Below are 57,671 nucleotides of genomic sequence, written 5' to 3'. Positions count from 1 at the left end.
AAAAAGAGGAAAGTCTGGATCTCATCCTTGTGGAAGACCCCGAGATTTATCTCCACCCAACCCTCCAGAAGGTGTCCGGAGATATTCTTTACCGTCTTTCCAGAAAGAGCCAGGTTGTCTTTTCCACCCATGCGCCGGATCTTTTGGCCAACTTCAACAGCAAACAGATCCGACAGATCGCGAGGGGAGAAGACGGATTTTCCTTTGTGTATGAAAAGACCGATATCAGCGCGGTGCTGGACGATCTGGGATACTCGGCAAATGATCTGATGAATGTGAATTTTGTTTTTATTGTGGAGGGAAAGCAGGATAAGAGCAGACTTCCGCTTCTTATCCGGAAGTATTATTCCGAGACGTACGATGAAGATGGGAAGCCGTCCCGTATTGCCATCATCACGACAAACAGCTGTACGAACATAAAAACATATGCCAATCTCAAATATATGAATCAGATCTATCTGAGAGATAATTTTCTCATGATAAGGGACGGAGACGGAAAAGACAGTGAAATACTGAAATATCAGCTTTGCCGTTACTATGAAGAAAGAAACAGAGAAGATGCCGACAAGCTTCCGCGAGTGACAGAACAAAATGTTCTCATTCTCAAATATTATTCTTTTGAGAACTACTTTTTGAATCCGAAAGTGATGGCGCAGCTTGGCATTATTGAAGATGAAGAGGCATTTTACCGTATCTTTCTGGAAAAATGGAATCAGTATCTGTACAAGATCAAAAGCGGCAGGAAACTCAGGGAAGTAATCGGAGAAGAAATCCGTACCGAGGAAGATGTGAAAAAGCATATGGAAGATATCCGCATCCACATGCGGGGGCACAACCTTTACGATATTTTTTACGGCAGATATAAAAAGCAGGAAACCGAGCTGCTGAAACGATACATCGACATTGCACCGCGGGATGATTTCAAGGATATTCTGGATTCTATCGAGCGGTTCCTCTACTTTGAAAGCAAAAAGAAGTAAATAGTGAGATACGAAAAAGTACAAGTGTGGAATCGAACATTTGTACTTTTTTGCTTTGCGTACTATATACTTTTATAATTATATTTGCTATAATGTGCAAAGGAGCGGGCAGATGGGTAAATAGTATGTTGTAGATTTATTTTGTTTGAGGAGAATAATATGGACCATTTTGAATTAGTATCAGAATACAAACCAACCGGCGACCAGCCTCAGGCGATCGAACAGCTTGTCAAAGGGTTTCGGGAAGGCAATCAGTGTGAGACCCTCCTGGGAGTTACGGGATCCGGAAAAACGTTTACGATGGCCAACGTCATCCAGCAGTTAAACAAACCGACGATCATCATCGCCCACAATAAGACTCTGGCGGCACAGCTTTACGGAGAATTTAAGGAATTTTTTCCAAACAACGCAGTGGAATATTTTGTCTCCTACTATGATTATTACCAGCCGGAGGCTTACGTACCGTCATCCGACACTTACATTGCAAAAGATTCCGCCATCAATGACGAGATAGACAAACTTCGCCATTCGGCTACTGCAGCGCTTTCTGAGAGACGGGACGTCATCATTGTGGCCAGTGTGTCCTGTATTTACGGTCTGGGAAGTCCTATCGATTACCAGGAGATGGTCATTTCTCTCCGGCCGGGCATGATCAAAGACAGGGATGATGTGATACGGAAGCTGATTGACATTCAGTATGACAGAAATGATATGGATTTCAAACGGGGAACTTTCCGTGTACACGGGGATGTTGTGGAAGTATTTCCAGCCGGAGCGGAGGAAAATATCATCCGGGTGGAATTTTTTGGAGATGAAGTTGACAGAATAACAGAAGTAGATGTTTTGACCGGAGAGATCAAAAATGAGCTGAATCATATTGCTATCTTTCCGGCATCCCACTATGTTGTATCAAAAGAGAACATGGACAGGGCGATAAAAGAAATAGAGGATGAGCTTGAAAAGCAAATTCAGTTTTTCAAAGGAGAAGATAAGCTTTTGGAGGCTCAGAGGATTTCTGAGAGGACGAACTTTGACATCGAGATGCTCCGGGAAACCGGATTTTGTTCGGGGATTGAAAACTATTCCCGTCATCTGACCGGGCTTGCAGAAGGGGAACCTCCGCACACACTTTTGGACTATTTCCCGGATGATTTTCTGATGATCATCGACGAGTCTCACAAGACGATCCCTCAGATCGGAGGGATGTACCATGGAGATCAGTCCAGAAAGACGACGCTCGTAAACTATGGTTTCAGGCTGCCGTCGGCAAAGGACAACCGTCCCCTCAATTTTGAAGAGTTTGAAAGCAAGATCGATCAGGTCATGTTTGTGTCTGCCACACCGGGGCCTTATGAGGAGAAAAACGAACTTCTCCGGGCTGAACAGGTTATCCGCCCGACAGGGCTTCTTGATCCGGAAGTAGAGGTCAGACCGGTGGAAGGCCAGATCGATGATCTTGTGGGAGAAGTAAATAAAGAAGTAGAAAAGAAGAATAAAGTTCTGATCACGACGCTGACGAAACGGATGGCGGAAGATCTGACAGACTATATGCGGGAATTGGGCATACGGGTGCGATACCTGCATTCCGATATCGATACACTGGAGAGGACGGAGATCATCCGGGACATGCGCCTGGATGTATTTGATGTGCTTGTCGGGATCAACCTTTTGAGGGAAGGGCTGGATATCCCGGAGATTACGCTGGTGGCAATCCTGGATGCGGACAAAGAGGGATTCCTTCGTTCAGAGACATCCCTGATCCAGACCATCGGGCGTGCAGCCAGAAATGCAGAAGGACATGTGATCATGTACGCGGATACCATCACGGATTCTATGCGGATCGCCATCGAAGAGACAAAACGAAGACGCGCTGTGCAGATGAAATACAATGAAGAGCACGGCATTACACCGAAGACGATACAGAAAGCGGTGCGGGATCTCATCAGTATTTCCAAGAAGGTGGCAAAACAAGAATACATTATGGAAAAAGATCCGGAATCCATGAGCCGGGAAGAGTTGGAAAAACTGATCAAAGACCTTACGAAGCAGATGAAAAAAGCGGCGGCAGAACTTGATTTTGAGACGGCGGCCGAACTTCGGGATAAGATGATCGAGCTAAAACAGCAGCTGAACGAGCTGATATGATAAATTTTGACAGAGAAAAGAGCAGGAGAAAAACATGGAGAACAGGCAATATATCCGTATACGCGGAGCAAATGAACACAATCTGAAAAATATCGACCTGGACATTCCGAGGAATGAACTGGTCGTTCTCACCGGACTTAGCGGGTCCGGGAAATCTTCCCTTGCCTTTGACACGATCTATGCGGAAGGGCAGAGAAGATATATGGAATCACTTTCCTCTTACGCGAGACAGTTTCTCGGACAGATGGAAAAGCCAAATGTGGAGAACATAGAGGGACTTTCTCCGGCGATTTCCATCGACCAGAAATCCACCAACAGAAACCCTCGTTCCACGGTAGGAACGGTAACGGAAATATACGACTATTTTCGGCTTTTGTACGCGCGGATCGGTATTCCGCACTGTCCGGTCTGTGGAAAGGAGATCAAAAAACAGACGGTAGATCAGATGACGGATCAGATCATGGAACTTCCGGAAAGGACAAAGATTCAGCTCCTGGCGCCGGTCGTGAGAGGACGGAAGGGGACGCACGCAAAGCTTTTGGAAAAGGCGAAAAAGAGCGGGTACGTGCGTGTGCGTATCGATGGGAATATGTATGAATTGACAGAGGAGATTTCTCTTGAAAAGAATATTAAGCACAACATAGAAATCGTCGTGGACCGTCTTGTCGTAAAGCCGGGTATCGAAAAACGTCTGACAGATTCCATTGAGACCGTTCTTTCTCTGGCGGAAGGACTTATGACAGTGGATGTGATTGGTGGGGAGCCGATCAATTTCAGCCAGAGTTTCTCCTGTCCGGACTGCGGTATCAGTATCGATGAGATCGAGCCGAGAAGCTTTTCTTTCAACAACCCATTTGGGGCCTGTCCGGAATGTTTCGGTCTTGGGTATAAGATGGAATTTGACGAAGAGCTGATGATACCGGATAAGTCGCTGAGTATCAATCAGGGTGCGATCGCAGTCATGGGATGGCAGTCCTGCACAGATCCGTCCAGTTTTACAAATGCCATTTTGAGAGGGCTGTGTGAAGAATATGGATTTGATCTGGATACTCCGTTTGAAGAATACCCGAAAAAGGTCCATGATATCCTTCTTTACGGAACAAACGGGAAAGAAGTCAAAGTTCGGTACAAGGGACAGCGCGGAGAGGGAATATACGATGTCGCTTTTGACGGACTGATCAAAAATGTCGAGAGGAGATACCGCGAAACAGGATCGGAGGCAATGAAGGCGGAGTATGAGACATTTATGAGGATCACGCCTTGCCACGCCTGCAAAGGCCAAAGGCTGAAGAAAGAGGCGTTGGCTGTGACAGTAGGGGACAAAAATATTTACGAAGTGACATCTATGTCCATCGAAAATCTGCAGCAATTTCTGGAGCAACTGAAGCTGACTCATACGCAGGAGCTGATCGGAGGGCAGATTCTCAAAGAAATCCGTGCAAGGATCGGATTTTTGATGGATGTAGGACTGGATTATCTTACTTTGGCAAGGGCGACCGGGACGCTTTCCGGCGGGGAGGCACAGAGGATCCGGCTGGCCACGCAGATCGGATCTGGTCTTGTCGGGGTGGCTTATATTCTGGATGAGCCGAGCATCGGCCTTCATCAGAGGGATAACGATAAGCTCCTGAAGACTTTGCAGCATCTACGTGATCTTGGAAATACACTGATCGTGGTAGAGCATGATGAAGATACGATGCTTGCGGCAGACCATATTGTGGATATCGGACCGGGGGCGGGCGAACACGGTGGAGAAGTCGTGGCTCAGGGGACTGCACAGGAGATCATGGACACTCCGGGATCGATCACAGGGGAGTATTTGAGCGGGAGGATCAGGATCCCGGTACCAGATGAACGTGCCAAACCATCGGGATTCCTGAAAATCAGAGGAGCAAAAGAAAATAATCTGAAAAATGTCGATGTGGATATTCCGCTTGGCATTATGACTTGCGTGACCGGAGTGTCAGGTTCCGGAAAGAGTTCCCTCGTAAATGAAGTATTGTACAAAACGCTTGCCAAAGTACTGAACCACGCAAGAGTCATACCGGGAAAACACCGGGAGATCAAGGGACTGGAGAAACTCGACAAGGTAATTGATATCGATCAGTCGCCGATTGGGCGCACGCCGAGATCAAACCCCGCAACATATACCGGAGTTTTTGATCTGATCCGAGATCTCTTTGCCGCTACAGCAGATGCAAAGGCCAGAGGTTACAAAAAAGGAAGATTCAGCTTTAATGTGAAAGGCGGAAGGTGTGAGGCCTGCAGTGGGGATGGGATACTGAAGATTGAGATGCATTTCCTCCCGGATGTATATGTACCGTGCGAAGTATGTCATGGAAAACGCTATAACAGGGAGACACTGGAAGTCAAATACAAAGGAAAGAGTATTTACGATGTGCTGAATATGACAGTGGAAGAGGCGCTGGAATTTTTTGAAAATGTGCCAAGTATACGGAGAAAAATGGAGACACTGTATGATGTGGGTCTCTCCTATATCCGTCTTGGACAACCGTCTACCACACTTTCCGGAGGGGAAGCGCAGAGGATCAAGCTGGCGGCAGAGCTCAGTAAAAGAAGTACCGGAAAGACGGTCTACATCCTGGATGAGCCGACGACAGGACTGCACTTTGCGGATGTTCATAAACTGACTGAGATTTTGCGCAGACTTGCGGCGGATGGCAATACGGTCATCGTTATTGAACATAACCTGGATGTCATCAAGACGGCGGACTACATCATCGACATGGGTCCGGAAGGCGGAGACAAAGGTGGTACTGTCATTGCGCAAGGCACCCCGGAGGAAATTGTAAAATGTCCGCAATCCTACACAGGACAATATCTTGCCCCATTCCTTAAGAAAAAATAAAACTTCTATTTTCTTGGAAAAAACTCTTTCCATTTAAAGGAAGATTGATTATAATAACAAATGTATGCTGTGGGATGTGTATTTATGCCTGCCGCAGCGCAGAAGAGGAAGTATGATAGACGAAAGATGATGGAAATAGATGGGATTTGTGAAAGGGGTTTATTTGATTGATGTCATCAGTAGATATTGGAATCGATTTGGGAACTGCGAGCGTTCTTGTTTATGTGAAAGGAAAGGGCGTTGTGCTAAAAGAACCTTCTGTAGTCGCATTTGACAGAGATACGAATGCTATCCGTGCGATCGGGGAAGATGCACGTCTGATGCTTGGCAGAACACCGGGAAATATTGTGGCAGTAAGGCCTCTCAGGCAGGGAGTTATCTCAGACTACACGGTCACAGAAAAGATGATCAAGTATTTTGTCCAGAAAGCACTTGGAAAACGTACTTTTAAAAAGCCGCGCATCAGCGTCTGTGTTCCAAGCGGTGTGACGGAAGTGGAAAAAAAGGCCGTGGAGGAAGCTACATTTGCCGCTGGAGCGAGAGAGGTTCATCTGATTGAGGAGCCGGTGGCAGCAGCCATCGGAGCTGGAATTGACATATCCAAAGCATGCGGAAATATGATTGTGGACATTGGAGGAGGAACATCCGACATTGCGGTCATTTCCCTTGGCGGAACGGTTGTCAATACATCCATCAAGATCGCCGGGGATGATTTTGATGAGGCTATTGTAAGATATATGAGAAAGAAACACAATCTTTTGATTGGAGAGCGTACCGCAGAAGATATCAAGATCCGGATTGGTACGACTTACCCGCTCGTGGAAGACGAAGCGATCGAGGTAAGAGGGCGAAATCTTGTGACAGGACTTCCAAAGACGGTTACAGTGACTTCCTCTGAGACGGAGGAGGCGCTCAGAGAGCCTACCAGCCAGATTGTGGAAGCGGTTATCGGAGTACTGGAGAGGACTCCGCCGGAACTTTCTGCAGATATTCTGGATCGGGGCATTGTCCTGACTGGAGGAGGCGCTCTGCTGAGAGGTCTGGAAGAGCTGATTGAAGAGAAGACAGGCATCAACACGATGACTGCGGAAGATCCGATGAAGGTTGTAGCGATCGGTACCGGTCAGTTTGTGGAATTTATGAGTGAGAGCAAAAAATTCAATGCATAAACATAGAGAGAACTGTTGCAGAAAATATTCTGCGGCAGTTCTTTTCTGCATCAGAGACGGAGGGTAAACTTGGAAAAAATAACAGGATATGTGGATCACATTGTCTTTAGGAACGAAGACAACGGCTACACGGTGTTTCAGCTGAATAATGAAGATGGAGAGTTAACGTGTGTCGGCAAATTTGCATATATTGGAGATGGGGAGTTTCTGGAACTTTCCGGAGAATATGTCACACATCCGACCTACGGAGTTCAGCTTAAAGTAGAAGAACATCGGATCAAAGAACCGGAGGATTTGGAAGCAGTTGAGCGATATCTTGGCTCCGGCGCAATAAAGGGGATCGGACCGGCTCTGGCAGGAAAGATCGTGGCAAAATTCAGGAAGGACACGTTTCGCATCATTGAGGAAGAACCGGAACGCCTGGCAGAGATCAAGGGGATCAGTGAGAAAAAAGCTCGGGAGATAGCAGAGCAGGTGGAGGAAAAAAAAGATCTGCGACAGGCGATGATCTACCTGCAGAAATACGGCATCAGTCTGACACTTGCCGTGAAGATCTATCAGAAATACGGGACAAGGATTTATCATATTTTGGAGGAAAATCCTTATCGACTGGCAGATGATATCGAAGGAATTGGCTTTAAGACAGCGGATGAGATCGCAGCGAGGATAGGCATACACACTGATTCGGATTTTCGGATTAAGAGCGGCATTTTCTATACGCTTTTGCAAAGTCTTGCGGAAGGCCATATTTTTTTGTACGAAGATGTGCTGTTGAAAAAAACGTCGGAACTTCTGGGAGTGCAGATCGAAGATATTGAAAAGTATCTGATGGATTTGGCGATGGAAAGAAAAATTGTAATGAAAAAGAACGAAGAATCTGTCAGAATTTATCCGGCAAAATACTACTATATGGAACTAAATACGGCAAAAATGCTTCATGATCTGGATATCGATTACGAGGAAGACGACGATATGATCCTTCGAAGACTGGAAAAACTGGAAGAGTACGGAGAGCTTAGACTGGACGAAAAGCAGAGGGAGGCAGTGAAAGAGGCAGTAAAAAGCGGAGTGTTTGTCCTGACAGGCGGGCCGGGAACCGGGAAGACAACAACGATAAATGCCATGATACGATATTTCGAAAGTGAAGGGATGGATATCCGTCTCGCAGCGCCGACTGGAAGGGCGGCTAAACGAATGACGGAGGCGACGGGATATGAAGCACAGACGATACATCGTCTTTTGGAAGTAAGCGGAAATCCGGAAGAAGGCAAGACTGGAGGATTTGGAAGAAACAGGGAAAATCCACTGGAAACCGATGCGGTTATCATCGATGAGATGTCCATGGTAGATCTTCCGCTGATGCATGCGCTCCTTTCGGCGATCGTTCCGGGAACAAGGCTGATCCTTGTAGGGGATATCAATCAGCTGCCGTCTGTAGGCCCTGGGAAAGTATTGAAAGATATTATAGATTCTAAGGTTTTCAGGGTAGTTATGCTGACAAAAATTTTTCGGCAGGCACAGGAAAGCGATATTGTCATGAACGCCCACAAGATCAATGCTGGGCAGGAAGTCGTCCTTGACAATAAAAGCAAAGACTTTTTTTTCCTGAAACGGCAGGATGCCAATGTAATTATCAGCGTCGTCCTGACATTGATCCAGAAAAAATTGCCCAAATATGTGGATGCACGTATGTCCGATATCCAGGTGCTTACTCCGATGAAAAAAGGACTCCTGGGTGTGGAACGATTAAATAGAATTTTGCAGCAGTATCTGAACCCGCCGTCCGATAAGAAGGCGGAGAAGGAATACGGAGAGAAATTATTCCGTGTGGGCGATAAGGTTATGCAAGTGAAAAATAATTATCAATTGGAGTGGGAGATCGCAACAAAGTATGGTCTTGTAGTCGACAAAGGTATTGGCGTTTTCAATGGCGATATGGGGATTATAACAAAGATCAATACATATGACGAGACGCTGGAAGTAGAATATGATGAAAAAAGGAAGGTAACCTATCCTTTCAAAATGCTGGATGAGCTGGAGCTTGCCTATGCAGTTACGATACATAAATCACAGGGAAGTGAATATCCGGCAGTGATCATTCCGCTGCTTGCAGGTCCGAGGCAGTTATATTGTCGGAATCTTTTGTATACTGCTGTGACAAGAGCGAGGAAATGTGTTACACTTGTAGGAAGTGATACTGTTTTTCAGGAGATGATCCAAAATGTGGAAGAACAGAAAAGAAACACAAGCCTTGCGGAGCACATAGCAGAGTTTTTGTAAACGAGAGGGAAGAATCAGAGTTTCAAAAAAAGAATGAAAAAAATAGGCGAGCTGCTATATCCTCATGTATGTCCCTTTTGTGGAAACGTAGAAGTTGATGAAGTATGCAAAAAATGTCGAAAGAAATTAAAAAGTGTACACGAACCCACTTGCAAGAAATGTGGGAAAACCATAAGCAATACACAGACAGAATATTGCCGAGACTGTGCGGAGCGAATAAAAGAAAAGGCGTGCTGGTATGAGCAAGGACGAAGTCTGTGGATACACAGACCGCCGGCAAGTGATTCTATTTATCAGTTCAAATTTAGGAACAGGAGAGTTTACGCAGAGTTTTATGCAAAAGAATGGATGAGGCGGTATGGAAAACTGCTTGAGAAATGGGAGATAGAAGCGATCGTCCCGATCCCTATGAACAGGAAAAAGAAGCACCAGAGAGGATTTAATCAGGCTGAGGTTCTGGCAGACAGACTTTCTGAGCTTTCAGGGATACCGGTTAGAAAAGATCTTCTTATCAGGACGAGACAGACAGAAGCACAAAAAACACTTTCCAGAAACAAAAGAAAGGGAAATCTTGAAAGAAGTTTTTCCACGAAAACAGAAGGCAGACTGCCGGACAGTGTACTTCTCATCGACGATATCTATACGACAGGAAACACCATCAATGAGGCGGCGAAAGCGCTGAAAAAAGCCGGTGTGCGCAATACGTTCTTTTTCACGATAAGTGTTGGACAAGATATTTGATTTTTGGTATACTGAAAATGGTTTTTTAAAATAAAACTGACAGAGGTGGCTTATGATTAACGAAGAAAAAATCAAGCTGATGAATAAAATGGCGATGTACGAGGAGAAACAAGGGCAAGAGGATTTTAAGATCAGTTCCTACCATAAAAAAGACTATACCAGTTTTCAGACGATCCTGACGCTGATCTGGGTAACGATCGGTTATGCGCTGATCATCGGGGTTCTTGCTGTGGTATTTTTGGATATGATATTGGAAAATCTCGGATTACTCATGCTTGCAGTCATAGCAGCGGCAATTCTGATCGTTTATATCGTCCTTCTCATATCTTACGGGTTGTTTGCATCCAGATTTTATCAGAAAAAGCATACGAGAGCCAGAGGAAGAGTGAAAAAATACACCCGTATGCTTACGCAGCTGGAAAGATATTATGGTCAGGAAAGGAAGAAAAAATATGAGTAGTCTGTTTGTGTTGAAAGAACAACTTCAGGCATTTTATGCCAAGTACTCCAAGGGCATCGACAAGATGATCCAATTGCTTCTGGCATTTATTGTTTTTTATCTGATCAATTCCAAAATGGGATTTATGGAAACTTTTGCCAACCCGGTCGTCACTGTTGTACTGGCAGTGATCTGTGCATTTTTGCCTTGCACGTTTACGGTCATTGCTTCAGCGGTGCTTATGCTCATACATATGCAGGCTTTATCCATGGGAGTATTGCTCGTGGCTGCAGCGATTTTCGCCGTGATGCTGATTTTTTATTTCCGGTTTGCGCCGGATAAGGCGATCATCGTACTGCTGATGGTTATCGCGTTCTGCTTTAAGATTCCGTTTGCAGTGCCGATTGCATTTGCACTGACAAGTGTACCGACATGCATTATACCGATCTGTTTTGGAACGATTATATATTATATAATGACATACTTGGAAGTATCTTCCACTGTAGTCACAGGGGCTGATGGCATTACCGGTCAGATGACGCTGTTTGCCACACAGGTCATGCAGAATAGTGAGATGTGGACCTATGTTGCCTCCTTTGCTGTCTGCGTGCTGATTGTTTATACCGTGCGCAGAAGTGAGGCGGATCATTCGTGGAAGATAGCTATGGCGGCGGGAGCTGTGGCAGATATTATTGTCATCGTGGCAGGAGGTATTGCTCTCAACATTCAGTTCCCGTATATCACAGTCATATTTGGAAATATCATTTCGGTAATCTTGGCATTGATCTTGGAATTCTGCGTGTTTTCAGTGGATTACTCGAGAGCGGAGAAGTTTCAGTATGAAGACGATGAATACTATTATTACGTGAAAGCCATACCGAAAGTGTCCGTCACTGTTCCGGAGAAAAAAGTGAAACAGATCAGCAAACGGAGGCATGACAGAAAAGAAGAAGGGGAAGAAAACCAGACGGAGTCAAAAGCGGAACATCCAAAGCCGGAAACACGGGAAGGAAAGAAAACAGAAGAGACTTCTTTTATTCCGGGAATGACAGAAGAACTTTTGCTGGCAAAACGGCTTCAGGAGGAGATTGACCTGGAAGAGATTATCAAAAAGGAACTTCAGGATAAAGAAGAAAAGAACAGAAATTAAACAAGATTCATATAGATAAAAGGGGTTTTGACAAGAATGTTAAGGAGTATAGAAAGAACAGGAGGTGGCAAAGATGGAAAGTAAGATTTCACAGATTATGGGACTATATTTTACAGACTGGTATTTTCCGGATCTGAGATGGACTGATGTGGTGGAGATCATCATCGTGGCTTTTTTGATCTATCAGATTATGATATGGATCAAGAATACAAAGGCATGGATGCTTCTGAAGGGAATTTTGTTCCTTGCAATCTTTATCCTGCTTGCCGCCATATTTAAGATGAACACGATCCTATGGATCGCAAGAAACAGTGTGTCGGTACTTGCCATCGCGGCCATTGTAGTATTCCAGCCGGAGCTCAGAAGAGCGCTGGAGAAGCTTGGGGAGAAAAAGTTCTTGACGGCTATTGTTCCAATCGATGCCGGAAAGGAAAACGAGCGCTTTTCACAGAAGACGCTGGACGGCATCACACAGGCATGCTTTTCGATGGGAAAAGTTAAGACAGGGGCGCTGATCGTGGTAGAGCAGGCTATCCGTCTTACAGAATATGAAAGTACGGGGATCGCGCTCGACTGTATCGTTTCGTCTCAGGTGCTGATCAATATTTTTGAACATAATACACCACTCCATGACGGAGCCATTATTGTGAGGGGAAACCGGATCGTATCAGCCACATGTTATCTTCCACTTTCGGACAATATGGGGATCAGCAAGGAGCTGGGAACAAGACACCGGGCAGCCCTCGGGATGAGCGAGGTAAGCGATGCGCTTATCATCGTAGTATCAGAAGAGACCGGGTATGTGTCGGTAGCCCAGGGCGGGCAGCTCGTCCGCAATGTAACTCCGGAATATCTGAAAGAGCGATTGGCCGGCATTCAGAATAAAGCTGTGGAGAACAAAGGAATATCGAAATTGTGGAAAGGAAGGCGGAAACATGAAAAAAAGACTCACTAAAAATATCGGCCTGAAGCTTCTTTCGCTTGCCTTTGCCGCATTTCTGTGGGCAGTTGTTGTGAATATAGACAATCCGGTCGACACAGTTTCCTTTTCCAACATACAGGTAGAGATTCTGCATCCCGAAGTAGTTACCAGCAAAGGAAAGACATACACGACGGAGGCAGGAACAGATCGGGTAAGAGTAACTGTAAAAGCGACGAGACGTGTCCTGCATGAATTAGAAGCGTCTGATATCAAGGCATACGCGGATATGAAGGAAATGTCGCTTGGATCCCAAATCCCGATTGAAGTGACGATTCCGGAATTTGCGGGGAAATATGAAGAAGCTTACTCAACTCCAAGAAATCTTCAAGTCACAATCGAAGACGAGGCGCAGAATACTTTCCCGATCACTCCGACCACAACAGGAAGCGTGAGGGATGGATATGTGCTAGGTCAGGTTAAGGCTGATCCGGAAAAAGTAAGAGTGGACGGCCCGAAATCTGTCATTGACCGTATCGATAAAGTCGTGGCTGAAGTAGATGTGACAGGACTTTCGGAGGATGCGGTTTTGAATTCCAAGCTGGCATTTTATGACAGGGAAGGAAAGATCATCGATACGACACTGCTCACACTGAAAGATTTGAAGAGTGAAAATGACGTGCGTGTACAGGTGGAAGTATGGGAGACAAAGAAACTGCCATTGAAATTTAATACTTCTCAGATCACTCCGGCAGACGGTTATGTCTTTACCGGAATCACATCAGAGCCGGCGGAAGTGCAGGTAGCCGGAAGCGAAGAAGCGTTGGCAAATGTGGAAGAGATCACGATACCTGCGAGTGCGCTGAAGGCGGATAACCTTACTAAAAAAGAGGAGCGGGTGGTGGATATTACACCGTATCTGCCGGATGTGGAACTGATCGACAAAAATGCCGGATCGGTGGTGGTCATGATCGGAATCGAGGAGGCAGGAAGCAAAACACTGGAGATGCCTACCGGAGCAATTGTTGTGAATAACTTGCCAGAAGGGATGAAATATTCTTATCCGTCAGAGGATGTACTGGAGATTAAAGTAAATGGAGATCAGGATATCCTTGAAACTCTGGAACTTGAAGAAGGAAGTGTTTCCATCAATCTCGTGACATATAAAGATCCGGGAGAATACGATGTCCCGGTGGAAGTGAAGCTCCCGGGAAATTGCTCTCTGGCTGAGCCGGTTACGATAAAAGTACTTTTGGAAAGTACGGAAAGCAACGAAAATGAATAACTGGGGGAACAGGTATGGTAAGCCGAAAAGTAAAGATCAGCAACCCTACAGGGCTGCATCTGCGTCCGGCAGGGGTGTTTTGCAAGACTGCCATGGACTTCCAATGCAGTATAAAATTTCGGACAGATGAGAGGGGAATCAGCAATGCCAAAAGTGTACTCAGTATATTGGGAGCTTGTGTAAAATGCGGCGATGTCCTCGAAATCATCTGTGATGGTGAAGATGAAGAGAAAGCATTGGATACAATGATAAAAGCTGTGGAAGAAGGCTTGGGAGAATAAAGAAAAGCAGGAGGGAATAGCATGTTAAATTATAAGAGATATCGAAGAGTACCAGTTGTTCCTTATCCGGAACGCACATGGCCGGATAAGGAAATCGAGAAAGCGCCGGTCTGGTGCAGCGTCGACTTAAGAGACGGCAATCAGGCGCTGACTGATCCGATGACAGTGGAAGAGAAGATAGAGATGTTTCAGCTCCTCCTGAAACTGGGATTTAAAGAAATTGAAGTGGGATTTCCATCAGCGTCACAGATTGAGTACGATTTTCTTAGGAAACTGGTGGATGACAACCTGATTCCGGACGATGTATGGATTCAGGTATTGGTTCAGTGCAGGGAGCATCTCGTAAAGAGGACATTTGAAGCGCTGGACGGTGTGAAAAACGCGATCGTACATATTTACAACTCCACATCCACGCTTCAGCGGGAAGTAGTATTCAAAAAAGGGAAAGAAGAAATACGGCAGATCGCAATAGATGGAACGAAAATGGTTAAAGAGTGTGCGGCAGATTTTAAAGGAAATCTGAGACTTGAGTATTCTCCGGAAAGTTTTACAGGAACAGAGCTGGAATATGCACTGGAAGTATGTGAAGCGGTCTGTGACGAATGGGGAGCTACAAAGGATGAGCCGATCATTATCAATCTTCCGTCCACAGTGGAAATGACGACACCGAATGTCTATGCAGATCAGATTGAGTGGATGGACAGACATTTCAAAGACAGAAAACGAGTAATCTTAAGTATCCATCCGCACAATGACAGAGGAACGGGAGTTGCATCTTGCGAGCTTGCTCTCCTGGCAGGTGCAGACAGAGTAGAAGGAACATTGTTTGGAAATGGCGAGAGGACAGGAAACCTTGATATCTTGACTGTCTCCTACAACATGTTCTCCCAGGGTATCAATCCGGAGCTGAATCTGGAGAATATAACAGAGATCAAAGATGTGTATGAAAGATGCTGCAAGATGGATGTTCCGGAACGGCATCCATATGCAGGAAAACTGGTATTTACGGCGTTTTCCGGATCCCACCAGGATGCGATCAACAAAGGGATGCAGGCAATGCGGGAGAAGAAGCAGGAGTGGTGGGAAGTTCCATATCTTCCTATCGATCCTTCCGATATCGGAAGGGAGTACGAACCGATCGTGCGCATCAACAGCCAGTCTGGAAAAGGCGGAGTTGCTTTTGTGATGGACAGCGAATTTGGATTCAAGCTGCCAAAGAAGATGCACAAAGAATTTGCGGATGTGATTCAGAAAATTGCGGAAAAGCAGGGAGAAGTGGCTCCATCTACAATCTATGAGACATTCCAGAAGGAATACCTGAGAAAGCTCGCACCGTATGAACTGATCCGCGCCAAGGCGGAAGATCTGGCGGAAAGCGAGACGGAAGTGGAAGTGGTGTTCTCATCAAGAGGAGAGTTAAAACAGGCGAAAGCGGTAGGAAATGGTCCATTAGCTGCACTTAAGAGAGTGCTTGCCGAAGAATCCGGCATGGATTTCAAACTTCTCGATTACTCCCAGCACGCACTCAGCCAAGGATCGGAGGCTAAGGCGGCAGCGTATATTTGTCTGAGAAATAATAAGACGGGAAAAGAAACATATGGCGTAGGAGTTAGCTCCAATATCACGCGGGCAGGTTTCCGCGCGATGTTCAGCGCGGTCAACAGACTGGAAGAACAAGAATAGAAATAGGGGAAACGGGCTGGAATCATGGATTCCTGCCCGTTTCCATTTTAAAGACTTGCCCATATTGATGGACATCAGATCGGAATTTAAGTATAATAAAGAAAAATACAGGAAAAGGAGCAAAAACATGAGTAAAGCAGCTTTAGTGATCATGGCAGCAGGAATCGGAAGCCGATTTGGAGGCGGAATCAAGCAGTTGGAGCCAGTTGGGCCAAACGGAGAAATCATTATGGATTATTCCATAAAAGATGCCATGGAAGCGGGATTTGACAAAGTTGTATTCGTGATCCGAAAAGATTTGGAAAAAGACTTTAAAGAAGTAATAGGAGACCGAATCGAAAAACAGGTTCATGTAGAATACGCATTTCAGGAGATTGATGATATCCCGGAAAAATACAGAGAAAAATTCGCCGGCAGAACAAAACCGTGGGGAACCGGACAGGCAATCCTGAGCTGTAAAGGAAAGGTAAAAGAGCCGTTTCTTGTGATCAACGCAGACGATTACTACGGAAAAGAAGCGTATCGTGAGGCTTATCGCTATTTGAACGAAGAGAAAAAGGAAAGCGAAAAAGAACAGATCTGCATGGTAGGGTTTGTCCTGGAAAACACGTTAAGTGAGAATGGCGGAGTTACAAGAGGCGTCTGCAAAGTGAATGATGATGGAATGCTGACAGAGATTGTGGAAACACACAATATTGTCCGGAAAGGACAGGCAGCAGTGGCAATGTCTGAAAAGGGAGAAGAAGAGATCAGCCTGAATGCTAAAGTGTCTATGAACATGTGGGGACTTCAGCCGGAATTTTTTGACATTCTCGAGGAAGGGTTCTCAGAATTTCTTGAGAAAACCGATAAGGAAGATTTGAAAGCAGAATATTTGCTTCCGACGATCATCGGAGATCTTCTGAAGGAAGAAAAGGCTCAGGTAAAGGTACTCCACTCAAAAGACAAATGGTTTGGGGTAACTTACAAAGAAGATAAAGAAGGCGTTGTACGTGCGATCAGAGAATTGATCGACCAAGGTGTTTATTCTATATAAGAAGGTGTGGGAATGAGAAAAAAGTGGAAATGTACAGCTGCCATTATGCTGGCAGCAGCAGTATTTTGTACGAGTGTTCCGGTATCCGCAGCGCAGGATGCAGGAGCTGTTGAGGCAGAAGAAAATACAGACGGAGATTCCGGAGATACAAACGAGGGGACAATCGAGGAAACTCCGTCTGCCGAAGAATGTGACCTTTCTTATCGTGTTCATGTGCAGACATACGGTTGGCAGGATTGGAAAACGGACGGTGAGACAGCCGGAACAAACGGAGAATCCAAACGTCTGGAAGCGATCCAGATCAATCTGGAAAATCAGCCGTATGAAGGTGGCATTGAATATCGTGTCCATGTGCAGACACATGGCTGGCAGGATTGGAAAGCAGACGGCGAGACGGCCGGAACAAGCGGAGAATCCAAACGTCTGGAGGCGATTCAGATTCGTCTGACTGGGGAAATGGCAGAACATTATGACGTCTATTATCGGGTTCACATCCAAAGTTACGGATGGCTCCCGTATGTGCAGAACGGTGCGTACGCAGGAAGCGAAGGGTTTTCCCGGCGTCTGGAAGCTCTGGAACTCAGACTGGTAGAAAAAAATTCACAGGAAAGTATAGAGACAGGGCAGGGTTATCTCAAAAATGTGCTGTATTATTCCGGACATGTACAGAATATCGGTGACATTGCGGAAGTACAAGGAGGAAATATCCTTGGGGTTATTGGGCAGGAGAAGCGTCTGGAGGCATTTTCGATGTGCCTGAAAGGAATGGAAGGATATTCTGAAGGAAGTATCGAATATACTGCCCACGTCCAGGGGGATGGCTGGCAGGATTGGAAAAGCGATGGAGAGAGAGCCGGAACAAATGGAGAAGGAAAACGAATCGAGGCGGTCAAAATATGCCTGAAGGGTCAAATTGCAGAACTCTATGACATTTACTATCGCGCACATATCCAGAATTTTGGCTGGCTCGACTGGGCGAAAAACGGTGAGATTGCAGGGACAACGGCCTACTCCTACCGAATGGAAGCCATGCAGGTGCAGCTGGTACCGAAGGGACAGGCGGCTCCGGGATCGTGCGCTGTTCCATATTTGAAAAAATACAGCAATGCACAACTTACTTACTCCGGCCATGTTCAGGGAATCGGCGATGTAGCAGCGGTGTCAGGCGGACAGACACTTGGGACAGTAGGAAAATCCAAACGCCTGGAGGCGTTCCAGATTAGCCTGGATGATTCCGGAGAAGGTCTTCCTAAGGGTACAGTGCAGTATCAGGCTCATGTTCAGGATATCGGCTGGCAGAGCTGGAAAAACGAGGGAGAACTTGCCGGCACACAGAATCAAAGCAAGAGGATTGAGGCAATCGCAGTCCGTCTGAGTGGCGAGATCAGTTCTTATTATGACATCTATTATCGTGTTCAGGCAGAAGATTTCGGATGGCTTGGATGGGCAAAAAATGGAGAGAAAGCCGGGACAACATCACTGTCTCTCCGTGTGGAAGCCATACAGGTCGTCCTTGTAGGAAAATATGACGACAAAAAGGCCTTTCAGACAGGGCAGGCATTTTACGATACATATCGGTACCAAAATCCGTCTCAGTACCTTCAGATCCGGCATGTTCAGAAAACACTGACCGGAGGCGATTACAATCTGAGCAGTGGATATATGGGATTGAAAGTGTGGTATGTGCAGCAGAAGCTGGGGCTTTCCGGAAGACGGGCTATCATGGACAGTACGACTATAAATGCGGTAAAACAGTTCCAAAAAAGCCATGGTCTCACGGCAAACGGGGTGGTAGACCTTGCCACATGGAAGGCAATGGGATACAGTGAGTCGGCATGGAAGAATCTGGGAGCATACGCAAGCCCGCTGAAAACAAATCCTGCAAGTACAAGGCAGGACTGTATCGAAGCGATGATCAGCACAGCGTATGAATATCTTGGGAACCCTTACATTATCGGGGCATCTGGGGATCCTAATCACGGACTGGACTGCAGCGGACTAGTCATGCAGGCGCTCTATGCATCTGGAATCGATCCTGCTCCGGTAAGCCCCATCCGTCATTCGCAGCCAGGTTATGAATACGAGTGCAGGAATCTCTGGGCTTTGCCGATGAAACATGTCGCTTACAGCGAAAGACAGCGAGGAGATCTCATCTTTTACAAGAATTCATCAGGAACGATCATCCATGTGGCGATCTATCTTGGAAATGATCAGGTAATAGAATCTTGGCCGGATAAAGTGGTAGTGTGGCCGGTAAAGAATTCGCATCGATCCTTGATTGCCGGCGTTGCAAGGCCATTTGTGTAAGCGAGGAATGTGAGAGATGAGGGGAAAGAAAACAGCGGTAGTTGTTCTGACAGCAGCGCTTTTCTTTACACAGATACCGATCGTATATGCGGCAGACGATACTTTTGTCGGTACGGATCAACTGAAAGAAACGCAAGTGCCAGAACAGGAAATCGACCAGTCCGGAGATTTGGGAAATTTACCGAAGGAAGAAAATCCTGTAGATACAGAAGAAAATCCTGTGGATACAGAAGAAAATACAGGGGAAGAGACGGGGGGAGAATGGAACACTGAGACAGGGGAAGAATCGAATACTGAGACAGAGGAAACAAAAGAAGAGACCGAAGAAGATCTAGAAGAGATAGAAGAAATTCCGAATCAGAAGGTATTTCTTCAGTATGAAGTCCAACTCCCTAACCAGGAGATATCGCAGGCAGCCGATGGAGAGGCGGCCGGAAGTATCGGACAAGGGCAGGGCATTCAAGGAATCTCTTTGAAACTTGGGACAGAAAGTGATCCAAATGCCCTCTCCGGCGAGATCCGTTATCGGGTATACAGCGAGACAGGCGGCTGGCAAGAGTGGAAAACAAATGGGGAGTACGCCGGAAAAAATGAGAACGATGCTTTTGTGCAGGCCTTTCAGGCAGAACTCACAGGGGATCTTGCACAGATATACGATCTGTATTATTCCGTTCATGTGCAGCAGGGCGGTTGGCTTGGATACGCAAAAAATGGGCAGCAAGCCGGGACAGAGGGATTCTCGTATCGGATGGAAGCTATCCGCATCGTGCTTGCAGAAAAGAGTGATGAACCGCCAGGGGAAAATCAAGGATATTATGTTCAGGCTTATCCGGGAAATGTGTTGTCCGCGCAGGTCCATGTCCAGACTTATGGGAACCAGCAGGCAGTGGGCGAAGGAGAACTCATCGGAACAGAAGGGCAGAGCAAACGGATAGAAGGGCTGTCATTCAAACTGGAGATTCCAGAGGGGCAATTCTACCCCGATGGAGGTATCCGCTATCGGACCCATGTGCAGGGGATCGGATGGCAAGATTGGATGGAAGACGGCACATTATCCGGGACAACGGGACAGTCCCTCCGAATAGAAGCAATTCAGATTGAGCTTACTGGAGAGATTGCAAAATACTACGATGTGTACTATACAGCACATATCCAACAGTTTGGCTGGCTGGGATATGCAAAGAATGGACAGAGTGCAGGGAGTGAAGCGCTTGGATTCCGAATGGAAGCGCTCAAAGTTTTTCTTGTGGAGAAAAGTGGGGAAGCACCCGGGAATAATTCCAGCTATTATGTGAAGGGATGCGCACAGTCCAATCTGAAATATTCCGGTCATGTCCAGAAAAAAGGAAATATCAAAGAAGTGGGAAACAACACAGTGCTTGGCACGGTGGGAGAAGGACTGCGTCTGGAAGGAATAAGGATCCGGATCGACAATGCCTCAGTTGCCGGCGAGAACGGCGGCATACAATATCGAGGTCATGTCCAGAATATTGGCTGGCAAAACTGGGTAAAGGATGGTCAGCTTGCCGGGACAAGCGGGCAAGGACTTCGTATGGAAGCAATCCAGATCCAGCTTAACGGAGTTCTTTCCAAGTATTATGACGTTTATTACCGTGTCCATGTGCAGCAGTTCGGCTGGCTTGGATGGGCGAAAAACGGACAGAGTGCCGGGACGACAGGATATGGTTATCGCATGGAGGCGATCCAGATTTTCTTCCAGGCGAAAACTTCGGCTGGACCGGCCAACAGCGGATATTACAAAGAGTATGTTCCGAGGAAAAATTTGAATGTGGAGATTGCATATCAGTATCCGGAATTCCCAAACGGATGCGAGGCGATTTCCCTCTACATGGCACTTCGATACAATGGCTATATGGTATCAAAACAAGATGTATGCTATAAATACATGCCAAGAGGGCCGCTTCACTCTACCAATCCGTATCTGGCGTATATGGGAGATCCAGGATCGCAGACGGGAGGATATGGATGCTGGGCATCTGTAATCTGTACAACGGCGGAAAATTATTTTAAAGCTGCGAATATCACGAGCAGGAAAGCGAAAAATGTGACGGGAAGCTCTCTGGAGCAGCTGTTTTCCTATATTGACCGTGGAATACCGGTAGTAGTCTGGGGGACGCTCGGAATGGATGGGACGACATGGTTCAAAGCCGGAAGCAGCGGCGGTGCGACATACTACTGGGCAAGCAGAGCCCATTGTGTTCTGCTGACAGGGTATGACAAGACGAGGAAAGTCGTCAAAGTAAATGATCCGATCGAAGGAAAAGTGGAGTATAGTTTTTCGAGTTTTGAGAGCTCCTACAATACGATGAACAAAAACGCAATGGTAATCGAATAAAGACGCAGGGTTTTATTTTCCTTCCTGGTGTGCTATAATACAGAACGATAGAGAAAAAATTGGAGGAACGATATGAAAACATACTTGGTAACAGGCGGAGCCGGATTCATTGGTTCCAACTATATTCATTATATGTTCAAAAAATACGGCGACAGCATCCGCATCATCAATGTGGACAAGCTGACTTACGCAGGCAATCTGGAAAATTTGAAAGATGTGGAAGACAGAGAAAACTATACTTTTGTGAAGGCGGATATCTGCGATGCAGATGCTATCAACCGGATCTTTGAAGAGAATGATATTGACCGTGTAGTACATTTTGCGGCGGAGAGCCATGTGGACAGAAGTATCAAGAATCCGGATGTCTTTGTAAAGACAAATGTGCTCGGTACACTGGTCATGCTCAATGCGGCAAAGGCAGCCTGGGAGATCGGAGACAATGTATACAAAGAGGATAAGAAGTTCCTCCACGTATCTACAGACGAAGTGTACGGTTCTCTAGACGAGGACGGCGGATATTTTTATGAGACAACTCCGTATGATCCGCACAGCCCATATTCAGCAAGCAAGGCGTCTTCGGATATGCTTGTCAAATCCTACATGGATACGTACAGATTTCCGGCAAATATCACAAACTGCAGCAACAACTACGGTCCGTACCAGTTTCCGGAAAAACTGATACCGCTCATCATCAACAATGCGCTTCAGGGAAAGAAGCTGCCGGTATACGGGGATGGAAAAAATGTCCGCGACTGGCTGTATGTGGAGGATCATGCAAAAGGGATCGATATGGTGCAGGAAAAGGGAAGACTGTTTGAGACGTACAATATCGGCGGACACAACGAGAAGCAGAATATTGAGATCATCCATATTATCCTTGACACATTAAAGGAGATGCTGCCGGACGGGGATCCGAGAAAAGAGCTTGTAAGCGAAGATCTGATCACTTATGTGGAAGACAGGAAAGGGCATGACAGAAGATATGCCATCGCACCGGACAAGATCAAAGCGGAAATCGGATGGTATCCGGAGACAAAGTTTGAGGACGGTATCCGTCTTACGATCCAGTGGTTCTTTGAACACGAAGACTGGATGAAGAACGTGACGAGCGGCGATTACCAGAAATATTACGAGGATATGTATCAGAACAGATAGAGAAACAGGAGAATAAGAATGAAAGGAATTATTTTGGCAGGCGGTTCCGGCACAAGGCTGTACCCGCTCACGAAAGCAGTATCTAAACAGATGATGCCGGTCTATGACAAACCGATGATCTATTACCCATTGTCCACGCTGATGCTTGCAGGGATCCGTGAAGTTCTGATCATCTCCACGCCGAGGGATCTGCCTGGATTTCAGGAACTTCTCGGAACAGGAGAGGATCTGGGGATGAAGTTCTCCTACGCAGTGCAGGAAAAGCCAAACGGTCTTGCAGAAGCGTTTATCATCGGGGAAGAATTCATTGGAAACGATCATGTAGCACTCGTTCTTGGGGACAATATTTTTTACGGACAGAGTTTTTCCAGAGTATTATTAAATGCGGCAAAGATGGAAAAAGGGGCGACGATCTTTGGATATTATGTGCGTGATCCAAGAGAATATGGCGTCGTGGAGTTCGATGAGAACGGAAAAGCACTTTCCATCGAAGAGAAACCGGAACATCCGAAGTCTAACTATGCAGTACCGGGACTTTACTTTTATGACAATGATGTGGTACAGATCGCAAAGAATGTGAAACCGTCCGCGAGAGGCGAGCTGGAGATCACAAGTGTCAACAATGCCTATCTTGAGAGAGGAGATCTCCATGTGGAGACGCTGGGACGTGGATTCGCATGGCTTGACACGGGGAATCATGATGCGCTCCTTGATGCGGCGGATTTCGTGGCGGCATTCCAGAAAAGACAGGGACTTTACATTTCCTGTATCGAGGAGATCGCTTACAAACGAGGATTCATCGATAAAGAGCAGCTTATTAAACTGGCACAGCCACTTTTGAAGACTGCGTACGGACAGTACTTGATCGAGGTGGCAGAAGGGTTAGGAAAATAATAAAGGAGAAGCAAAATGGGAAAGATCAAAGTGACAGAATGTCCTATCAAAGGGCTGAAAGTGATCGAACCGACTGTGTTCGGCGATGACAGAGGCTATTTTATGGAAACATATAATTTCAACGATTATAAAGAGGCGGGCATCGATATGGAATTTGTGCAGGACAATCAGTCCTGCTCCAAAAAAGGAGTCCTTAGAGGTCTTCATTTCCAGATCAACTATCCGCAGGACAAACTGGTGCGTGTGATAAGCGGAGAAGTGTTTGATGTGGCCGTGGATCTCAGAGAAGGATCTGAGACATTTGGACAGTGGTATGGAGTAGTCCTGTCCGCAGAGAACAAAAAACAGTTTTTTATTCCAAAAAATTTCGCACACGGATTCGTCGTTCTTTCCGATGTTGCCGAATTTGCGTATAAATGCACTGATTTCTACCATCCGAACGACGAGGGCGGACTGGCATGGAATGACCCTGATATCGGCGTGGAATGGCCGATACCGGAAGGAATGGAGCTGATTCTTTCAGAAAAAGACCAGAAATGGCCGGGAATCAAAGAGTTCAGAAAATAAGGAAAAGAATCAAAAGGAGACCGGAGTATGAAAGTATTGGTAACAGGCGTCAAAGGACAGCTGGGACATGATGTTGTAAATGAGCTTGTAAAAAGAGGACACACTGCTGTCGGGACGGATGTGGAAGAGATGGACATTACGGACGCAGGGATCGTCCGTAAGGTTATGACGGCTGAAAAGCCGGATGCAGTCATCCACTGCGCTGCTTACACAGCGGTGGATGCTGCGGAGGACAATATTGATCTGTGCCGGAAGATTAATGCGGAAGGGACGGAAAATATCGCCAAAATCGCCAGAGAGATCGATGCAAAAATGCTTTATCTCAGCACAGACTATGTGTTTAACGGAGAAGGAGATCGTCCGTGGGAGCCGGATGACGAAAGAGAGCCGCTTAATGTATACGGTGTCACAAAGTACGAGGGCGAGCTGGCAGTAGAAAAATACGTGGAGAAGTTCTTCACGGTAAGGATTGCATGGGTGTTCGGCGTCAACGGAAAGAATTTCATCAAGACAATGCTCAAACTCGGAGAGACGCATAAAGATATCAATGTCGTAAATGATCAGATCGGATCTCCTACTTATACGTATGATCTTGCCCGTCTTCTTGTGGACATGATCGAGACGGAAAAATACGGAAGATACCATGCGACAAACGAAGGACTCTGCACATGGTATGAATTTGCAGAGGAGATTTTCCGCCAGGCAGGAATGGATGTGAATGTTCATCCGGTTACAAGCGAAGAATTTCCGGCAAAAGCAAAACGTCCTCATAACAGTCGTATGAACAAGGACAAACTTACAGAAAATGGATTTAAACGTCTTCCGGATTGGCAAGATGCGCTGCAGCGTTATCTTGACATTATCCGATAAAAAAGGAAAAATGAAGAGGAAATGACCGGAAAATCGGACATTTCCTCTTTCTTTTTAACAAATTATTACGAAAATATTACACGATAAGAAATTTTTAAGATGTAAGAACTTGCGGAAAGATAGGAAATCTTATATAATATAGAGAGTTTGTAGGCAGGTGAGGTATACTATGAAAAGAGAATTGAAGAAATTTGAGTCCACAATGTGGCTTATGATCAAACTGGTATTATACATCTTACTCATGGGGACTTTCATGCTGATCATGGCAAGAGAGAATCCAACACTGATCATACTTTCCAGAACGATGGGAATTACATTTTCCACATTCTGCATCGTAGGGCTCCTGTTTTTGAGCATATACGGAAAATTTGATGTGGGCAGAAGAAAGAGTAAGCCTATTATCTATTCCCTTGCTCTTGCAGTTTTGTTTACAGATATTGTAACGTACATTCAGCTGATGATCATGAATACGATCACACCGAGTATTTATGCCTTCCGACTTGACAGTATCGGCTCTCTTGCTATCAGTTTTGTCGTGCAGCTTATCATTATTATTATTTTTGCATATGGAGGGAATGCGCTTTTCTTTGCGATCCACAAACCGGAAAGCTGCTGTATTGTAACTTCTTCCCAGGAAAGTCTGGACAATATCGTAAGAGGAATACTGAAATACAAAAAACAGTATAAGATTGACTATATTATGGATTACAGAGACAAAAATCTGTTGGATACAGTAAGCAAGGCAGATACGGTCTTTATCCATGATGTGCCGCTGAAGTATCGGGGTGAGATTGTAAGATACTGTTACAAAAACAAGATCAACATTTATTTCAACCCGGAGATTGAGGACATTGTAGAGATGAGTGCCAAGTATTATCTTCTGGACGATGTGTCTGTATTGAATGCCAATGTAAAGGCCTGGACAATGGAGCAGCGTGTCATGAAAAAACTTTTGGACATGTCTTTGGCTATCATTCTTGGAATATTGACATCTCCGATTTGGATCGTGAGTGCCATTGCTATCAAAGCATACGACGGGGGACATATTTTCTTCAAACAGAAACGTGCGACATTGAACGGACGTGTTTTTGAAGTGTATAAATTCCGCACGATGAAAGAGAATGTGGAAAACCGTTCGGTTACTGACGATGATGACCGTATCACAAAACCTGGAAAAATCCTGCGAAAAATCCGGATGGACGAGCTTCCGCAGTTGATCAACATCCTGAAAGGCGATATGAGTTTTGTCGGCCCGCGTCCTGAAATGCTGGAAAATGTGGAAGCATACGAAAAAGAACTTCCGGAGTTCCGATATCGACTCCGGGTAAAAGCTGGTTTAACCGGTTACGCCCAGATTGCAGGGAAATACAATACATCCCCAAAAGATAAACTGATCATGGACATGATGTACATTGAACAGTTCAATATATTGAGAGATATCCAGCTTATTTTTCAGACTGCCATCGTACTTTTGAAGTCAGACAGTACGGAAGCATTTAAGACAAACGAAACAAGAAAATATATATTTAAAAAAGCGGAGAGCGAGGAATAAAAGTATGAAAAAATATGATTATGTCATTGTTGGAGGCGGGCTGTTTGCCGGGACATTTGCATATTTTGCAAGAAAAGCAGGGAAAACATGTCTTATCGTGGAAAAACGGGAAACACTTGGAGGAAATCTCTATTGTGAAGATATGGAAGGAATCCATGTACACAAATACGGAGCCCATATTTTCCATACAAGCAACCGAAAAGTGTGGGATTTTGTCAATTCTCTTGTAGAATTCAACCGTTACACAAATTCCCCGATCGCCAACTATAAAGGGGAAATTTATAATATGCCGTTCAACATGAATACATTCAGCAAAATGTGGGGTGTAGCGACTCCGGCAGAAGCAGAAGCGATCATCAGCAGACAGAAAGCAGCAGTGAAGGGAGAACCGAAGAATCTGGAAGAGCAGGCCATCAGCCTTGTTGGAGAAGATATTTACCGAAAACTCATCAAAGGGTACACTGAAAAGCAGTGGGGAAGAGACTGCAAGAATCTTCCGGCATTCATCATCAAACGTCTCCCGGTGCGCTATACGTACGATAACAATTATTTCAACGATCTGTATCAGGGAATTCCGATCGGAGGATACAATGTATTGATCAACGCGCTTTTTGAAGGCTGCGATGTGGAACTTGGCGTGGACTATAATGAAAACAAAGAAAAATACAACGCCCTTGGAGAAAAGGTTCTCTATACAGGGATGCTGGATGCGTATTATGGCTACTGCTTTGGCAAATTGGAATACAGAAGCCTGAAGTTTGAGACAGAGGTGCTTGATGAGAAAAACCATCAGGGAGTTGCAGTAGTGAATTACACAGACAGGGAGACTCCGTACACGAGAGTGATCGAGCATAAACATTTCGAATTCGGGACACAGGATAAGACTGTGATCACAAAAGAATATCCGACAGACTGGGAAGAAGGTATGGAGCCATACTATCCGGTCAACGATGAAAAAAATCAGGAACTCTATCAGAAATACAGAGAGCTGGCTGACAAAGAGGAGATTCTTCTTGGCGGAAGGCTTGCGGAATATAAATATTATGATATGGACAAGGTCATCGAATCCGCATTCGGACTTGTGGAAAAAGAATTGCAATAGGAGAGCGCGTTATGGAAGAAAACAAAATTAAAGTTAGTATTATCATGCCGGTATATAAGGTGGAAGAGTATGTGGGAAAGGCCATCGAAAGTATCCAGGCGCAGACACTCAAAGAATGGGAATTTCTCATTGTAGATGACGGTACTCCGGACAAAAGCGGCGAGATCTGCGACGCTTACGCTGCTAAAGATGAAAGGATCCAGGTAATCCACAAAGAAAACGGCGGAGCTCCAAGCGCGAGAAATATGGCTATCGAAATCGCAAAAGGGGAATATATGTACTTCATGGATTCCGATGACTGGGCAGAGCCGACGATGCTGGAAGATATGTACAATCTTGCAAAGAGGGACAATGCACAGCTTGTAGTTGCCGGATTTTTTATCGATACGTACTATGACAAAGATAACTATGTGACAGATGATTATTTTGTAGAGGATGCAGTGTATCCGGATAAGGAGTCTTTCCGCCGGAACGCATACAAATTGTTTGACAAGAACCTCCTGTACACACCGTGGAACAAACTGTTTGAGTCCAAGTATATCATGGACAACAATCTTCGCTTTCCAAAAACATTCTGGGACGATTTCCCGTTCAATGTAAGTATCGTGCGAAACGTAGAGAGAGTGACGGTAACACATAAACAGTACTATCATTTCCTAAGAGCACGTTCAGAATCAGAGACTGCAGCATACCGGCCGGGTATGTACGAAAAGCGTGAGGAAGAGCATGGCTGGATGCTGGATTTGTACAAGGGATGGCACGTAGGGGATGCTGCAAGCAAAGAAATGATTGCGAGACGTTACATCGAACGTTTTGTTGGGTGCGTGGAAAATATCACAAATCCGAAATGTGAGATGACAACAAAGGAAAAGAAACAGGAAATCAAAAAGATGCTTGCAAATCCAAGAGTCAAAAAGATGGTCAAAGTGGCAAGACCACATTCCTTCTACATGAAAGTGATGCTTCTGCCTATCAAATGGAACAGCACTGTTCTTACGTACTTGGAAGCAAAGGTCATCACATATGTAAAAACGAAAAACACAAAACTCTTTACGAAGTTAAAGGCGGGAAGATAATGGAAGAGAGAAGACCATTTATCAGTGTGGTAATGCCGGTCTACAATGTGGAAAAGCATTTAAAAAAGGCGGTAGACAGTGTACTGAAGCAGACATATACGGATTTTGAAATTATTTTGGTAGACGACTGCTCTCCGGATGGATGTCCGCAATTGTGCGAGGAGCTGGCTGCATCCGATGAAAGGATCATGGCAGTCCATCATAATGAAAATAAAGGGCTTAGTATGGCCAGAAATACAGGGATGACATATGCCAGCGGGAAATATATATGGTTTATGGATTCAGATGATTTTGTGGAAGACAGCCTGTTTGCGATGGTTTTTGATTCAGTAAAAGAAAATCCGGCTGAACTGATTCTTTTTGGTCTGACGGAGGACTATTACGATGAGAAAGACAGACTCCATCACAGTGAAGTAATCTGTCCTAAACGTGAAATTTACGAAAACAAGGAGGAACTCCGCAGAAAAGTCATCGATCTGGAAAAACAAACGTTGTACGGATACGCGTGGAATAAGATGTACGACTTGGACTATTTAAACAAGATAGGACTTCAGTTTGAAAAAATCACGTTGATTGAAGATATCCTTTTCAATGTGAATTTCTGTATGCATATCAGAAAAATGAATGTACTCCCATTCTGCGGCTATCATTACAACAAAAGAATGGATAATAGCCTGACGTCCAAGTTTGTCTCTGATTACTATAAACTGCATCGCAAAAGAATCGATTTGATCTATAAGCAATATCAGAAATGGGGAATGTGTGAGAGCGGCGTGAAAAGTGTGCTTGGTGCATTGTATGTGCGTTATATCTTTTCCGCCATCCAGCGCAATTGTGATAAAAGGGCAGAAATGTCGCATAAAGGAAGGAGAAAGTGGGTTCGTACTCTGTTAAAGGAACCTCTTCTCAAAGAACTGCTGCCGTATGCAAAGTCGGACGGTAAGCTTTTGGCAGTTATGATCGGCGTATTGAAAACAGGATGTGTATCAGGTATTCTTCTGCTCGGCAGAGTGATATTTATCTGTAAGAATTCACTTCCAATGATTTTTTCAGTATTAAAACAGAAGAGGTAAGGAGAGTGAAAGAGTGAAATATCTGAAATTGATGATGATATATGCCTGCCGGATTGGGTTAAGGGCATTCTATCTCGTACCAGTAAAGAAAAATAGAATCTATTTGTCCGCAGACCGAGGAAGCGGGATCAGATGCAATCCTCTATATATTTACAAGTACTTAAAAACAAAGTATCCGGAAAAATACGAATATGTATGGCAGTATGACGGAGTATCGCAGGAAAAGGATACTACATATGTGAAACCTGGAACTTTGAAAGATCTTTACTTCATGCTGACATCGAGAGTGCTGATCAGCAATGATGGATTCGGAAGCTTTCTGCCTAAGAGAAAATCTCAGATGTTTATCAACACCTGGCATGGGGGCGGTGCATACAAAAGATCAGGAGTGGATTTTATCACGGATCAGCACACGGTGGATCTCAAGATCAATCAAATATGTGGAAGGCAGACGGATGTATTTTTGTCCAGCAGCAGGAAATTTTCTGAGGTTATGACAACAGCAAAGATGGTCCCGAAGAAACGGTTTCTTGAGTGTGGAATGCCGCGAAATGATCTTCTGCTGGCAGGTCGGAAAGAAGAGATTCTCAATAAAGTCAGAAACTATTTTGGTATCCAGGAAGGGAAAAAGATTGTGCTTTTTGCGCCTACATATCGGGGCGAGGAACAGAGTGCCAAATTCACTTCTGAGCTGGATACAGAAGGATGTCTGGAAGCTCTCAGGAAACGTTTTGGAGGAGAATGGGTATTTTTGATGCGGAAACATCATTTTGTCAAAAAAGCAAAATATGATGGCTGCATCAATGCCAGTGATTATCCGGATATGCAGGAACTTCTTCTGGCATCAGATGTTTTTATTACGGACTATTCTTCTACAATATGGGATTATTCCCTGATGTTTCGGCCTGGCTTTCTCTTTGTGCCGGATTTGGAAGAATACAGCCGGGAGAGAAATTTTTATACGGATCCAGAGACATGGGCATTTCCGCTTGCAAAAACAAACGAAGAGCTTCAGAGTCTTATCTGTTCGTTTGATGAGAACAAGAACAATGAAAAGATAAAAGAGCATCACAAATTCCTTGGGTACCGGGAGACAGGTCATGCAGCAGAGATCGTGGCAAAGAGGATAGAGGGAGTATTATAGGAAAGGGGACAGGTATATGGAAAATTTTTACGATTTGAATGATTTTATTGCTTATATTATGCGAAAGCTGAAGCTGGTCATTCTTGTTATCTGTATTGCAACGATTGGATTCGCAGGGATCCGTTTTAAGGATCTTTACGGAACATATAAAGCACAGCAGAACCAGCCTGCACAACCAACTCAGGAAGCGACAGTTTCGGAGCCGCTGAAATGCTGGGCGGAGATCAGTATCAATGTCGGGCCGAATTACGAGGTGGTAGGAGAGACTGGCATAGACAGGGGCAAAGAAATCGCATACGCGTACAATGCTTTGAAAAATGATGAAACTATCATGGAAGAAATGCATGCAAAATATTTTGAGCAGGCCAAAGTGTATGGCGATGAGATGAGAAAACAGATGTCTCAGTATGGATATATTCTTGATAAGGAAAAGAATTACGAATATGTGGAATACGATTTCCGCAGACAGTTCAACGTCACGGTTAATGAGAATTACGTCACAATCGGATTCTATTCCCTGAACCAAGATTTTTCAAAAGAAGTAGTAAATGACTATGAACAGATGCTTACAGCGAGAGTAGGAGAGCAGTATCCAGATTTTGAATATTCAAAAGTTTCAGAAGCTATTCGTTATGATCTCCCTGATATCTCAGCTGGGGCTTCCCCGACAAGGAACGCCGGAGCTGGAAGTACATCTGTCTCTACTATGTCCATGCGTACGGTAATCGTGCAGACAATCAAAGGATGTGTCTGGGGAGTAGTGCTGGGTGTTGTGGTTTCCCTGGTCATTGTATTTTTGATGTATATGATGTCAAGAAAGATTATCGTATGGAGACAGCTTCAGTTTGTTGATTTGCGAACATATGGGCTTTACTACGCAAAGAAGGGCGGAGTGGTTAGCAGACTAATCCGTAAAGCAATCGCAGGGCTGGAAGGAAATAAGACGGCATTTTCCGATATGGGGACACTGGCTGATATCATCCTGTCTGATGTTCATATGAAATACAGTGATGACAGAAAAATAGCGATTTGTGCGAATGAAGGAGAAAAAACTGCCAGAGCGCTGAGTAAATGTTTGAATGCAAGAGAAGGAAAAGAACGGTTTTTGTTTGTACCTTCTCCACTTATTTCTGGAAAAGATTATCCAAAGGAAATTGGTGAAGTGGTTCTTGTCGAAGTAATCGGAAGAACAATCAAATCAGAAATTAAACAAGAAATGGAGACTTTTTACAAATACGATGTTGAGATTGTCGGTGTCGTTGGAGTCGAATAAAAAGGAATGGTGACCTATTCGTACCTATATGATTATGATGCTGTTCACACTCGTCTTTGCCTGGGCATGGCAGAAAAGCAGGAAAAGGTGTGTGTCAGCAGGAAAAACAGTTTGTGAGAATAAAGTTCAGTATGCTGCTGCTGCGCTGGCGATGGCAGGGACTTTTATCCCTATGTATATTGTAAATGCGGGAATGTCCTATGTCGGAAACGATTATGCCAATTATTACCGATATTATCAGAATATCGCGGCCGGAAGAGAGCAGGATGTGGATATCGCGTACAAGCTGATCAATATTTTTGTTATTGATGCAGGACTGGATTTCCAGTGGGTATATTTTATTACGTGTTTTATCGCATATGCCCTGCTGATTCTGTGTGTTTGGAAGTATTCGAAAAATTATGTGCTCAGTTACCTGCTGTTTTTTACAAGCGGTTATTTCTTTCTTCTCGGGCTAAATCAGATCAGACAGTTTGTTACGATGGGCTTTGTGCTGTGGGGAATGCAGTATATCCGGAAAAAGAAATTCTGGAAGTATGCGCTTTGTATCCTTCTTGCTGCTAGTTTTCATTTTACCGCCTTGGTAATGATACCGTTTTACTTTATACTGGATAAAAAGATTAAATTTTCTTTTTATTTCGTCATTAGCATGTGCGCACTGCCGATCAACTTTTTCCTGACAGATATTCTGACATTTCTGTTTAAGACTTTTTTGCCGAGATATCTGCAGTCAAACTATATATCAAAAACGTACTCGCTGAATATACCATATTTGACAATGATTGTTGTCAGTGAGCTTGTGATTTTGTTTTTGATTGGAAAGAGCAGAGAAAATCGCACAGATGAGAACAACAGGATCTTTTTTAACTCAACGATGATCGGAACAATTATGGCCATGTTCTGTACATGGCTTCCGGAATATCAGAGATTTGTATATTACTTTTTTATGTGTTCCATCTTTTTTATACCAAATCTGTTGACGACGGAACCAGTAAAATGGAAAAAGGCGCTGCTTTTGCTTGCAGTAATCGGCGCTGATCTGATCTATCTTGTTATGTCAGCAGGAGAAATGAATGTGCTGATCTATAAAAGTGTTTTTTAAAGTGAGGTATTTATGAAAGTTGGAAGTGTAGTAAAAAATCTTTCATACTCTGTGCTGGCCAACGGGACAAATACACTGGTATCTATGATACTGGTGCTGTTTGTCCCTAAAATACTTGGAGTAAAGGAATATTCATACTGGCAGCTGTATCTTTTCTATGCGTCCTATGTGGGATTCTTTCATTTTGGATGGGCGGACGGAGTATATCTGAAATTTGGCGGGAAAAAATACAGTGAGCTGGACAAAGGATATTTTCATTCCCAGTTCTGGCTTTTGACTATATTTGAAATCATCCTTGCTCTCATTTTTGGTGCAGCGACGTATCTGTTCTGCGATGATGCAAATAAAGAAGCTGTGCTTCTGGCGGTAGCATTCTGTTGTGTCCTGCAGATTCCGCGGACGTTTCTTCAGTATCTTCTGCAGACTACAAACAGGATTGTGGATTATGCGAGAAACTATCTGCTGGAAAAGATCGTCTATGCTGTTTTGGTAATTGGATTCCTTGCAGCGGGTATTCGGAATTTTCAGATTCTGATCGGGGCAGATTTGTTTGCCAGGGGATTGACTCTTGTCCTTCTTTCCAGAGAATGTAAAGATATCGTCAAAGGAAAGGTAATAGACTGGAAAAATGGAATCCGGGAAGCGTGGGACAATGTAAGTATCGGAATCAAGCTGATGATCGCCAACATTGCTGGGCAGCTTCTTGTCGGAATCGTGCGGTTTGCCATTGAAAATCACTGGTCCGTGGAAGTATTCGGAAAAGTCTCTCTGACGATCACAGCGTCCAATCTTCTTCTGGCCTTTATCAGTGCGGTAAGTATTGTAATCTATCCGATGCTGAAAAATATGGATGAGGAGCATTATGTTCAGATATATACCAAGATGAGGAACATTCTCATGATCTTTGTTCTTGGACTTCTGATTGTCTATTATCCTGCAAAAGTGATCCTTTCCTGGTGGCTGCCAAAATATGCGGAGAGTCTTCAGTATATGGCGCTTCTGTTTCCGATGTGTGTGTTTGAGAGTAAGCTGACTTTGCTGATCAGCACGTATCTGAAAGCACTGCGCAGAGAGAAACAGTTTATGATCATCAACTGGATTTCCGTGGGAATCACGCTTATAGGAACAGGAATTACAGTTTATCTTCTGGATAATCTGACGTTTGCCATTGCAATGCTTCCGGTATTGATGGGAATTCGCTGCTGTATTGGGGAGGCACTGCTGTCCAGAGCACTGCACTTTTCCCTGTGGAAGGATATGGCTGCGGAATGCGTCCTGGCAGGGGGATTTATCCTGATCAGCTGGAATATCCAATCATGGCTTTCCACAGGTCTGTATTTGTGTATGTACCTGATTTATCTTGTGTGGAAGAGAGAGTTCTTGAAAGAAACAGTCCATGAGGTAAAAAAACGTATTTTTAACCGATAGAAACAGAGGATATATATATGATAAAAGTTAGTGTGATTATGCCGGTTTATAACGGCGAGAAATTTATAGAGCGCACATCAGGAATGATTCTGAACCAATCTTTGAAGGAAATCGAATTGATCCTTGTAAACGACGGGTCAAAAGATAATTCTGCGGCACTTTGCGACAAGATCGCAGAAGGAGATCCGAGAGTAAGGGTAATCCATCAGAGTAATCAGGGAATCTGTGGGGCCAGAAATGCGGGGATTAAAGAGGCAAAAGGAGAATATATTGCCTTTGCAGACCAGGATGATGATTGTCTGCCAGGATGGCTGAAGGATAATTACGAAGTGGCAAAAGAATTTGATGCTGATCTGGTAAAATCCGGGCGGATTGCGGAGACAATTGATGAAAAAGGCACAGTTATCAAAAAAGACGTAAGAGAACTGGAAAAACGATTTTATGACAAGGAAGAACTGAAAAAAAACTACTATGTACTACGGGATCGCAATGTCTTTTCTCCTGTATGGGACGGACTGTTCCGGAAGGAAGTCATCGACCAGTACCGTCTGCATTTTCGGACAGAGTTTAAGCAGGGGGAAGAGGATACAGCCTTTTGTCTGGAGTTTCTTGTGCACACAAAGCGGTTTGCTACAAATACAGGGGTATATTTTAAGCACTATGAACGTTATGCCACAAGTACTTCGAGCGTATTCAATATCGAAAGTCTCAACGGTCTTGTCCGAAGTGGTATGATTGAAGAGAAAGTAAAAGAAAAAATGGGGCTTGAAAGCAGAAGTACAGAGTCTGTCATCAGCAGTGCAAAACACCATCTTATCCCGATTATGGTACAGCTTTATCACAGGAACTGTGACTGGAACATGAAGAGAAGAACGCAGTATATCTCCCATCTCCATGAGTATTCTGCCTTTCAGTATGAATTTGACAAAAAAACTTGGAAAGAGATATGGCAAAGAGACAAGAAAAAAGCAATCGTGCTTTGGGAGTTTGCAAAGAAGCACGACCGTACCGTCGTAGTCATCGCGAAATTATACAAATGGTTTCTGACAAGGAAACTCAGGGCAACGGTACATAAATATGATTAGTTCGGAGGAAGAAAAATGAGTAAGATTCAGGTCAGCGTCATCATGCCTGTATACAATTCGGAGGAATATCTTGAGACGGCCATCAAGAGCGTTCTTGATCAAAAGATGGAAGATATGGAACTTCTGCTTGTGGACGATGGTTCTAAAGACAGAAGCGGAGAAATCTGCGATAAATACAAAGAAGATAAGAGAGTGAGAGTATTCCACAAGGAAAACGAAGGCATTTGTGCTACGAGAAATTTTGCGGTAGATCACGCGGAAGGAGAATATCTGGTCTTTATCGACAACGACGATGAGTTGGCTGCGGATGTGTTGGAAAAGAACTATGCACTTGCAAAAAAATATGACGCCGATGTAGTAAAGTATGGATGCAGTATTGAAGAATCGTTTGCGAACGGATATGTGGACAAGCGGGCAAATGTATTCAAAAAATTCAGAGTTTTCGACAGAGAACACGCGGCGAAATATTATGCAGTAGCAGAAAAAGAACGTTATTTCAGCTATATCTGGAACGGTATGTACAAAAAGAGTTTTTGGACGGAAAATCATCTCAAATTCGACACATCTATCAAATGTGGATTTGAAGACCGGGTATTAAATTATGAGATTTTCCAAATTGCCGGAAAGCAAGTGTTAAATCCGGAAATTGGCTATAAATACTATCAGAGATTTGAGCACAGCACATTCAAGAAATTTAACCGAAATATGCTTTATTCCTGTCTTCTCTCTGCGGAAGCAGAGTATGAGCTTTTTCAGCATCTGAAATCGAATCCGGATTTCCATTCAGACTGGATACAAAAATCTGCGGAATATTTAACGGAGTTTTTGATGCTCCTCAGCAGAAGCGACAATGATATGACGAAGTCTGAACTTACAGACTTTATGAGAAAGCTGAGAAAAAGCAAAGCCTTTCGTGATGTGCAGAAAAAAGGAAGCGACAAGAGGCTGTCCATGACGAAGAAAGGTGTCGTCCGGCTTTTTGTAAAAGGAAAGTACAGCCTTCTTCTGAATGTTTCCAGAGTGTATGCACGTTTTATTTTCCTGAAAAAAAGAATGGGCAAAAGATAGAAGAGGTGTGATTGAAGATGAAACATATTGCAGTAGTATTTGCCGGGGGAATCGGGAAGCGAATGAACAGCAAAGCGCTTCCCAAACAGTTTTTGAGACTGTACGGAAAAGAGATCATCGTCTATACGCTGGAACATTTCGAGAGTCACAGTGAGATTGACGCCATCGCCATCGCCTGCGTGAAAGAATGGATTCCTTTTTTGGAAGAGCTGGTGGAGAAGTACCGCCTGACAAAAGTGGCAAAGATCGTTCCAGGCGGGGAGAGCGGACAGGAGTCTATTTACAACGGTCTGTGTGCCGCAAGAGAAATCGCCCGGGAGGAAAAATGTGTGGTGTTGGTTCACGACGGCGTACGGCCGCTGATCAACAGAAAATTGATAACCGAATGTATTGCCATGACGGAAGAAAAAGGAAGTGCCGTGACGGTGGCTCCGGCTATCGAGACGATCATCCGCTCCGATGATAAAAAGACAGTAGATCAGATTATCGAGAGAGCAGACTGTATGCTTGCAAGGGCGCCTCAGTGCTTTTTCCTGGATGAAATCCTTGAAAATCACGAGAAAGCAAGGATGGAAGGAAAAAGCGATTTCATCGACTCTGCTTCCATGATGTCCCATTATGGGAAGGAACTCTATCTTGTAGAAGGACCAATGGAAAATATCAAGATCACAACGCCGATGGACTACTATACATTCAAGGCGCTTGTGGAAGCCGATGAAAATTCACAGCTTTTCGGTGTATAGAAAAATACAGGAAAGGGGAAGCAAAAGTGAAGGGAATATTGACAGAAGATTTTGAGATGATCAGCAGGGAAGAATCTATTCGAAAACTGGCTGGAAGCACAGTGTTTTTGACAGGGGCCACAGGGCTTATCGGATCTCTGATGGTACGGGCGCTTCTTTACTACAATGTGCATGCGAACAAGGGAGAGAAGATAAAAGTCATCGGATTTATCCGCAGCCTGGAGAAGGCAAAAGATGTTTTTCAGGACGCAGTATCTGATCCGAATCTGCTGCTTGTTGAGGGAAATCTGGCCGAGCCGGTCAAAATCGACGGTGCGATAGACTATATCGTCCATACGGCCAGCGCCACCACTTCAAAGTTCTTTGTGGATAATCCGGTGGAGACTATCGAAATATCTTACCAGGGAACAAAAAACATTCTTGAGCTGGCGAAAGAGAAAAAATGCAAAGGAATGGTATATTTATCCTCTATGGAAATGTATGGACAGACGAACCCGAAGCTTGAGAAGGTCGAAGAGGAAGATCTTGGATATATCGATGTTCTGAATGTCCGCAGCAGCTATTCAGAAGGAAAGAGAATCTCAGAATGCCTGTGTGCGGCTTACGCCGATGAATACCATGTCCCGGTCAGAATCGCTAGACTGGCACAGACATTTGGTGCGGGCGTGCAAAAAAGCGACAACCGTGTCTATGCACAGTTTGCAAGAAGTGCTGTGAAAGGGGAAGACATCGTCCTTCACACAGCAGGCAAGTCTTATGGAAATTATTGCTATACGGCAGACGTCATTCGCGCCATCGCACTTCTTCTGGAAAAAGGGGATGTCGGTCAGGCTTACAACGTGTGCAACGAGGAGACGACAAGAACCATTGCAGAGATGGCACAGATGGTAGCGGAAGAATTTGGCAAAGGGAGATCAAAAGTTGTGTTTGATATCCCGCAGGATGCAAAGACATACGGCTACGCCCCTGATGTGAAGATGCATTTAAGCGCGGAGAAACTTTGTAAACTCGGCTGGAAGCCGCAATATGGACTGAAAGAAATGTACCGCCGAATGATTGCAGATCTCCATATGACAGAAACAGAAGACTAGATTAAAAAGAGGATTTACAGTAAGGAGGAAAATGTGAGATACTGGAAAAAAGCAGGCATATTCCTCGCAGCATTTTTACTGCTCACAGGAATCGGAGAAGTAAAAACTGCGCAGGCCGAAGAGACACTGAAAGATGAAAACCCACAGCGAATTGAATCCGTCACAGGGATGCAGACGGACGGTACTGTGCTGGAGCAAGAGCAGGAAAGCGGTATCGTGGAAGAGAAGACGGGGAGAAGAGCTGCAAGATCATCGGCTGTTCAGCTTGTAAACTTTAACACGAAACCCAGCGGACAGACGACCAGTTTTACGATGGAAGGGACCAACCAGTCCGGGTATACGTACGGACCGTATGGGGCAGATGGGATTTATCTTGGCGAGAGTGACGGAAAAGTTCGGTTTATGCTTTCCGGAACCATTGGTCTTGTAAATGCATCAGATGTCCAGATTGTGGATTTTTCAGCCGCAAAAGCGGTAAGCTATTACACAGTGTCCAATGGGCGCCTGATCCATTATATTGCTACAAACATGCAGAATGGGACATACGGAAGTACACTGGACAACGGACCGGCCCCGTCTTATCTGAAAAGCGGGGCAAAGTATTACAGTTACGATGGACATTATTTCTATACAGAAGATAAGCTTACCGATATGGTAAGTGATTACTCTGCAGGGAGAAGAACAGCTTCTGTGAATCCATCCCAGCCGTTTTATAATTATTTTCAGTTCCTTCCAATGAGGAGCAAGACCGCGTTCAGTGCATCGGAACTGAATGCTGCGATCAACAGCAAGACAGATTCTTCATCCAAGATGTACAATATGGGAAGTGAGTTCATCAACAAACAGAATACATATGGAACCAACGCTCTTTTGATGACAGGTGTGGCGGCAAATGAGAGTGCCTGGGGAAAGAGTAATATCGCTCAGACAAAAAATAATCTCTTTGGACTAAATGCAGTAGATTCTTCCCCAGGAGAAAGTGCCAATTACTATGCGGACGTATCCACATGTATCAAGGATTTTTCCGAGACGTATATGTCCATGCGATATCTTCGCCCGGGGTACAGTTACTATAAAGGCGGATTCCTCGGAAACAAGGCAGCCGGGATTAACGTTCACTATGCTTCAGACCCTTATTGGGGAGAAAAGGCGGCCAATGTGGCATGGAATCTGGACAAGGCAGCCGGAAACAAAGATGCAGGACGCTACACTCTTGGTGTCAAAGATGTGATGACTGCAGGTTACACAACGCTCAATGTCCGAAAAGAACGATCCGCATCTGCCACAAAGCTCTATTCCACAGTAAAAAATCCGGGTTACACATTCATACTGCTGGAAAACGATCCGATATCCGGATTTTACAAAGTCCAAAGCGATGGGGTTTTGGACAGCGCGCGGGAGACCGTAAGGACAGACACAGGAAACTATGATTACAATCAGATGTATGCATATGCGAGCCAGGACTACATAACAAAAGTAAATACCGGAAGCGGCACGGGCGGATCCGGCGCACAACCACCGGCCGCAGAACAAGGCGTATCCTACAGCGCTCATGTACAGACATATGGATGGCAAAATTATGTGTCCAATGGAGCGACAGCCGGGACAACAGGACAAAGCAAACGGCTGGAGGCAGTGAAGATCAAATTAAGCGGACAGAAATATGCCGGAAATATTGAATACAGCGCTCATGTACAGACATATGGATGGCAGGATTACGTATCTAACGATGCAATAGGCGGAGTCATCGGACAAAGCAAACGGCTGGAAGCTCTGAAAATCCGGCTGACCGGAGAGATGGCAGAAAACTATGATGTTTATTACCGAGTGCATGCGCAGAATTTTGGCTGGCTTGGCTGGGCAAAAAATGATGCACCGGCGGGAACGGCAGGATACAGCTATCGCCTGGAAGCAATTGAAATCTGCCTTGTAGAAAAAGGTAAAAGTGCCCCTGGATCCGTGAAAAATGCATACAAAGAATATGACAGCTCCAAACCGGCAGGGATCAAATACGAAGTACATGTGCAGGACAAAGGATGGCAGTCTTCGGCAAACGGAAATGAGGCCGGAACGACGGGAGAATCTCTCCGATTGGAAGGCATGAAAGTGACACTTGACAATCAGCCGTATGCTGGAACAGTGGAGTACAGTGCTCATGTGCAGGGGACAGGATGGCAGAGTAAAGTATCCGATGGAGATTTGTCCGGAACGACCGGACAGAGCAAGCGAATGGAAGCCATTACCATCAACCTTACCGGTACTATGGCTGAACATTACGATATTTATTACCGGGTGCACGCTCAACGATTTGGCTGGCTTGGCTGGGCAAAGAATGGACAGGCAGCTGGGACAAGCGGTTACAGCTACCGCCTGGAAGCACTGCAGATCCAGCTTGTGCCAAAGGGAGGAAATGCCCCGGGTGAACAGAAAAACTGCTATAAAGAATATGACAGTACGAAACCAGCTTCCATCAGCTATAGCGGGTATGTAGAAGGAAAAGGATGGATCGATCCGGTAACAGATGGAGCGGAGATGGGATCTACGGGAAGCTCTCTTAGACTGGAAGGGATCCGGATTGCTCTTCAGAATCAGCCGTCATCAGGTATGGTAGAATACCGTGCGCATATTCAGGGAACTGGTTGGCAGAATGTGGTATCAGACGGCGCGACTGCCGCGACACCGGGCCTTGGAAAACGGATGGAAGCCATCGAGATCAGTCTGACAGGCGATATGGCAAAAGAGTATGACGTTTATTATCGTGCTCATGTGCAGAAACTTGCCTGGCTTGGCTGGGCAAAAAACGGCGAACCGGCCGGGACAAGCGGGCTTTCTTATCGAATTGAATCTATTCAGATTCAGCTTGTAGAAAAAGGAGGAAAAGCTCCGGAAGGAAATGGGGATGCTTACATCTCGTTATAAGACTGTGATAAGAGAAAAAGGGGCATGTATCGGATGCGGTATGTGCTCTTTTTATATGGGGATCGGATTTTTGTGTCATGGAATCTCATAAGTCTTAAGAAAAAGATAAGGAAAACAGACAAGGAATTAATGAGAGAATTTCTGGACATTTTATTATAAAACGTGTATGATAATTAGAGTACAATGTATAAATCTGAGACGAAAGAAGAGGTACAGTTTATGAAGACGATGAAACGATTGGCAGCGATGCTGTTGGCGGTTTGTCTGATGGTGCCATGCGTACAGCTTGCCGTGCAGGCAGCAGATGGTATTATATTCTTTTCAGACCTAACCGATGTCAAAGTCGGAGAAGAATTTACCATAAAGGGCAGCGTCAAAAATCGAGGCGGAAATCTCGGGAATGTCGACATTACAATGCAGTACGATACTTCAGCGATGGAGTTTGTAAGCGGCGACACTGGTGTGACAGATAATGGAGACGGAACCATCGAGTATTCCGGAACCGTGCAGGGACAGGATCTCCTGGAATTTAATATGACATTTAAGGCATTGATCCAGGGAGAGACAAGAATGCGTCAGCAGAGTGCCACAGTGACAGCGGAAGACGGAACAACGCTTGATATGGAAGAAGGATATGCGGATATTGCAATCGTGGAAGGCGATGGAGCAAGCCAGACGAGTAGTTCAGGATCCGCGCAGGCAAGCAGTAAGAAGATCACAGTGGGAAGTGAAGAGTACACGATTGCTTCTGATTTCCCGGAAAATGCCCTTCCATCTGGCTTTGCAGCAGCAGATATCACTTATGATGGAGAAACGGTAAAAGGGGCAAAACAGGAAAAAGGCGATCTTCAGCTTCTGTATCTTTTGGACAGCAGCAATCAGGGGGCATTTTATATCTACAATGAGAGTAAGAATGCATGTTCTCCGATGCAGATGATCAACCTGTCCGAGACAAGTTCCATTATTCTTCTTGACGATGTGGAAGATGTGGAGCTTCCAGCAAGATACACGAAAGTAGAACTGGAGATTTCTGACGATCATTCTGTACCGGCATGGCATGACTCTAAGAATGACAGATTTTACCTTCTCTATACGGTAAACACAGATGGAGAGAAGGCATTATACAAATATGATTCGAAAGATCAGACATACCAGTATTATGGACAGCCAACGTCTGCTGCATCTGCGTCCGCAGATACTCCATCAGGTATCATCGGTAAGATTACCACATTTGCCGGAGATCATATTGAATATGTGCTGATTGGCGCAGCATTTGCGATTTTGATCTTCCTGCTCCTGATCATCATTTTGGCAGTCAAGCTGCACCGCAGAAATCTTGAACTGGATGACGTCTACGATGAGCTGGACGAGCTGAATGGCAAAAAGGAAGGAAAAGCGGCAGAAGCTGTCCCGGAAGTACATCAGGAGATTCCAGAGCCGAGCCTGGCAAAAGATGTAAGAGAAGAAGAACCGGCACAGGATGATGACTTCGATGACTTCGAAAGTTATGATGAAGACTTCGAAGAGGAGTACGATGAAACGTACGACGATTACGAAGACGAGGATTATGACGATTACGATGATTACGAAGATGAAGACTATGAAGAAGACTATGACTCCGATTACTATGATGATGATTATGAAAATTATGAAGAAGAGTATGAGGAAAGAAGACCGGTAAGAAAGCAGAGTCGTACGTCTGCAAGAAAAGTGAAAAAGCAAGAGAATGACGATGACGATGATTTTTCCATCGATTTTATTGATCTCTAAAAAAGAAACGGTGTGACCTTCGGGCCATGCCGTTTTTGTATAGGATGGGCATTTGCGCAAACGAAACTTTTCCTGTTTCACAGTAAATCAAATTTGGGGTTTACAAATATGGTGTTTGATGATACAATACTGAACATAAAAGTGCAAAAAACAAGGTAAATAGTACAAATATATGGAGGTAAGACGATGTGCGGTATTGTTGGATACATTGGAACAGAACAGGCTGCCCCGATTCTGCTTAGCGGCCTGTCAAAGCTGGAATACAGAGGATATGATTCGGCGGGAATTGCCGTATATGACGGTACGAAAGTAAATGTCGCAAAGACGAAGGGAAGACTAAAAGTTTTGACTGAACAGACTCATGACGGGCAGAAATTGCCCGGAAAGCTTGGAATCGGCCATACAAGATGGGCCACGCATGGCTCCCCGTCTGACATGAATGCACATCCTCACGCCAACAGCGATGAAAGTATTGTGGTTGTACATAATGGAATCATTGAAAATTATATCAAGCTGAAAAGAAAACTGGAGAAGAAAGGCTATACTTTTGTATCCGAGACAGACACAGAGGTTATTGCCCATCTGCTGGATTATTATTACAGAGGAAATCCGCTGGAAGCAGTGACGAAAATTATGCATCGTATGGAAGGTTCGTATGCTCTGGGGATTCTGTTTAAAGATCATCCGAATGAGCTTTACGCGGTAAGGAAAGACAGCCCTCTGATCGTAGGTCATACGAAAGGAGGCAGTATCATAGCATCTGATGTCCCGGCAGTACTGAAGTATACGAGAGACGTGTACTTTATCGAAAACGAAGAAATTGTCCGGATGACAGAATCCGAGATGGAATTCTTTACAGTCGATGAGGAACCGCTTCAAAAAGAGCCGGTGCACATCGATTGGGATGAAAATGCAGCGGAAAAGGGCGGATATGAGCATTTCATGCTGAAGGAAATGTATGAGCAGCCGAAAGCGATCACAGACACCTTCTCCCCACGGCTGAAAAACGGCGATATTGTGATCGATGAATTGGGAATGAGCGATGGTGATATCCGGGAAATCCGAAAGATCATGATCGTTGCCTGCGGTTCAGCATATCACACAGGTGTGACGGGCAAATATGTCTTTGAAGGGCTTGCAAGGATTCCTGTGGAGGTGGATCTTGCTTCGGAATTCCGGTACAGAGATCCGATTCTGGATGAAGGGACGCTTGTAGTAGTCATCAGCCAGTCCGGCGAGACGGCAGATTCTCTGGCAGCACTGCGGGAGGCAAAAGCAAGAGGCCGCCGTGTACTCGGCATCGTCAATGTCGTAGGAAGCTCTATTGCCAGGGAGGCAGACAATGTGATGTATACGTGGGCTGGACCGGAAATCGCAGTTGCAACGACAAAGGCCTACAGCTGCCAGCTCATTGCCCTGTATCTGCTGGCTATGAAGTTTGCAAAAGTCCGGGGGATGATTTCAGAATCAGAACTGGAAGAAATGATCACGGAGCTGAAAAAGATTCCGGCGCAGGTGGAAATGCTGCTCAATAACAAAGACCGTATACAGAAATTTGCAAATCGTTATCTGGCTGCAAAAAATATCTTTTTTATCGGGCGCGGAATTGACTATGCGATTTCCCTGGAAGGTTCCCTGAAATTGAAGGAAATCTCCTACATTCATTCTGAAGCTTATGCGGCAGGAGAACTGAAACATGGTACTATTTCGCTCATTGAGGATGGCACTCTGGTAACCGCACTTGTTACACAGGAAGAGCTGTACAAGAAGACAATCAGCAATATTGTCGAGGTAAAGACGAGAGGAGCGTTCGTCATGGCTGTAACCAACACCGGAAATACGGATGTGGAAAAGGCAGCAGACTATGTGGTATATATTCCAAAAACAAACAAATATTTTGCCAACTCTTTGGCTATCATACCACTTCAGCTTTTTGGATACTATGTGTCTGTAGGGAGAGGGTGCGACGTGGATAAGCCGAGAAACTTGGCAAAGTCGGTAACAGTGGAGTAGAAAGATGAGAAGGTAAACAAAGGAGAGGAAGGACAAGAAAGCTGGATTTACTGGGAAAGGAAATTCAGCTTTTTTTTATTTTTTTATCACAATTTCAACACATTTTTTCTATAGACTGAGCCATATAAGAAAAAGTTATGCCAGAAGAAAGGGGATAAATGTTATGAGCCATGAATATGAATATTACAATCCAGGTCCGGAACCGGATCGAAACAATTTTTATACGGATCCAACTCCTGAGCAGGAGCCGCCAAGAAAGAAAGGAAGAAAAAAGCTTTCAAAAGCAGCAGCAGTGGTAGGATTTGCAGTGCTGTTCGGGGTTGTAGGTGGAGTGACATTCCAGGCGACGAATGCCGTGACGGGAAAAATTTTCGGTACATCCGCAAAAGAAAGTTCTTCCAAGGTTGATACGGCACAGCTTACGAAGTCCGATCAGCCTGATTCCGGATCATCAGGAACAGCGGATGTGACACAAATCGCGCAGAATTCCATGCCGTTTGTCGTATCTATACAGAATATGAGTGTCAAACAAGTCCAGGATTTCTTTGGAGGGATCCGGGAACAGACGGAGCAGAGTGCAGGTTCCGGAATTATCGTAGGACAGAACGACAACGAACTTTTGATTGTGACAAACAATCATGTGGTAGAGGGAAGCACAACACTTACCGTAACATTTGTAGATGAAAAAAGTGTCGAGGCATCCATCAAAGGTACAGACCCGACAAAAGATATCGCAGTTGTGGCAGTGCCGATGAAAAATATCGGCTCCGATACAAAAGAGCAGATCAAAGTGGCAACACTGGGCGATTCAGAGAAACTTCAGGTAGGTGAAGATGTTGTCGCCATTGGGAATGCACTCGGATATGGACAGTCTGTGACAAACGGAATCGTAAGTGCAAAAGACAGAGATTTACAGATGGAAGGATTTGACTGCAAGCTGATCCAGACAAATGCAGCGATCAATCCTGGAAACAGCGGCGGAGCGCTCCTGAACAGTAAAGGCGAGGTCGTCGGTATCAATACAGTAAAAGTAAATGATTCCGCTGTAGAAGGAATGGGATATGCGATCCCGATCTCTGATGTGACGAGTATTATCCAGAATCTGATGAACAAGGAGACAAGGACACAGGTGCCGGAAGCACAGAGAGGATATATCGGAATCGAAGGATTTGACCTGGATGAACAGAGCGCAGAACAGTTTGGAATGCCGACCGGAATTTATATATCAAAAGTGCAGAAAAATGGTGGGGCAGAAAAAGCCGGTATTACACAGGGATGCATCATTACCGGAATAGAGGGAGTCGGAGTAAGCAACATGGAAGATCTCCAGGCACAGTTGAGCTATTATAAAATCGGAGAGAAAGTAAAACTGACTGTGCAGTTCCCGTCAGATAAGGGCAGTTATGAGGAAAAAGAAGTGGAAGTGACACTGACACAGATGTTAGGGTAAAACGATTCAAAAAGGAGAACCGCGAGAATGATTGATATGCCCCCTGTCAAGTAGACAGGTCAAATATCTAAAATAAGATGCTCAGAATCAGTCGCACGATTTCGTGCGGCTGATTTTTTAGGCACACCACTTAGCTTTGCATTTCTCAATTCGTTTATTTTTTGCTATTGGATATGCTTGAGGGACGGCAGAAGATAAAGCTTCTGATCTTACCTCTGCCGGTGTTTTGCAGTTATACCTGCTCTGTGGTCTTTCGTCACGATAGAATCGCATATACTCCCTGATCGCATTACGCAGGGACATTTCATCTGTAATCTTATACATTTGATACATTTCTGATTTTATGATTCCCCAGAATCCTTCTGTTGGACCATTGTCAATACAATGTCCTACTCTTGACATGGATTGTATCATTTCGTTGTCTTCTAGTTGCTTTTGGAATACCCTGCTTGTATACTGAAAACCTCTATCGCTATGAAAAATCGGCTTGGCATCTGGGTTGGCTGATTTCAGCTGTTTCTTCCGGCTTAGAAGTATTGTACTTTTTCTTCTTTTTGCGGATGACAGAATGTATTCCAAGCTTTTTCATAATCCGATGGATTCTCTTTCTGGAAAAATGCGTTTGATTGAAATGATTGATCCAATCTGTCATTCTTCGATATCCCAGGATATGAGAAAAACGTTCATCATACTCTTTGATCAGTTCTGCGATTTCCCGATTTTCCCGTTCTTGCTGTGGAATGATTCTATGTTTCCGTTTATAGAACGCAGCCCTTGCAATTCCAAGCTGTTTGCACATCCAGTTGATGCTCCAGCCGTTGTTTGTATAGAAGTATTCAATTGCCAGATACTTTGGTTCGTGGCGTTGTTTTCCCAGCCTCACATCCCTTCGAATTCTTTCACTTTTTTTAACAGTTCAACAACCTCATCATCTGTTTTGAGCCGTCCACGCCTGTCTGTAAGACCTGTCTTGCCCGCAGTATCATATTTTTTTACCCAAAAATACACTTGACTATAAGAAACATCATAGAGTGCGGCTGTACCCTTATAATCACGATTGTGTTCAATACAATAGGTAACGATTTTTTTGCGTTCTTCAATGGTGGTTTTTCGTCTTGCTTCTGCCATATAGACCTCCCGTTTTGGATCGTAATCCTTAAGTTCTCTATTGGCATTATACATCTTGATCCAAGATCCTAAAACACTTGGATAAACTTTATATTTTGCTCCTGTATTCATAGAACTGCCGTAGCCAGAAAGAACTTCCTCAACACACATGGTTTTAAATTCACTGGTATAGCTTGCATTTCCAGGGCCACAGATAAAGGCATCAATTCCATGCACCTTGTAAGCAGCAACCCATTTTTGTATAGTTGTTTTTCCAATATGATATTTATCCACCAAGTCATAGAAAGAACCTTTACCATCAAGATATTCCTGAACTACTTTTGTTCTGAAATCAGCAGATCATTTAGATTTTGACATAAGAAATCCCCCTTAAGTAGATTTTGGCTATTTACCCTGTCTACTTAAGGGGGAGCATATCAGAATGCGGTTCCTTTTATATTGCCAAAAAAAGGAAAGAATCGATTCTGCTTGACACGTAGAGAAAACAGAGTTATTATAAACATATACCGGGTAAGGGTATATGAAAGAGGTGGTTAAATGAAAACAGAAAAATATGTTATAACAGGAATGTCCTGTGCAGCTTGTTCAAGCGCAGTAGAACGTGTGACAAAAAAGATAGATGGTGTCAGTGAAAGCAATGTGAATCTGACGACAGGTATCATGACTATCACATATGAGGAAGGGAAGGTTACGCCGGAGAAAATCATTGCCAAAGTAGAGCGCGCAGGATTTGGAGCATCCGTATATGAAGAGAAAAACAGGAAAGAGAGAGAAGTGGAGGAAGAGAATCAGGAGCAGGAAATACACAAGACGAAGCGGCATGTGATCGAAAACCTTATCTTGGCAGTACCGCTCTTATATCTGTCCATGGGACATATGCTCCCGTTTCAGCTTCCGGTTCCGGATTTGCTGAGCATGGAAAAGAATCCGCTTTATTTTGCACTGGCACAGCTGATCCTGACAGTCATTATTTTGATCAACGGAAGGAAATTTTATATCAATGGATTTGGAAGCCTCTTCCGGGGACACCCAAATATGGATTCTCTCGTAGCAATTGGGACAGGAAGTGCATTTATATATAGTGTTGTCATGACGATCACGATTCCGTCCAATCCTCATGCATCTCATCAGTTGTATTTCGAATCTGCGGCAATCGTGGTAACACTTGTAATGCTTGGAAAATACATGGAGGGAAGAAGTAAGAACAAGACGAAAGAAGCAATCCGCAAGCTCATGGAGCTGGCACCGGACACGGCGGTTCTTCTTCAAAATGGAGAGATGAGGGAAGTACCGGTAGAAGAAGTAAAAGTCGGGGATCTGGTTGTGATCCGGCCAGGCAGCAGAATCCCTCTGGATGGGATCGTCACGAAAGGGAGCACGACGGTAGATGAATCTATGCTGACAGGCGAGAGCATTCCGGTAGAAAAAGCGGTGGATGATGAAGTTATCGGCGGAAGTGTGAATTTTCAGGGAAGTCTGACAGTGAAAGTAACGAGAACGGGTTCAGATACCACTCTTGCTAAAATTGTGAAGATGATGGAGGATGCACAGGGAAAGAAAGCACCGATCTCGAAACTGGCCGATACAGTGGCAGGGTATTTTGTGCCGGCAGTCATGTGTATCGCCGTGATCGCAGCGGTTATATGGCTGTTACTTGGACATGATATTGCATTTGTCCTTACAATTTTTGTATCTGTCCTTGTTATTGCCTGTCCGTGTGCGCTTGGACTTGCAACTCCGACAGCTATTATGGTAGGGACAGGACTCGGCGCATCCCATGGTATTCTCATCAAAAGCGGGGAGGCACTGGAAATCTGTCATAAAGTAGATACGGTTATTCTGGATAAGACAGGTACGATCACGGAAGGGAAACCATCAGTCCAGGAGATCCACACAGAAAAGATGAAAACGGAAGAACTTCTGTTTATCGCGGCATCCTGTGAACAGGTATCCGAACATCCGCTCGGACAGGCCATTGTTGAGTATGCCCGAGACAAAGGAATGTCTCTTGCAGAACCGGACGATTTCCAGAGTGTGACAGGACAGGGAATCTGGGCGGAAATGGAATGGAGAGGAGAGAAGAAACGGTTTTATATCGGAAACAAAAAGCTGTGTGATGCGCAGAATATAGACCTTGGCATATATGCGCAAAAAGCCGCACAGATGGCGGAAAAGGGTCAGACTCCGATGTTCGTCGCGTCAGATGGACAGGTGGAAGGGCTTATCAGCGTGGCGGATAAGATGAAAGAGACGAGTAAAGAAGCAATTCGGAAGATGAAAGAGTTGGGAATCGAAGTATGTATGTTGACCGGAGACAACCGACTGACTGCCCAGGAGATCGGAAAACAGGCAGGCGCCGACAAAGTCATCGCAGAGGTGCTTCCGGAAGATAAGGCAAATGTTGTGGAGGCATTGCAAAAAGAAAATAAATGTGTCATGATGGTAGGAGACGGAATCAACGATGCCCCGGCTCTCGTACAGGCGGATGTCGGAGTGGCCATCGGAAGCGGGAGCGACATCGCGCTTGATTCCAGCGATATTGTCCTTATGAAATCGGATCTGAACGATGTGTATAAGGCGATCCACTTGAGCAAGGCGACTATCAGAAATATCAAGCAGAATCTGTTCTGGGCATTTTTCTACAATAGTCTTGGGATTCCGCTTGCGGCAGGAGCGTTGTATGCGATCAACGGAATGCTTCTGAATCCTATGATCGGTGGACTTGCCATGTCGCTTAGTTCAGTATGCGTTGTGAGCAATGCGCTCAGACTGAGGACACTGAAATTGTAAAACTAAGAAAGGAAGAAGAATGGAACAAGAGAAGATCAAACACCGTGACGCAAAAGAAGTAAAGAACATGATCAGCAGGCTGAACCGCATCGAAGGCCAGGTGCGCGGGGTGCGGAAAATGGTGGAAGAAGAGAGGTATTGTGTGGATATTCTTGTACAGGTGCAGGCGATCCAGGCGGCTCTCAATGGGTTTAACAAAATGCTTCTTTCGGAACATATTCATTCCTGTGTCGTTAACAATATAAGGGCGGGGAATGACGAATGTGTGGATGAATTATGTGAAACAATTAAAAAACTTATGAAATAACAGGAGGACTAAACAGTGATGAAACTAAATGTGACAGGGATGCACTGCGAAAAATGTGTGGAGCGTATCACAAAAGCGATGGAATCAGATGGAATTAAAGGAAAGGTAAGTTTGGAAGAAAATTGCGTCTATCTGGAAGACGAGAGCAAGATGGACGAGATGGTGGAACTTCTGGATGATCTTGGATTTGAGGCAAGCAGGTAGGAAAATGTAAAAAAAGAATGTGCCCATTTTGGACACATTCTTTTTTTGAAATCTGTTATCGACAGGCCGGATTATCGAATTCCGGGTTGAGTGCATAGAAGTTTCGGCTGTCAAGATGATCGGTCACGATCCGTAGAGACTCGCCGAAGCGCTGGTAGTGAACAATTTCCCTTTCACGGAGGAACCGGATCGGTGCGATGATATCCGGATCATTGACAAGGCGCAGGATATTGTCGTATGTTGTGCGGGCTTTTTGTTCTGCTGCAAGATTCTCATGAAGATCTGTGATAGGATCGCCTTTTGACTGAAATACAGTGGCAGTCCACGGAGTTCCGCTTGCGGCCTGCGGCCAGAGAGCGAGGGTATGGTCCACATAATATGTCCCGAAACCAGATCGTTCGATTTCCTCTGGTGTCAGATTTCGCGTGAGCTGATGGACGATGGCACAGATCATTTCCATATGAGCCAGCTCTTCGGTTCCGATATCGGTAAGAGTTGCTGTAACTTCTTTGTATGGCATCGTGTAACGCTGGGAGAGGTAACGCATGGAAGCGGCCAGTTCCCCGTCCGGCCCCCCGAATTGTGTAATGATGATCTGAGCAGCTTTTGGATCTGGTTTTGAAATTTTTACAGGAAACTGCAGTCGTTTTTCATAATTCCACATAATCAGCATCCTCCTTCCTGCCATGGCCACGGCTCGTTGACCCAGTTCCAACGGTCACATGCGGAAGCATCCACAGTGTCTATGGTCAGAGGGCCATAGCATGTGGCATATTCTTTCAAAGCCTTTACCCGTTTTTCTTTGTATTCGTGGAAATAGGCAAGAGCTTCCGTGTCCTCAGGATGGGTATTCAGGTAAAGCTGGATATCGTTAACGGCAAAACTTACGGTGTTAATATGGTTCAAGAGGTCTTTGCGGGAAGAAAATTCTTTCATGAGCGGCAGCCTCCTTTCCCAAGAAACGGTTTGTCAAGTTCTTCAAAAATCGTACCGCGAACAAAGGCTTTGCAGACCGGGTATGGTGCGGCAAATTTCTGCCAAGGTACGTAAGCCATTGCTACCGGAAATTCTTTTCTCAATTCTTCTGTACAGGATTTTTTTTGACAGCAGCCGGCAGGATTCTGATTTTGATACGGAGAACGCATCGGAGGGCGCTGGTAATAATTCTGCATAAGAAAACTCCTTTCATCAGTTTCTAAGATTATCATATGGGAAAATAGCGGGAAGGTTACAAGGCAATTACAAGGTTGTGGGTTGTTTTTCAAGGATAATCCGGCTATAATAAAACCATTATCGAAACAGACAGGGGAGTGTAGAAGAATGAACGGACGTCAGAAAGCAAGAAGACAAATACGGTTCCAGAGATCTTCCAGAACGGGGATGCAATACCAATATTTTGATTACGGACTTATGGCTGTACTGCTCTTTCTTGTTTGCTTTGGGCTTGTCATGCTGTATAGTACCAGTTCATATGACGCCCAGGTAAACATGGGAGGAGATGCTGCTTTCTATTTTAAGAGACAGATTCTATTCAGCAGTGTCAGTCTGGTGGGGATGTATTTTGTGACAAAGATCGATTACCATATTTATGCAAAGTTTGCAAAGGCTATTTACTTTGCTTCGCTCATTCTCATGGCACTTGTAAAGACGCCTCTTGGACTTGAACGAAATGGGGCAAGACGGTGGTTAAGGCTGCCGTTTGACCAGCAGCTTCAGCCGGCAGAATTCACGAAGGTTGCAGTCATCATTTTTATCCCTTTTGTCATATGTGCCATCGGCAAAAAAGCATACACAAAAAAAGGAATGATCAATGTCCTGACATGGGGAGTTATCGCAGCAGCGGGAGTATTTTTCCTCACAGACAATCTGAGCACAGCCATCATTGTCATGGGGATTACATGTGTTGTATTTTTTGTCGTATATCCGAAGTCAAAAAAAATTGCCATTGCGTTTGGAATTCTGGTAGTAGGAGGATTGATAGCGGGACAGATTATTGGACGGCTTCTGGAATCCAGCGGCAACTTCCGGCTTCAGAGGATCCTGTCATGGGTGGACCCGGAAAAATACGCGCAAAGTGGTGCGTTCCAAACGATGCAGGGACTGCTGGCTATCGGAAGCGGAGGACTTTTTGGAAAAGGGCTTGGCAGCAGTGCACAGAAAATGATTATTCCGGAACCGCAGAATGATATGATTTTATCTGTCATCTGTGAAGAGCTTGGGATTTTTGGTTTGATCGTCGTCCTTGTGCTTTTTGGAATGCTTTTGTACCGGCTGATGTTTATTGCGCAGAACGCACCGGATCTCTACGGTTCTCTGATAGCTACCGGAATCTTTGCACATATCGCGATTCAGGTCGCTCTGAATGTGGCAGTTGTATTGAATGTCATTCCAACGACTGGGATCACGCTTCCTTTTATCAGTTATGGAGGAACATCTGTTGTATTTTTGATGGGAGAAATGGGGATCGCACTGAACATATCACGGCAAATCCGATTTCAGTCATAAAATCCTTTCTTTTCCGCAAGATTTGTGTTAAGATAAAGAAGTAGTATTAAAAACTACATATAATAGAAATAAACAACACACAATATCATGTGGGAGGAATAGATATGAGCTATAAAGTGATAGTTGACAGCTGCGGAGAACTGACTCAGAATATGAAGAAAACCGGAAGATTTTTTACCGCACCGCTTGTTCTGGAAGTGGACGGACATCAGATCGTTGACGACGAGAGTTTTGATCAGGCAGATTTTCTTCGGAGAGTGGCAAAAAGCAGCGAGTGTCCGAAATCATCCTGTCCGTCTCCGGAATCGTATATGGAAGCATTCAGAGGCGAGGAAGATCATGTCTATGCTGTAACACTCTCTGCCGAATTGAGCGGATCGTACAACAGTGCCGTGCTGGGAAAGAATCTGTATTATGAAGAGTACGGAGAAAAAAAGATTTATATTTTTAATTCCCGTTCTGCTTCCGTGGGAGAGACGTTGATCGCACAGAAGATTGCAGAATGCGAAGAGAAAGGGATGTCTTTCCAAGAGGTTATCGATACAGTCGAAGCTTATATCGACGGCCAAAATACGTATTTTGTGCTGGAATCACTGGAGACACTCAGAAAGAATGGACGACTTACAGGATTGAAGGCACTGGCGGCCACGGTCTTAAATATCAAACCGGTTATGGGAGCTACAAAGCAGGGAGTCATCATCCAGCACGGGCAGGCAAGAGGAATCAAAAAAGCGCTTGTGAAGATGGTAGATAAGGTAGTCGAGGAGCTGAAAAATCCAGAGGAAAAGATACTTGCCATCTCACACTGTAATTGCCGGGAACGGGCAGAAGGGGTAAAAAAGATGCTTCTTGAAAAAGTAAATGTAAAAGAGATCATTATCCTTGACACAAGAGGAGTAAGCAGTCTCTACGCCAATGACGGGGGTGTCATCATCGCTGTCTAGATAAAGAAGTGTGTCGGAAGTGTGAAAAAAGGCTCTTTTTCTTGTATTTCATCGGGCAGTGTGGTATGATAAGTACCAGTCGAGTGCAAAAGGAGTTAGAGAATATGAGCCAGGCAAAAGTAGATTCCTATAAAAAATATAAAGGACAGATCCAGAAGCAGCAGAAGAGAAAAAAGTTTTTAAATTATCTGAAGCTTGCTGTCGCTCTGATCATCATTGCTCTGATCAGCGTATGGATTGGTTACTCTGCATATGAGAAGATTGAAGAGAGCCGTCCGAGAGAAGAAGTGACAGTAGATTATACAGCATTTGATGAGTATCTCCAGGGCTTAAGTCAGGAGTAAATATTGTCGAAAAAACGGGAGAGATTGCGTGTTATACGCAGTCTCTTTTTTTCCGCTTTTTTCCACCCTTAAAAAAATCTTAAATTCCAAAAAGGGCTTGAAATGACGAGGGAAGTGGGTTACAATGGTTTCAAGTGGTAGAAAGTGGAGAAAAGTGGTACGAAATGGTTTGAAAGAATCATGCCATTTTAAGAGAAGGTGATTCCTGATGTTAAACGGAGAATTCAATCACAGTATTGACGCAAAAGGCAGGTTGATCATTCCTTCAAAATTTCGCGAAAGTCTGGGAGAACATTTTGTGATAACGAAGGGGATGGATGGCTGCTTATTTGTGTATCCGGATAACGAATGGAGTGCTTTTGAAGAAAAACTCAGAAACTTGCCACTTACAAACAAAAAAGCCCGAGACTTTAAACGCTTTTTTCTTGGAAGCGCAGTTGACGGGGAACTCGACAAACAGGGTCGGGTACTTATCTCTTCTGCCCTTAGAGCATATGCCGGATTGGAAAAGGAAGTCGTTCTGGCAGGTGTCCTGGATAAAATAGAGATTTGGGACAAAAAGGCCTGGGATAAACATAATGCTGAAGTCGAGATGGATATCGAAGATATCGCAAGTGACATGGAAGAATTGGGCCTTAGCATTTAACAATGACACAAATGGAGGGAACCATGACATTTGAGCATAAGTCAGTATTATTGGAAGAGGTCGTAGATGGTCTGAACATCAAGCCAGACGGCATTTACGTAGATGGAACGCTTGGTGGAGGCGGACATGCTTATGAAGTGTGTAAGCGGTTAAACAACAAGGGGAGTTTTATCGGAATAGACCAGGATGAGGCGGCTATCGAGGCTGCCGGAATCCGATTACGTGACTTCGGGGAGAGAGTTACAATAGTCAGGAGCAACTATTGTGATATGAAGTTGCGGCTCCGGGAATCAGGCATTGACAAAGTAGATGGGATCGTCCTTGATCTGGGCGTATCTTCCTATCAGCTGGATACGGCGGAACGGGGATTCTCATATACAAAGGATGCGCCGTTGGATATGCGCATGGACACGCGTCAGACGATGACGGCGGCTGACATTGTCAATGGATATGGTGAGATGGACCTTTTTCGTATCATCCGTGATTACGGCGAAGACCGTTTTGCAAAGAATATAGCAAAACATATTGTGGCAGAACGGGAAAAAGGTCCGGTTAAAACCACCTTACAGCTTAGTGAAATCATAAAAAGTGCCATTCCGATGAAATATCAGAAAATGTCTGGGCATCCTGCGAAAAGAACCTTTCAGGCAATCCGGATTGAATTGAATCAGGAGCTGACTGTTCTTCGGGAATCGTTGGATGACATGATTGATATGTTAAATACAGGCGGACGGATCTGTATCATTACGTTCCATTCGCTGGAAGATAGGATTGTAAAAGAAGCATTCAGAAGAAATGAAAATCCATGCACATGTCCGAGCCATTTCCCGGTCTGTGTGTGCGGAAAAAAATCCAAAGGGAAGATTATTACCAGAAAACCGATACTGCCGGGCGAAAAAGAATTGGCGGAAAACAGCCGTTCCAAGAGTGCAAAACTTCGCATTTTTGAACATATTTAGGAGATATGCGGGGAAAGAACGACGAAGCTCGCAAAGGAAATGAGGTAACGCGTATGATAGAAAGAGAAAAAAGAAGAACAGCAAACATACGCGGACAGTTGTATGTTTATGATGGCAATACGATAAAGCAGGGGCAGGCGATACCGGAGGTAGATATTCCGGCAGCCCCAAAAAAGCAAGAGAAGAAGGTAAGTAGACAAACGAGAAAAAATCAGAAAAGAGCAATGAAACTAGGATTTGGATATGTATCTTTCCTGGGGGCAGCCGCAGCGATTGCACTGTTCGTCTGTTTTCAGTATATAGGAGTACGTGCGGATCTTAGCAGACAGTCAAGGACTATTGAAAAGCTTCGGACGGATATATCGGAAATCCGTGAGAGTAATGCGTCAGAGTATAATTTTATCACAAATTCCATCACGTTAGAGACAATACGGAAGAGAGCAGAAGAACTTGGAATGGTGTATGCAGATCCTTCCCAGGTAGTTACATACCAGAGTCCGGGGGATGACTACATCAAAAAATATGAAAATATCCCTGAAGATGGGATTGTAGATGAGAATTAATGCAAAATTGAAAAGGTGAAGTGCATGGCTAAGAGGAAAAGAAAGGGCAGATATCAAAATCTTTACAGAAAATTTCCTAAAAAAATGCAGATTAAGCTGGTAGGAGTGTTTGCGGCAATCATACTGGCTTTTGTTTTTTTTGTGGGAAGGGCTGCATTTATCAATATCGTTAACGGAAAAGAATATAAAAAACAGGTAATGAGTCAAATCCGTAATACAGGCCAGACGATCCCATTTAAACGGGGAGATATACTGGACACCAATGG

General features: G+C 44.6%; 51 protein-coding genes and 2 pseudogenes (2 of these 53 cut by a window edge). 46 read left to right on the top strand and 7 right to left on the bottom strand.

Annotation, left to right across the window (positions count from 1 at the left end; genetic code table 11):
- The 36 genes and pseudogenes from FLB61_RS01890 to FLB61_RS01720 all read left to right on the top strand — a co-directional run.
- Nucleotides 1–980: the 3' portion of an ATP-dependent nuclease gene (locus tag FLB61_RS01890; RefSeq protein WP_221919247.1), read on the top strand. Its footprint begins 871 nt before the window's first position; the window shows 980 of its 1,851 coding nt (coding positions 872–1,851); its start codon lies off the left edge, out of view; it ends in the stop codon at nt 978–980.
- Nucleotides 981–1,139: 159 nt separating this feature from the next.
- Nucleotides 1,140–3,125 (top strand): excinuclease ABC subunit UvrB, encoded by a 1,986-nt coding sequence (gene uvrB / locus FLB61_RS01885; protein ID WP_087200068.1) that lies wholly within the window; start codon nt 1,140–1,142, stop codon nt 3,123–3,125.
- A gap of 34 nt (nt 3,126–3,159) precedes the next feature.
- The gene (gene uvrA / locus FLB61_RS01880; protein WP_087200070.1) at nt 3,160–5,994 is read left to right on the top strand and encodes an excinuclease ABC subunit UvrA; all 2,835 of its coding nucleotides are present in this window, start codon (nt 3,160–3,162) and stop codon (nt 5,992–5,994) included.
- Between the two features lie 170 nt (nt 5,995–6,164).
- The gene (gene mreB / locus FLB61_RS01875) at nt 6,165–7,163 is read left to right on the top strand and encodes a rod shape-determining protein (protein ID WP_087200072.1); all 999 of its coding nucleotides are present in this window, start codon (nt 6,165–6,167) and stop codon (nt 7,161–7,163) included.
- 69 nt (nt 7,164–7,232) lie between these two features.
- A complete protein-coding gene (gene recD2, locus FLB61_RS01870; RefSeq protein WP_221919246.1) occupies nt 7,233–9,443 on the top strand; it encodes an SF1B family DNA helicase RecD2 in 2,211 nt (736 codons plus the stop codon).
- Nucleotides 9,444–9,476: 33 nt separating this feature from the next.
- A pseudogene (locus tag FLB61_RS13310) lies at nt 9,477–9,641 on the top strand (double zinc ribbon domain-containing protein); the annotation flags it as partial.
- Nucleotides 9,642–9,791: 150 nt separating this feature from the next.
- Complete coding sequence (locus FLB61_RS12960) at nt 9,792–10,184, top strand: ComF family protein (protein ID WP_246599079.1); 393 nt, start codon at nt 9,792–9,794, stop codon at nt 10,182–10,184.
- A 52-nt stretch (nt 10,185–10,236) separates the two neighbouring features.
- Nucleotides 10,237–10,644, top strand: coding sequence for a hypothetical protein (locus FLB61_RS01860; protein ID WP_087200077.1), 408 nt, complete (start codon nt 10,237–10,239; stop codon nt 10,642–10,644).
- The gene (locus tag FLB61_RS01855) at nt 10,637–11,773 is read left to right on the top strand and encodes a hypothetical protein (RefSeq protein ID WP_221919244.1); all 1,137 of its coding nucleotides are present in this window, start codon (nt 10,637–10,639) and stop codon (nt 11,771–11,773) included. Before FLB61_RS01860 ends, FLB61_RS01855 begins: the two co-directional genes overlap by 8 nt.
- A gap of 73 nt (nt 11,774–11,846) precedes the next feature.
- The gene (cdaA, locus tag FLB61_RS01850) at nt 11,847–12,728 is read left to right on the top strand and encodes a diadenylate cyclase CdaA (RefSeq protein WP_087200080.1); all 882 of its coding nucleotides are present in this window, start codon (nt 11,847–11,849) and stop codon (nt 12,726–12,728) included.
- A complete protein-coding gene (locus FLB61_RS01845; RefSeq protein ID WP_087200082.1) occupies nt 12,709–13,977 on the top strand; it encodes a CdaR family protein in 1,269 nt (422 codons plus the stop codon). Before cdaA ends, FLB61_RS01845 begins: the two co-directional genes overlap by 20 nt.
- Nucleotides 13,978–13,991: 14 nt before the next feature.
- A complete protein-coding gene (locus FLB61_RS01840) occupies nt 13,992–14,258 on the top strand; it encodes an HPr family phosphocarrier protein (RefSeq protein WP_087200084.1) in 267 nt (88 codons plus the stop codon).
- A 21-nt stretch (nt 14,259–14,279) separates the two neighbouring features.
- Nucleotides 14,280–15,941, top strand: coding sequence for a 2-isopropylmalate synthase (leuA, locus tag FLB61_RS01835; RefSeq protein WP_087200086.1), 1,662 nt, complete (start codon nt 14,280–14,282; stop codon nt 15,939–15,941).
- Nucleotides 15,942–16,068: 127 nt separating this feature from the next.
- Complete coding sequence (locus tag FLB61_RS01830; RefSeq protein WP_221919243.1) at nt 16,069–16,977, top strand: nucleotidyltransferase family protein; 909 nt, start codon at nt 16,069–16,071, stop codon at nt 16,975–16,977.
- A gap of 12 nt (nt 16,978–16,989) precedes the next feature.
- Nucleotides 16,990–19,284 (top strand): NlpC/P60 family protein, encoded by a 2,295-nt coding sequence (locus FLB61_RS01825; RefSeq protein ID WP_221919242.1) that lies wholly within the window; start codon nt 16,990–16,992, stop codon nt 19,282–19,284.
- A 16-nt stretch (nt 19,285–19,300) separates the two neighbouring features.
- Complete coding sequence (locus tag FLB61_RS01820) at nt 19,301–21,640, top strand: C39 family peptidase (protein ID WP_221919241.1); 2,340 nt, start codon at nt 19,301–19,303, stop codon at nt 21,638–21,640.
- 72 nt (nt 21,641–21,712) lie between these two features.
- Nucleotides 21,713–22,795 (top strand): dTDP-glucose 4,6-dehydratase, encoded by a 1,083-nt coding sequence (gene rfbB, locus FLB61_RS01815; RefSeq protein ID WP_087200094.1) that lies wholly within the window; start codon nt 21,713–21,715, stop codon nt 22,793–22,795.
- 18 nt (nt 22,796–22,813) lie between these two features.
- Entirely contained in the window at nt 22,814–23,689 is an 876-nt protein-coding gene (rfbA, locus tag FLB61_RS01810) for a glucose-1-phosphate thymidylyltransferase RfbA (protein WP_087200096.1), read from the top strand.
- A 15-nt stretch (nt 23,690–23,704) separates the two neighbouring features.
- A complete protein-coding gene (gene rfbC, locus FLB61_RS01805; RefSeq protein WP_087200098.1) occupies nt 23,705–24,256 on the top strand; it encodes a dTDP-4-dehydrorhamnose 3,5-epimerase in 552 nt (183 codons plus the stop codon).
- Nucleotides 24,257–24,283: 27 nt separating this feature from the next.
- Nucleotides 24,284–25,126, top strand: coding sequence for a dTDP-4-dehydrorhamnose reductase (gene rfbD / locus FLB61_RS01800; protein WP_087200100.1), 843 nt, complete (start codon nt 24,284–24,286; stop codon nt 25,124–25,126).
- A gap of 169 nt (nt 25,127–25,295) precedes the next feature.
- Nucleotides 25,296–26,678: a sugar transferase gene (locus FLB61_RS01795; protein WP_087211658.1), complete on the top strand. Its 1,383-nt coding sequence runs from the start codon at nt 25,296–25,298 to the stop codon at nt 26,676–26,678.
- A 4-nt stretch (nt 26,679–26,682) separates the two neighbouring features.
- Entirely contained in the window at nt 26,683–27,780 is a 1,098-nt protein-coding gene (gene glf / locus FLB61_RS01790) for a UDP-galactopyranose mutase (RefSeq protein WP_087211655.1), read from the top strand.
- 11 nt (nt 27,781–27,791) lie between these two features.
- Nucleotides 27,792–28,856: a glycosyltransferase family 2 protein gene (locus FLB61_RS01785; RefSeq protein ID WP_087200107.1), complete on the top strand. Its 1,065-nt coding sequence runs from the start codon at nt 27,792–27,794 to the stop codon at nt 28,854–28,856.
- Entirely contained in the window at nt 28,856–29,929 is a 1,074-nt protein-coding gene (locus tag FLB61_RS01780; RefSeq protein WP_221919240.1) for a glycosyltransferase family 2 protein, read from the top strand. The genes FLB61_RS01785 and FLB61_RS01780 overlap by 1 nt, the downstream gene beginning before the upstream one ends.
- 13 nt (nt 29,930–29,942) lie before the next feature.
- A complete protein-coding gene (locus FLB61_RS01775) occupies nt 29,943–31,073 on the top strand; it encodes a CDP-glycerol glycerophosphotransferase family protein (RefSeq protein ID WP_221919239.1) in 1,131 nt (376 codons plus the stop codon).
- Between the two features lie 16 nt (nt 31,074–31,089).
- Nucleotides 31,090–32,346: a hypothetical protein gene (locus tag FLB61_RS01770; protein ID WP_221919238.1), complete on the top strand. Its 1,257-nt coding sequence runs from the start codon at nt 31,090–31,092 to the stop codon at nt 32,344–32,346.
- A 91-nt stretch (nt 32,347–32,437) separates the two neighbouring features.
- Nucleotides 32,438–33,448 (top strand): EpsG family protein, encoded by a 1,011-nt coding sequence (locus FLB61_RS01765; RefSeq protein ID WP_158096519.1) that lies wholly within the window; start codon nt 32,438–32,440, stop codon nt 33,446–33,448.
- Nucleotides 33,449–33,460: 12 nt separating this feature from the next.
- On the top strand, nt 33,461–34,876 hold the full coding sequence (locus FLB61_RS01760) for a lipopolysaccharide biosynthesis protein (protein ID WP_221919237.1): 1,416 nt from the start codon (nt 33,461–33,463) through the stop codon (nt 34,874–34,876).
- Nucleotides 34,877–34,893: 17 nt separating this feature from the next.
- On the top strand, nt 34,894–35,961 hold the full coding sequence (locus tag FLB61_RS01755; protein WP_221919236.1) for a glycosyltransferase family 2 protein: 1,068 nt from the start codon (nt 34,894–34,896) through the stop codon (nt 35,959–35,961).
- A 15-nt stretch (nt 35,962–35,976) separates the two neighbouring features.
- Nucleotides 35,977–37,029, top strand: coding sequence for a glycosyltransferase family 2 protein (locus tag FLB61_RS01750; protein ID WP_087200122.1), 1,053 nt, complete (start codon nt 35,977–35,979; stop codon nt 37,027–37,029).
- A gap of 17 nt (nt 37,030–37,046) precedes the next feature.
- A complete protein-coding gene (locus FLB61_RS01745) occupies nt 37,047–37,772 on the top strand; it encodes an IspD/TarI family cytidylyltransferase (RefSeq protein ID WP_087200125.1) in 726 nt (241 codons plus the stop codon).
- A gap of 26 nt (nt 37,773–37,798) precedes the next feature.
- A complete protein-coding gene (locus tag FLB61_RS01740) occupies nt 37,799–38,863 on the top strand; it encodes an NAD-dependent epimerase/dehydratase family protein (protein ID WP_288722538.1) in 1,065 nt (354 codons plus the stop codon).
- Nucleotides 38,864–38,896: 33 nt separating this feature from the next.
- On the top strand, nt 38,897–41,782 hold the full coding sequence (locus FLB61_RS01735; RefSeq protein ID WP_221919235.1) for a glucosaminidase domain-containing protein: 2,886 nt from the start codon (nt 38,897–38,899) through the stop codon (nt 41,780–41,782).
- Between the two features lie 219 nt (nt 41,783–42,001).
- Nucleotides 42,002–43,552: a cohesin domain-containing protein gene (locus tag FLB61_RS01730; protein WP_221919234.1), complete on the top strand. Its 1,551-nt coding sequence runs from the start codon at nt 42,002–42,004 to the stop codon at nt 43,550–43,552.
- A 186-nt stretch (nt 43,553–43,738) separates the two neighbouring features.
- Nucleotides 43,739–45,565: a glutamine--fructose-6-phosphate transaminase (isomerizing) gene (gene glmS, locus FLB61_RS01725; RefSeq protein ID WP_221919233.1), complete on the top strand. Its 1,827-nt coding sequence runs from the start codon at nt 43,739–43,741 to the stop codon at nt 45,563–45,565.
- Nucleotides 45,566–45,728: 163 nt separating this feature from the next.
- The gene (locus FLB61_RS01720) at nt 45,729–47,015 is read left to right on the top strand and encodes a S1C family serine protease (RefSeq protein WP_221919232.1); all 1,287 of its coding nucleotides are present in this window, start codon (nt 45,729–45,731) and stop codon (nt 47,013–47,015) included.
- 117 nt (nt 47,016–47,132) lie between these two features.
- Here the strand turns inward: FLB61_RS01720 and FLB61_RS13425 are convergent, their stop codons facing one another.
- The 4 genes and pseudogenes from FLB61_RS13425 to FLB61_RS13165 all read right to left on the bottom strand — a co-directional run.
- Nucleotides 47,133–47,417, bottom strand: a complete 285-nt coding sequence (locus tag FLB61_RS13425; protein ID WP_144018312.1) for an IS3 family transposase — start codon at nt 47,415–47,417, stop codon at nt 47,133–47,135.
- Between the two features lie 70 nt (nt 47,418–47,487).
- Nucleotides 47,488–47,898, bottom strand: coding sequence for an IS3 family transposase (locus FLB61_RS01710; protein WP_144018233.1), 411 nt, complete (start codon nt 47,896–47,898; stop codon nt 47,488–47,490).
- The gene (locus FLB61_RS13420) at nt 47,895–48,359 is read right to left on the bottom strand and encodes a helix-turn-helix domain-containing protein (protein ID WP_405121553.1); all 465 of its coding nucleotides are present in this window, start codon (nt 48,357–48,359) and stop codon (nt 47,895–47,897) included. The genes FLB61_RS01710 and FLB61_RS13420 overlap by 4 nt, the downstream gene beginning before the upstream one ends.
- A pseudogene (locus FLB61_RS13165) lies at nt 48,351–48,461 on the bottom strand (transposase); the annotation flags it as partial. The pseudogene FLB61_RS13165 and the gene FLB61_RS13420, both read right to left, overlap by 9 nt.
- 219 nt (nt 48,462–48,680) lie before the next feature.
- Here FLB61_RS13165 and FLB61_RS01700 point away from each other — a divergent pair.
- The 3 genes from FLB61_RS01700 to FLB61_RS01690 are packed head-to-tail and all read left to right on the top strand — an operon-like array spanning nt 48,681 to nt 51,444.
- A complete protein-coding gene (locus FLB61_RS01700) occupies nt 48,681–50,933 on the top strand; it encodes a heavy metal translocating P-type ATPase (RefSeq protein WP_087200137.1) in 2,253 nt (750 codons plus the stop codon).
- Nucleotides 50,934–50,952: 19 nt separating this feature from the next.
- Nucleotides 50,953–51,240 (top strand): metal-sensing transcriptional repressor, encoded by a 288-nt coding sequence (locus FLB61_RS01695; protein ID WP_087200139.1) that lies wholly within the window; start codon nt 50,953–50,955, stop codon nt 51,238–51,240.
- 18 nt (nt 51,241–51,258) lie between these two features.
- Nucleotides 51,259–51,444 (top strand): heavy-metal-associated domain-containing protein, encoded by a 186-nt coding sequence (locus tag FLB61_RS01690; RefSeq protein WP_087200141.1) that lies wholly within the window; start codon nt 51,259–51,261, stop codon nt 51,442–51,444.
- Nucleotides 51,445–51,499: 55 nt separating this feature from the next.
- Here the strand turns inward: FLB61_RS01690 and FLB61_RS01685 are convergent, their stop codons facing one another.
- Genes FLB61_RS01685 through FLB61_RS01675 form a run of 3 tightly spaced genes read right to left on the bottom strand, consistent with a single transcriptional unit; the run spans nt 51,500 to nt 52,616 of the window.
- Entirely contained in the window at nt 51,500–52,108 is a 609-nt protein-coding gene (locus FLB61_RS01685; protein WP_087200143.1) for a manganese catalase family protein, read from the bottom strand.
- A 2-nt stretch (nt 52,109–52,110) separates the two neighbouring features.
- Nucleotides 52,111–52,380 (bottom strand): spore coat protein CotJB, encoded by a 270-nt coding sequence (locus FLB61_RS01680; RefSeq protein WP_087200145.1) that lies wholly within the window; start codon nt 52,378–52,380, stop codon nt 52,111–52,113.
- The gene (locus FLB61_RS01675) at nt 52,377–52,616 is read right to left on the bottom strand and encodes a spore coat associated protein CotJA (protein WP_087200147.1); all 240 of its coding nucleotides are present in this window, start codon (nt 52,614–52,616) and stop codon (nt 52,377–52,379) included. Before FLB61_RS01675 ends, FLB61_RS01680 begins: the two co-directional genes overlap by 4 nt.
- A 148-nt stretch (nt 52,617–52,764) precedes the next feature.
- Here FLB61_RS01675 and FLB61_RS01670 point away from each other — a divergent pair, with 148 nt between their 5' ends.
- The 7 genes from FLB61_RS01670 to FLB61_RS01640 form a co-directional block, all read left to right on the top strand.
- Nucleotides 52,765–53,949: an FtsW/RodA/SpoVE family cell cycle protein gene (locus FLB61_RS01670; RefSeq protein ID WP_221919231.1), complete on the top strand. Its 1,185-nt coding sequence runs from the start codon at nt 52,765–52,767 to the stop codon at nt 53,947–53,949.
- Nucleotides 53,950–54,053: 104 nt separating this feature from the next.
- The gene (locus FLB61_RS01665) at nt 54,054–54,893 is read left to right on the top strand and encodes a DegV family protein (RefSeq protein ID WP_221919230.1); all 840 of its coding nucleotides are present in this window, start codon (nt 54,054–54,056) and stop codon (nt 54,891–54,893) included.
- Between the two features lie 104 nt (nt 54,894–54,997).
- Nucleotides 54,998–55,237, top strand: coding sequence for a hypothetical protein (locus FLB61_RS01660; protein WP_221919229.1), 240 nt, complete (start codon nt 54,998–55,000; stop codon nt 55,235–55,237).
- Between the two features lie 208 nt (nt 55,238–55,445).
- Complete coding sequence (gene mraZ / locus FLB61_RS01655; RefSeq protein ID WP_087200157.1) at nt 55,446–55,883, top strand: division/cell wall cluster transcriptional repressor MraZ; 438 nt, start codon at nt 55,446–55,448, stop codon at nt 55,881–55,883.
- Nucleotides 55,884–55,906: 23 nt separating this feature from the next.
- A complete protein-coding gene (gene rsmH, locus FLB61_RS01650; protein WP_087200159.1) occupies nt 55,907–56,842 on the top strand; it encodes a 16S rRNA (cytosine(1402)-N(4))-methyltransferase RsmH in 936 nt (311 codons plus the stop codon).
- Between the two features lie 53 nt (nt 56,843–56,895).
- Nucleotides 56,896–57,405 (top strand): hypothetical protein, encoded by a 510-nt coding sequence (locus tag FLB61_RS01645; RefSeq protein WP_144018234.1) that lies wholly within the window; start codon nt 56,896–56,898, stop codon nt 57,403–57,405.
- A gap of 24 nt (nt 57,406–57,429) precedes the next feature.
- Nucleotides 57,430–57,671: the start of a peptidoglycan D,D-transpeptidase FtsI family protein gene (locus tag FLB61_RS01640; protein WP_087200164.1), read on the top strand. The gene runs 1,624 nt beyond the window's last position; only the first 242 of its 1,866 coding nucleotides appear in the window; its start codon is at nt 57,430–57,432; the stop codon falls past the right edge of the window.

Origin of the sequence: Sellimonas caecigallum, assembly GCF_019754295.1 — a bacterium.
Taxonomy (GTDB): Bacteria; Bacillota; Clostridia; order Lachnospirales; family Lachnospiraceae; genus Sellimonas; species Sellimonas caecigallum.
The sequence above is the reverse complement of the archived record's forward strand: the minus strand, read 5'-3'. Positions and strand labels throughout refer to the sequence as shown.

Excerpts from the sequence above, each read along its gene's own strand:
- uvrB (WP_087200068.1), top strand. The coding sequence starts at position 1,140 with ATGGACCATTTTGAATTAGTATCAGAATACAAACCAACCGGCGACCAG.
- uvrA (WP_087200070.1), top strand. The coding sequence starts at position 3,160 with ATGGAGAACAGGCAATATATCCGTATACGCGGAGCAAATGAACACAAT.
- mreB (WP_087200072.1), top strand. The coding sequence starts at position 6,165 with ATGTCATCAGTAGATATTGGAATCGATTTGGGAACTGCGAGCGTTCTT.
- FLB61_RS12960 (WP_246599079.1), top strand. The coding sequence starts at position 9,792 with ATGAGGCGGTATGGAAAACTGCTTGAGAAATGGGAGATAGAAGCGATC.
- FLB61_RS01860 (WP_087200077.1), top strand. The coding sequence starts at position 10,237 with ATGATTAACGAAGAAAAAATCAAGCTGATGAATAAAATGGCGATGTAC.
- FLB61_RS01855 (WP_221919244.1), top strand. The coding sequence starts at position 10,637 with ATGAGTAGTCTGTTTGTGTTGAAAGAACAACTTCAGGCATTTTATGCC.
- cdaA (WP_087200080.1), top strand. The coding sequence starts at position 11,847 with ATGGAAAGTAAGATTTCACAGATTATGGGACTATATTTTACAGACTGG.
- FLB61_RS01845 (WP_087200082.1), top strand. The coding sequence starts at position 12,709 with ATGAAAAAAAGACTCACTAAAAATATCGGCCTGAAGCTTCTTTCGCTT.
- FLB61_RS01840 (WP_087200084.1), top strand. The coding sequence starts at position 13,992 with ATGGTAAGCCGAAAAGTAAAGATCAGCAACCCTACAGGGCTGCATCTG.
- leuA (WP_087200086.1), top strand. The coding sequence starts at position 14,280 with ATGTTAAATTATAAGAGATATCGAAGAGTACCAGTTGTTCCTTATCCG.
- FLB61_RS01830 (WP_221919243.1), top strand. The coding sequence starts at position 16,069 with ATGAGTAAAGCAGCTTTAGTGATCATGGCAGCAGGAATCGGAAGCCGA.
- FLB61_RS01825 (WP_221919242.1), top strand. The coding sequence starts at position 16,990 with ATGAGAAAAAAGTGGAAATGTACAGCTGCCATTATGCTGGCAGCAGCA.
- FLB61_RS01820 (WP_221919241.1), top strand. The coding sequence starts at position 19,301 with ATGAGGGGAAAGAAAACAGCGGTAGTTGTTCTGACAGCAGCGCTTTTC.
- rfbB (WP_087200094.1), top strand. The coding sequence starts at position 21,713 with ATGAAAACATACTTGGTAACAGGCGGAGCCGGATTCATTGGTTCCAAC.
- rfbA (WP_087200096.1), top strand. The coding sequence starts at position 22,814 with ATGAAAGGAATTATTTTGGCAGGCGGTTCCGGCACAAGGCTGTACCCG.
- rfbC (WP_087200098.1), top strand. The coding sequence starts at position 23,705 with ATGGGAAAGATCAAAGTGACAGAATGTCCTATCAAAGGGCTGAAAGTG.
- rfbD (WP_087200100.1), top strand. The coding sequence starts at position 24,284 with ATGAAAGTATTGGTAACAGGCGTCAAAGGACAGCTGGGACATGATGTT.
- FLB61_RS01795 (WP_087211658.1), top strand. The coding sequence starts at position 25,296 with ATGAAAAGAGAATTGAAGAAATTTGAGTCCACAATGTGGCTTATGATC.
- glf (WP_087211655.1), top strand. The coding sequence starts at position 26,683 with ATGAAAAAATATGATTATGTCATTGTTGGAGGCGGGCTGTTTGCCGGG.
- FLB61_RS01785 (WP_087200107.1), top strand. The coding sequence starts at position 27,792 with ATGGAAGAAAACAAAATTAAAGTTAGTATTATCATGCCGGTATATAAG.
- FLB61_RS01780 (WP_221919240.1), top strand. The coding sequence starts at position 28,856 with ATGGAAGAGAGAAGACCATTTATCAGTGTGGTAATGCCGGTCTACAAT.
- FLB61_RS01770 (WP_221919238.1), top strand. The coding sequence starts at position 31,090 with ATGGAAAATTTTTACGATTTGAATGATTTTATTGCTTATATTATGCGA.
- FLB61_RS01760 (WP_221919237.1), top strand. The coding sequence starts at position 33,461 with ATGAAAGTTGGAAGTGTAGTAAAAAATCTTTCATACTCTGTGCTGGCC.
- FLB61_RS01755 (WP_221919236.1), top strand. The coding sequence starts at position 34,894 with ATGATAAAAGTTAGTGTGATTATGCCGGTTTATAACGGCGAGAAATTT.
- FLB61_RS01750 (WP_087200122.1), top strand. The coding sequence starts at position 35,977 with ATGAGTAAGATTCAGGTCAGCGTCATCATGCCTGTATACAATTCGGAG.
- FLB61_RS01745 (WP_087200125.1), top strand. The coding sequence starts at position 37,047 with ATGAAACATATTGCAGTAGTATTTGCCGGGGGAATCGGGAAGCGAATG.
- FLB61_RS01730 (WP_221919234.1), top strand. The coding sequence starts at position 42,002 with ATGAAGACGATGAAACGATTGGCAGCGATGCTGTTGGCGGTTTGTCTG.
- glmS (WP_221919233.1), top strand. The coding sequence starts at position 43,739 with ATGTGCGGTATTGTTGGATACATTGGAACAGAACAGGCTGCCCCGATT.
- FLB61_RS01720 (WP_221919232.1), top strand. The coding sequence starts at position 45,729 with ATGAGCCATGAATATGAATATTACAATCCAGGTCCGGAACCGGATCGA.
- FLB61_RS13425 (WP_144018312.1), bottom strand. The coding sequence starts at position 47,417 with ATGTCAAGAGTAGGACATTGTATTGACAATGGTCCAACAGAAGGATTC.
- FLB61_RS01700 (WP_087200137.1), top strand. The coding sequence starts at position 48,681 with ATGAAAACAGAAAAATATGTTATAACAGGAATGTCCTGTGCAGCTTGT.
- FLB61_RS01695 (WP_087200139.1), top strand. The coding sequence starts at position 50,953 with ATGGAACAAGAGAAGATCAAACACCGTGACGCAAAAGAAGTAAAGAAC.
- FLB61_RS01690 (WP_087200141.1), top strand. The coding sequence starts at position 51,259 with ATGAAACTAAATGTGACAGGGATGCACTGCGAAAAATGTGTGGAGCGT.
- FLB61_RS01685 (WP_087200143.1), bottom strand. The coding sequence starts at position 52,108 with ATGTGGAATTATGAAAAACGACTGCAGTTTCCTGTAAAAATTTCAAAA.
- FLB61_RS01680 (WP_087200145.1), bottom strand. The coding sequence starts at position 52,380 with ATGAAAGAATTTTCTTCCCGCAAAGACCTCTTGAACCATATTAACACC.
- FLB61_RS01675 (WP_087200147.1), bottom strand. The coding sequence starts at position 52,616 with ATGCAGAATTATTACCAGCGCCCTCCGATGCGTTCTCCGTATCAAAAT.
- FLB61_RS01670 (WP_221919231.1), top strand. The coding sequence starts at position 52,765 with ATGAACGGACGTCAGAAAGCAAGAAGACAAATACGGTTCCAGAGATCT.
- FLB61_RS01665 (WP_221919230.1), top strand. The coding sequence starts at position 54,054 with ATGAGCTATAAAGTGATAGTTGACAGCTGCGGAGAACTGACTCAGAAT.
- FLB61_RS01660 (WP_221919229.1), top strand. The coding sequence starts at position 54,998 with ATGAGCCAGGCAAAAGTAGATTCCTATAAAAAATATAAAGGACAGATC.
- mraZ (WP_087200157.1), top strand. The coding sequence starts at position 55,446 with ATGTTAAACGGAGAATTCAATCACAGTATTGACGCAAAAGGCAGGTTG.
- rsmH (WP_087200159.1), top strand. The coding sequence starts at position 55,907 with ATGACATTTGAGCATAAGTCAGTATTATTGGAAGAGGTCGTAGATGGT.
- FLB61_RS01645 (WP_144018234.1), top strand. The coding sequence starts at position 56,896 with ATGATAGAAAGAGAAAAAAGAAGAACAGCAAACATACGCGGACAGTTG.